Genomic DNA, 47,959 nt, shown 5'->3' with positions numbered 1-47,959 from the left:
AGCAGCAGCACGCCGCCGGCCAGCAGGCAGGCCACGGCCAGATAGCCGCCCACGGGCAGGCCATCCAGCGGCGGAATCCGGCACGCCGCCACGCTCGCCACCAGCAGCGCGAGCCCCACCTGCGGACGCCCGCGGCCCGACAGCAGCGCCGCCTCGTCGCCGGCCTTGAGCGCCCGGGCCGGCGCCACCGTGGCCGCCTCCCGCGCCGGCAGCCAGGCCCCGGCCACGCCGGCCAGCACGCCCAGGCCCACGTAAGCCGCGGTCAGCCCCGGCTGAAAGATCAGCGCCGGCTTGAGCCCCGCGAAATAGCCCGCCCCCAGATCGCCCCCCAGCAGCGCCAGCGCACCCCAGGCCAGCCCGTAGCCCACACCCACGCCCACCACGCCGCCGGCCAGCCCCACCGCTGCCCCTTCGGCCAGCAGCCAGCCAAAGAGCGGCCGCCGGGCCAGGCCGATGGCGCGCAGAAAGGCAAACTCCGTGCGTCGCCGCACCACCGACAGGGCCTGCGCCGAAAACACCAGAAAGCCCCCCGTCACCAGCGCAATCGCCGCCAGCATGGTGAGATTCACCCGGTAGGCGCGGGAGAGCTTGGCCGCTTCGTCCTCCACCGCCTCCGGGGCCGTCGCCACCACCCCGGCCGGCAGCAGCGGTTGCAGCCGGGCGATGGCGGCGTCCGGCGTCACGCCTTCGGCCAGCTTCAGGTCGATCCGCGACAGGCGCCCGACGCGGCCAAAGCGCGCCTGCACCGCCGCGATGTCCATCACCGCCAGCCGGCGGCCCGCCTCCACGCCGGGCAGATCGCCGGCAATCTTGAGATCCACCTCCGCCGCGCCGGCCAGCACCCGCAGGCTTTTGCCGGGCGGTGCGCCCAAGGCGTCCGCCGCCGCGTGGCTGAGGAACAGCGCGTCGTCTTCCAGCACCGCAAAGCGCGCCGATTCGTCCCGCGGACGCGGCAGCAGCCGGGGGGCGACCTGGGCCAGGGCAAACACATCCACGCCCAGCAGGTGCAGGGTTTCATCGCGGCCGACCAGCTTGAGATCCAGCTCCACCAGCGGGCTCGCCTCGGCCACCTCCGGCAACGCGGCGAGGGTGGCGTAGAAGGCTTCGTCGAAGCCGCCCTTCGGCCCCGCCACCTGCAGATCGGACTGGCCCGACAGGCTGCGCATGCCGCGGCCAAACTCTGACAGCGCCGCCTCGTGCACCACCTGCACCGCCATCCCCAGCGCCACCCCCAGCACGATGGCGACGAAAGAGAACAGCGTGGCCACCCGCCGCCGCCCCAGCGAGCCAAGGAAGACCGGCGCCAGCACCCGCGCCTTCATCCGCGCAGCCCCGTGGCGTCGAGGCGCAGCACCCGGTCGGCGGTGGCGGCCGCCTCCAGCGAGTGGGTGACCAGGATGCCGATGGCCCCCGCCTCGCGGATGCGCGCGGCGAGCAGATCCAGCACCCGCGCGCCGTTGGCCGGGTCCAGGTTGCCGGTGGGCTCGTCGGCCAGCACCAGCCGCGGCCGATGCACCAGCGCCCGGGCGATGGCGACCCGCTGCATCTCGCCGCCGGAAAGCTCCCGCGGCCAGCTGCCGGCCCGCTCGCCCAGCCCCACGGCGTCGAGGAGCTGCTGCGCGGGGGCGTCGGCCGCGGCGCCATCGGCGCCCTGCAACCACAGCGGCAGCGCCACGTTCTGGCGCACGGTGAGATGGGGCAGCACGTGAAAGGCCTGGAAGACGAAGCCCAGCTTGTCCCGGCGCAGACGGGTCAGCGCGTCTTCATCGAGCCCGGCGTAGGCGCAGCCGTCGAGGGACAGCGTGCCGCCGTCGGGCCGGTCGAGGCCGGCGATGAGGTTGAGCAGCGTGGATTTGCCGACGCCGGACTCACCGACGATGGCCACGTATTCGCCGGGCGATAGGCTGAGGTCGATCCCGGCCAACACCGGGCGGCCGTTGAAGGAGCGAGACAACGAGCGGATATCGAGCATTTGAGTCGGTGAGGCGCAGAGGTCGGGAATGACGGGGCCGTGGCTGGGCCGTGGGCGGTGTTTTCGCCGGAGGCGCCGTCGCGCAAGTCGGCCAGCCGTGAAGGTTCCACAGCGTGTTCCGGGCCCCGGGGGACGATTCTGAAGAACTGGAAATCGCCAAACCCTCAGTCACCTCCAGAGCCTGCCCCGGACGAACACCCATAAGAATGCCCGATCGACCTACCTTCGTCGCCTGGAAATGGTTCGGGAGATCACCGAACGCGGCCTTTCTGCTGCGCAGGCGGGCGCCGCGCATGGCGTGAGCGCCGTGACGGCCCGCAAGTGGCTCGGGCGCTATCTGGCCGCGGGCGCTGCAGGGCTGTGCGACAAGTCCTCGCGCATCGGATCGCCGTCAAGGGCGGCCTTCCGCGCCACGCTTTCCGGACCGCCTGCGGCGCCCTGGGCATCCGACAGAAATTCACCCGCGCCTACCGAGCCCCGACCAACGGCAAGACCAAGCAATTCATCCAGTCCGCCTTGCGGGAGTGGGCCTACGGTCATGCTTACGCCAACTCAGACCAGCGCCGTGCGCGCCTTGCCGCGCTGGAATCGCTTCTACAACCGGCATCGGCCCCACCGCGGCATCGGCCGCCTGGGGACGGAAACAAGGTCTTGACGCTTCACAGCTGGCTGCCCACCATGCAGAATGAAAACGAACCGACCCGCAACAGGTATCGATCGGTTCTGGCATGACCGCGAACCATGCCTGTCCGCAAACAGCCACACCGCGCTTTTCCATCTCCCCTTTTCAGCCACCTTCATGGAAATCCGAAAACTGAACAGCCTGCGCGGCATCGCGGCGCTCATCGTCCTCGTCAGTCACTACAGCAACGAGTCCGGGCTGCTCGGCAAGGCACTCGGCAGCGGCGGAGGCCAGTTCGGCGTGATGCTGTTCTTCCTGCTCAGCGCCTTCCTGATTTCCTACCTTTACCTCCACCAGCAACCACGGAGGCCGCAGCTCACGGCCTACTTCCGCGCCCGGGCGGGCCGCGTCCTGCCGCTTTTCCTGTTCACGGTGCTCGCCTGCTGGGGCGCGCGGCAGGTGCTTCCGCCGCCCTTCCGGGACATGGCCTTCGACGTGTCGAGCGGCCCCCTGCTCGCCTCCCACCTGCTGCTGTTCTTCGGTTCGAACGTGCTCTGGACCATACCGCCGGAGATCCACTTCTACGTCTTTTTCGGCCTCATCTGGCCCGTCTGGCGCATGGCTCCCCGCGCCGTCGGCATGGCAATGCTCGCCGGCGCAGCAATGGCCCTCGCCCTTGGAAAAGGCCAGGAATTCAGCACCACCCTGTTCGGACTACCGCTCACGATCAACGACGTGAAGGCATTCCCGTATTTCGTGACCGGATTGCTGCTGGGTCAGCTCTACCGTCATTGGCGGCCACCCGCGGCCCGCCAACACGCCCTCTACGTCCTGTCGCTGGCCGTGCTGCCATTGCTCTACCCGATGATCTTCGAATCCATCACCGGCCTGAAGCACGCCATGTGGGGCGATCCGCTGATCCTGCTCGCGGTCGGCGGCGTGTTCTTCCTGACGGTTTTCATGGTCCCAGCGGGAAACTACCTGCTGGAGAACCCCATCGGGGATTTTCTGGGCAAGGTTTCGTACTCGGCCTATCTACTCCACTACCCCTTGCTACTCGTGCTGAAGGAGTTCGGACTCGCGCGCGGAATCTCGGGGTTGGCGCTCTTCCTGCTGCTGACCGCATTGCTTTCCGAAACCTCGTTCCGGCTGCTCGAAGCGCCAATGCGCCGGCTCATCCGCGGGCCCGGGCGAGCCTGAGCCCAGGCGTCACTCCGGTTGGCAGCGGGCGGAGCGGTATATACTCCGCCCGCCCATGCCCGTCGACCACTACGAGAACTTCCCGGTTGCCTCCTTCCTGCTGCCCGCGCACCTGCGCGAGCCGGTGGAGGCCATCTACGCCTTCGCGCGCTCGGCCGACGACATCGCCGACGAGGGTAACGCGCCGCCGGTAGTGCGCCTCGCCCACCTCAACGACTACCGCCGGGCGCTGTTTGCCATCGAGCAGGGCAAGCCCATCGACGATCCGAAGCTCGCGCCGATCTTCAACCGTCTGGCCGACGCCATCCACCGCTTCAAACTGCCGATCGGTCTGTTCCTCGACCTGCTCGACGCCTTCAGCCAGGACGTGGTGAAGACGCGCTACGCCAACTTCGACGAGCTGGCCGACTACTGCCGGCGCTCCGCCAACCCGGTGGGCCGGCTGCTGCTGCACCTGTACAAGGCCGCCACGCCCGACAAGCTGGCCATGTCCGACCGGATCTGCACCAGCCTGCAGCTCATCAACTTCTGGCAGGACGTGGCCATCGACTGGCAGAAGCAGCGCATCTACCTGCCCCAGGCCGACATGGAGCGCTTCGGCGTCACCGAAGCCTGCATCGCCGGGGGCGAGGTCACCCACCAGTTCTCGGCGCTGATGGATTTCGAGATCCAGCGCGCCCGCAGCATGATGCACCACGGCGCGCCCCTGGCCCGTCGCCTGCCCGGCCGCATCGGCTGGGAGCTGCGCCTCATCGTGCAGGGCGGCCTCGGCGTGCTCGACAAGATCGAGGCCAACGCCTACGACGTCTTCAACCACCGCCCGATCCTCGGCAAAGCCGACTGGCTGCGCCTCGCCTGGCGCGCACTCACCCGCTAGCCCCATGACCGACCCCCACGCCTACTGCCAGGAGAAAGCCGCCGCCAGCGGCTCCAGCTTCTACTACAGCTTCATGTTCCTGCCTCCCGAGCGGCGTCAGGCCATCGTCGCCCTGTACGCCTTCTGCCGCGAGGTGGACGACGTGGTGGACGAATGCCACGACCCGCAGATCGCCCACACCACGCTCGACTGGTGGCGCCATCAGGTGGGGCTGATCTACGAGGGCACGCCCCAGCACCCGGTGGGGCTGGCCCTGAAGGACGTGATCCGGCACTTCAACCTGCCCCGCGAGCTGCTCCTCGAGGTCATCGACGGCATGCAGATGGATCTGCAGCAGACCCGCTACCTCGACTGGAAGGCGCTCAACCTCTACTGCTACCGGGTGGCCAGCGTGGTGGGCCTGCTGTCGGCCGAGATCTTCGGCTACACCAACCGCCAGACCCTCAAGTACGCCCACGACCTGGGCCTCGCCTTCCAGCTCACCAACATCATCCGCGACGTGGGCGAGGACGCCCGCCGGGGCCGCATCTACCTGCCGGTCAACGAGCTGCAGCAGTTTGGCGTGCCGGCCAAGCAGATCCTCGAAGGCCAGTATTCCGACGGTTTCCGCGAGCTGATGGCCTTCCAGGCCGGGCGCGCCCGCCAGCTCTACGAGCAGGCCTTCGCCCAGCTCCCGGCCGAAGACCGCAAGGCCCAGCGCCCGGGCCTCATCATGGCCGCCATCTACCGCACCCTCCTCGACGAGATCGAGGCCGACGGCTTCCAGGTGCTCGACCGCCGCACCTCCCTCACCCCGCTGCGCAAGATCTGGCTCGCCGGCAAGACGTGGTTCGGCGCATGAGCGCCCCGACCCGATGAGCACCGCGCCCCAGGTCGCCGTGATCGGTGGCGGCTACGCCGGCTTTGCGGCAGCCGTCACCCTCGCCCGCGGCGGCGCCCGGGTCACCCTGTTCGAAGCCTCGCGCACCCTCGGCGGCCGCGCGCGAGTGGTCGAGAAGGACGGCTACCGGGTCGATAACGGCCAGCACATCCTCCTCGGCGCCTACGCCGAAACCCTGCGCATGCTGCGCCTGGTGGGCGTCAAACCCAGCGTGCTCGACACCCGCCGGCTGGCGCTGGTCTATCCCGGCCTGTGCGCGCTGCGCGCCGCGCCGCTGCCGGCGCCGCTCCATCTGGCCCTGGGCCTGCTCATGGCCCGTGGCCTGGAGCTGGCCGACAAGCTGGCCATGGCCCGGCTGATGCGCCAGCTCAAGGGCCGCAAGTTCGTCGTCGAGCCGGATCGCCCGGTCTCCGCGCTGCTGGCCGAAACCCGCCAGACCGACACCCTCAACCGCCTGATCTGGGAGCCCCTGTGCGTGGCGGCGCTCAACACGCCGGTCGCCCAGGCTTCGGCCCAGGTCTTCGCCAACGTGCTGCGGGACAGCCTCGCCGCCGGCGCGTCGGCCTCGGATCTGCTGTTGCCCAAGGTCGATCTGTCCGAACTCTTCCCGGTGCCCGCGTCGCGCTGGCTGGCGATGCGCGGCCACACGGTGCGCACTGCCGAGCCGATCAAGACCATCCAGCCCGAAGGCGAATATTTCCGTCTCGACGGCGACCCGTGGAGCACCCGCTTCGATCACGTCGTCGTCGCCACCGCGCCCTACCACGTGGCGGCGCTGGTCGAGCCGCTGCCGGCGCTGGCGCCGGTGGTCGCGCAGATCGACGCCCTGCGCCACGAACCCATTGTCACCGCATGGCTGGCCTTCGACGGGCCGGTGAGCTTTCCCGAGCCGATGATCGGCATGAGCGGCGGCTACGGCCAGTGGGCCTTCGACCGCGCCGCGCTGGGCGGGCCGGAGGGGCTGGTAAGCGTCGTCATCAGCGCCAGCGGCGCCCATCGGGAGATCGGCAAGGAGGCGCTGGAGATCGCCCTGCTGCAGGAGCTTCAAGGCATCCTCGGCCCGCTGCCGGCGCTCAAGTGGGCGCAGGTCATCACCGAAAAGCGCGCCACCTTCGCGTGCACGCCGGGCATCCAGCGCCCGCGCTGCGCCACCCCCCACCCCGGCCTGTGGCTGGCCGGCGACTACGTGGCGTCGGATTACCCGGCAACCATCGAAGCCGCGGTGCAGAGCGGCGCGATCGCCGGCCGCAGCATCCTCAAGCGCTGCGGGCTCAAGGAGCAGAACCTGCTGGGCCTGCCCTGACGGCGGCGGGTCTAAGCGGCGAGGTCGAGGCGCCCCGCCGCCAAGCGCAGGATGCGGCCGCAGCGGGCCGCGAGCGCGTTGTCGTGGGTCACCAGCACCAGGGTGGTGCCGGATTCGGCGTTGAGGGAGAACATCAGCTCGATGACCGCCTCGCCGGTGGCCACGTCGAGGTTGCCGGTGGGCTCGTCGGCCAGCACCAGCGCCGGCCGCGGCGCAAAGGCCCGGGCCACCGCCACCCGCTGCTGCTCGCCCCCCGAAAGCTGGCGCGGATAATGCCGGAGCCGCCCCGACAGCCCGACCCGACCGAGCCAGGCCTCGGCCTCCTGGCGCGCGTCGCGGCGGCCGGCGAGCTCCAGCGGCAGCATCACGTTTTCAAGCGCGGTGAGCGCCGGCAGAAGCTGAAAGGACTGGAACACGAAGCCCACGCAGGCCCCGCGCAAAGCCGCCCGACCGTCCTCGTCGAGGGAAAACAGATCCTGACCGCGGATGCGCACGCTGCCGCCACTGGGCGAATCCAGCCCGGCCAGCAGCCCCAGCAGCGTGGATTTGCCCGAGCCGGAGGCGCCCACGATGGCCACGGCCTCGCCGGCCGCGATGTGGAAGGAGACGTCGTCGAGAATCGTGAGCGGCGCCCCGCTCTCGGACGGGACGACGCGGGACAGGTGGCTGACCGCCACCACCGGCTCGAGCAGGCTGGCGGCAGAGGACGTTTCTGTGCGGGTTCGATTGAGCATGCTGAGATGGAGTGCGCGGGCGCCGGGAGGTTCAGCCGGAAGACGATTATCCCTCCGCCGGTGCGACGCCGTGAACGCAAGAAGGCAGCCTTCCGGCTGCCTTCGCGCTGGGCCGACCGCGGTGGCGATCAATCCACGTGGTAGTTCGGCGCTTCCTTGGTGATCTGCACGTCGTGAACGTGGGATTCGCGGATGCCGGCCGAGGTGATCTCGACGAACTCGGCGCGGGTGCGCATCTCGTCGATGGTGGCGCAGCCCACGTAGCCCATGGACGCCCGCAGGCCGCCCATCAGCTGGTGAATCACCGCGGTGACCGCGCCCTTGTAGGGCACGCGGCCTTCGATGCCTTCCGGCACCAGCTTGTCGACGTTGCCTTCGTTGTCCTGGAAGTAGCGGTCGGCGGCGCCCTGCTGCATCGCACCCAGCGAACCCATGCCCCGATAGGACTTGTAAGAGCGGCCCTGGAACAGCACGGTCTCGCCCGGCGCCTCTTCGGTGCCGGCAAACAGCCCGCCCAGCATCACCACGTTGGCACCGGCGGCGATGGCCTTGGAGATGTCGCCGGAGTAGCGGATGCCCCCGTCGGCGATCAGCGGCACGCCGGAACCCGCCAGCGCGGTGGCGACGTTATCCACCGCGGTGATCTGCGGCACGCCGACGCCGGCGACGATACGGGTGGTGCAGATGGAGCCAGGGCCGATGCCGACCTTCACGCCGTCGGCGCCGGCATCGACCAGCGCCAGCGCAGCGGCGGCGGTGGCGATGTTGCCGCCGATGACCTCGACCTGCGGGAAGTTCTTCTTGACCCAGTTGACGCGATCCAGCACACCCTGGGAGTGGCCGTGGGCGGTATCGACGACGATCACATCCACGCCTGCCTCGGCCAGCAGCGCGGCACGCTCTTCGGTGCCGGCACCGACGCCGATGGCGGCGCCCACCCGCAGGCGGCCAAGGCTGTCCTTGGCGGCAAGGGGGTGCTCGGTGGACTTCATCATGTCCTTGACGGTGATGAGACCGGCCAGCTCGCCAGCGTCATTCAGGACCAGCACGCGCTCGAGGCGGTGCTTGTGCATCAGGGCGCGGGCGTCGTCGAGGCTGGTGCCTTCCATCACGGTGACCAGGCGGGCCTGGGGCGTCATGATGGCGGACACGGGCTGGTCGAGATTGGTCTCGAAGCGGGTGTCGCGGTTGGTGACGATGCCGATGACCTTGCCGTTCTCGACCACCGGCAGGCCGGAGATCTTGTGGCTGCGGGTCAGGGTGAGCACCTCGCGGACCGTCATGGTCGGCGGAATGGTGATCGGATCCTTGAGGATGCCCGATTCGAAGCGCTTTACCTTGGCCACTTCGGCGGCCTGCTGCTGGGCGGTAAGGTTCTTGTGAACGATACCGATCCCGCCTTCCTGGGCGAGGGCAATGGCAAGACGCGCTTCGGTGACGGTGTCCATGGCAGCGGACACCAGCGGGATGTTCAGGGTAATGTTGCGCGTGAGTTTCGTCTGGAGGCTGACGTCGCGCGGGAGAACGCTGGAATGGGCCGGGATGAGAAGGACGTCATCGAACGTCAGCGCCTTCTGAATCACTCGCATGGCTTTAATCCCTTGAATCAAATCCGTATTATACGTAGCTCGCCGCTTCGCGGCAAAAGCTTTGTCTGACTGGAGTTTCCGATGTTCCGCAAATTGTTCCTTGTTCTGCTGCTGTGCGCCGGCCCGGCCGCCTTCGGACAGGATATTTACAGCTGGAAAGACGCCAGCGGGCAGGTGCACTATTCCGACATGCCGCCGCCGGATGCCAAGGTTCGGGCGGTGCGGCAGGGGCCCATCGCGCCGGCCAAACCCGCCGCCCGGCCAGCCGAGGGCGAAGGCGCCGCCGCACCGGCAGCCAGCCCGCAAACCTACGCCGAGAAGGAACTCGCCTTCCGCAAGCGCCGTGCCGAAGCGGCCGAGGCCGAGGAAAAGGCCCGCAAGACCCAGGCCAACGAGGAAGCCCGTCAGCGCGAATGCACCGAGAACCGCGCCCAGCTCACCGCGCTCGAGAACGGCCAGCGGATGCACCGCCTCAACGAGAACGGCGAGCGGGTGTTCCTCGACGACGACGAGCGCGCGGCCGCCATCGAACGCACCCGCCGCGCGGTGGAGAAGCTCTGCCGCTGAGCGGCGGGAGCCCTCAGGCGGCCTCTTCGGCGGGGCCGCCGCCCTTCTTCATGACCTTCCCCTCTTCGGCCCGCTTGCGGCGCACCTCCTTCGGGTCGGCGATGAGCGGGCGGTAGATCTCGATCCGGTCCCGGTCGCGCAGCACGGTGTCGGCCTTCACCAGCTTGGCAAAGACGCCTAGCTTGTTGGTCTTGGCGATGTCGATCTCCGGGTGCTTCTGGAGCAGCCCGGACGCGTCGATGGCCTGCTGCACCGTGGCCCCGGCCGGCAGCTTGAGCCGGACCAGCTCCTGCCGGTCGCGCAGCGCATAGCAGACGATGACGTTGATGGAATCCGGGCGGGGGTCAGCGGACATGGTCAGTTCCGTCCATAGATTTGTGCCGCACGCTTCACGAAGGAATCGACGAAGGTGTTGGCGATGTGGTTGAACACCGGCCCCACGGCCTTCTCGATGAGGCGGCTGGAGAATTCGTAGCGCAGGTTGAACTCGACCTTGCAGGCGGCGTCGCCCAGGGGGGTGAAATCCCACGAGCCGTCGAGATGGGTGAAGGGCCCGTCGGTCAGGCGGATCAGCATGTGCGAGGGGTAACGCTTCTCGTTTTCGGTGCTGAAGTGCGACTTGATGCCGTGGTAGTTGATGTGCAGGGTGGCCCGGGTGGTTTTCTCGTCCCGGCCGTGCACTTCGCTGCCGCCGCACCAGGGCAGGAACTTGGGGTAATCCTCGCAGCGGTCCACCAGATCGAACATCTGGGCCGGCGTGAACTCGATCAGGACAATTTTCTTGACGGCAGCCATCGGGGAGCGAGCGGGGATGCGACCTGTTAAAATACGCGATTTTACGCGCCCCACCCGGCCCGCGCCAAGGCGGCGCCATCCACGAGCCCATCGCCATGAGCATCATCGACAACCGCAAGGCTTTCCACGACTACTTCATCGAGGACAAATACGAAGCCGGCCTCGTGCTGGAAGGCTGGGAGGTGAAGGGCATCCGCGCCGGTCGCGCGAACATCAAGGAGAGCTACGTGGTGATCCGCGGGGCGGAGATCTTCATCGTGGGGATGCACATCACGCCGCTCGAATCGGCCTCCACCCACATCCACCCCGACCCCACCCGCACCCGCAAGCTGCTGCTGCACGCCGAAGAGATCGCCAAGCTGATCGGCAAGGTGGAGCGGGCCGGCTACGCGCTGGTGCCCCTCGACCTGCACTACAGCAAGGGCCGCGTGAAGGTGAGCGTGGGCCTCGCCAAGGGCAAGAAGCAGTTCGACAAGCGCGAATCCGAGAAGGAGCGCGACTGGGAACGGGAGAAGGCGCGGCTGATCCGCGCCAAGGCCTGAGCCGGCGCGGGCCCGCTGGCGGGGCTACCCCAGCTCCGTCCGCGCCCACTCCACATCCAGCCGGGCCTGGGCGTCGAGGGGCTGGCAGGCGACGGCCTCGGCGTACAGCGCGTGGGCCCGCCCCAGGTTGGCTGCGCCACCCGCCTGCAGCAGCGCGCGGGCGTACTCCACCAGGGTGGTGGGCGAGCGGGGATTGAGGGCCCGGGCCGCCTCGAAGTGCTCGATGGCGGTCTCCTTCTTCACGCCGTAGGTGAGCGCCGCCACCATCGCGCCCACCTTGTCGATGACTTCGGTGGCGTAGATACCCAGGCCGGCGTGGGCGTCGGCGTGACCGGGCTCAAGCTGCAGGGCCCGCTGCAGGGATTCCCGCGACTTGCCGCCCAGCCCCCGGGCGAGGCTGCGCACCAGCGGGACATGCTGGCAGTAGCGGCCGATGGCGAGGCCATTCACGAACCACGCGTTGGCCCAGCCGGGCGCCAGCTCGACCAGCGCCGAACAGGCATCGACGGTGTCCCGCAGAATGGCCGCGCGGCGCATCTCGTCTTCTTCCAGGTGGGTGGCGTAGACCACGGCAGCGCGGGCCGCAACGACGGTTCCCACCGCGCCCGCGGCCTGACCGCGATCCACCGCCTCGGCAAAATCTCCCGCGTGGTAGGCCCGCCAGGCATCGGCCACATCCCGCGCGGCGGCGGCCAGATCCGGCACCCGCGCGCCCAGCGCCGGGTTGGCATGGACCAGCCGGCCCAGGGTGGCGATGTCGGGGTAAGGCTCGGCGTCACCGGCATGCAGGCGCGCCCAGTTGCTTGCCAGCGCATCGCCGCCGTAGCGATAGACGCGGTCACCGAAGGGGAAACGCTTCCAGCCGCCACGGCTCCCCGCCGCGCCACAGCCCTCCGGCACGAAGGCGCTCCGGTCGCGTACGCGACGCAAGGTCGTACTCCAGGCAAACGTCAGGTGCATCCGCTGTCCTCTCCCGCCGGGCGCTGTCGATTTTTGCTACAGAGGGTATCACCCTCGGCGACGACAAGCATTCCGCAATGCGGCAAAACTCAGGTGCCGGCCGCCCGATCCATGAAGGCGGCGAGCTGGAAATCCAGCTCGGTGAGCCCGCCCGCGTCGTGGGTGGTGAGCACGACGTCGACCCGGTTGTACACGTTGCGCCACTCGGGGTGGTGGTCGAGTCGTTCGGCCATCAGGGCGACATGCGTCATCCAGCCAAAGGCTGCGTTGAAGTCGGCAAAACGATAGCTGCGGGCGATGGCCTCGCGGCCCGCCACACGCTGCCAGCCATCGAGGCTGGCGAGCAGTTCGGCCTGGCGGGCGGGGTCGAGCCTTGTCGGGCGCACGGGGGCGGACACCGGCCTAGCGCAGCGAGAAGTCGGCCCGGCTGACCCTGGCCTTGGGCTGCTTGCCGTCGTCGCCTTCCCGCCCGGCCAGCACGAAGACCCGCTCGGCCGGCACCTGACCCGGCCCGACCAGCCAGTTCTTGACCGCCTGGGCGCGCTGCTGGGCGAGCAGGCGCACGTCCTCGTCGGCCACGGTGGTGTTGGCGACGATCAGCTTCTCCATCTCGGCGACCGGCAGCGCCTTGGTGAGGCCCACCATGTTGCGGGGTTTGGGGAACTTCTCGTCCTTGTAAACCCGTTCCAGCAACGCCGGGTATTCGCCCGGCTCGACCCGCACGCGGCCGTCCTCGCCGGCCGACTCGCCCCGCTTCGCCATGTCCTTGACCTTCAACGCCTCCACCTTGGCCACCAACATGGCCTGACGCAGGCCGTCCCGATCGGCAACCGGGTCGACCCGGCCGGCAATGTCGAGCTTGAGGCCCGGCTTGTCCTTCATCACCTTGGCGATGGACTGCAGCTTGGCGTCGGCGCCGTCGGGCAGGCGCCCGAAGCCGGGCTCGAAATCCAGCCACGCCAGCTCTTCGGCGCTGCCACCGAACATCGACCCCAGCAGCGCGAAGGGCGAGGTGACGGCCTTGGCGATCAGGTTGACGATGACCTTGACGACGATGGCCCCGACGCTGAACTGGGGGTCGTCCAGCGAGCCGCCGATGGGCAGGTCCAGGTCGATCTCGCCGCGGCTGTTCTTGAGCAGCGACACCGCCAGCAGCACCGGCAGCTTGAGGGCGCTGGGGCTGTCCACCTTGTCGCCGAAGGTCAGCTGATCCAGGAAGACCTGATTGGTGGCGGTGAGCTTGCGGTCGACGATCTTGTAGTTGAGATTGGCCGACAGCTTGCCCTTCTCAATGCCGTAGCCCACGTACTTGCCGGCGTAGGTGGAGACGCTGGAGAGCTCGAAATCTTTCACCGAGGCCCGGATGTCCAGCGCCTTGTCCTGCCGGAAGGGGTTGAAGCGGCCGACCACCTCCACCGGCGCGGAGTCGTCCACCTTGCCGCGCAGGTCAAGCTCGGCGATGGCCTCCGGGTTGGAGGACAGATTGACCAGCTTCCCGCCCATGCCGGTGAGGTTGGCGTCGTAGTTGGGCTTGATGAAGCGGTCGCTGTAGGCGATGTTGCCGCCCTGCAGGGTGATGCGCTTGATCGTCAGCGGCACCGGCGGCTCCGGCGGCGGCGGCGCAAGCTTGGCCACCGCCACGCCGGGCGCCGGGCGGACCACCGCGGCACCGCCGGACGCCTTCCCGGCGTCGGCCGCCGCTTTCTCCTCGGCGGCCCGCTGGGCGGTAATCTCGCGGATGTTGAGCCCGCCCTGGGCGTTGAGGATCAGCCGGGTGTAGAAGTCGGTCAGGGCGATGTCGTCGATGCTCACCGCCAGCGGCGACAGGCGCACGTCCATCCCGCCAAAGTAAAGCGAGCGCCACTTGAGGAAGTCGGCGGCGTTAAGCTTGTCCACCGACGCAAAATCGCCCACCGTCAGGTTGCCCTTGAAGCCGCCCTTCACCGCGCCGCCCGGCGGCAGCTCGAAGGCAAGCTTCCCGCGGGAGGTGAGATGGCCGCGGGTGATGGCGATCTTCACCTTCTCGGTGACGTAGGGCTGGAGCATCGCCAGATCCACCGCCTTCAGATCCAGATCCAGGTTGCCCGCCAGCGGCGCGAGGCCCAGCGTGCCACCGACACCCACCTTGCCGCGCTTGTTGATGGCCGCCTGCAGGTTGAGCTTCGCCTTGCTGCCCCGCGCGGTGGAGAGCCCGTCGATCTTCAGGGACATGGGTTCGGCGTTGAGCACGACGGACGGCGCGAGGGTGCGATCCTCGACGCGCACGCCCCAGTCGTCCAGCGCCACCCGCCGCACCTCCACCTGCCAGTCGGGGCCACCCTTCGCGGCCGGAGCGGCCCTGGCGGGCTTCGACGGCGCGGCCGGGGTGCCGGCCAGCTTGGCGGCGTTGAGGTCGCCCTGCTTGTCGCGCACCAGCGCCACCCGCGCGGACTTGCTATTCAACTCGCCCACCGTCACCTTGCGGGCGGCAAGATCCACGTCGGCGTCGCGCAACTCAAGCAGGCCCAGCTTCACCAGCGGGGCCTTGTCGCCCTTCAGGCGCACACCCACGTCCTTCACGGCCAGGGTGTCGGCCTTGAGCTTCACCTTCGGGTCGCCGCCCGCCGCCTGCGCCACGTCGTAGGCGATCTTCCCGTCGAAACGGCCGGACACCACCTCGCCGCCCGGCAGGGCCGCCGCGAGATAGGGTTTGGGGTTGGCCAGATCGAAGCCGGCAAGCGTCAGGCTGCCCGCCGCCTTGAGGGGCGACAGGACGACGCTGCCCTGGTGCTCCAGGCTCTCGCCTGCCGGCGTCGCAAAGCCGAAATCCAGCGCCGCCGGCTCGCCGCCCGCCAGCTGGAACTTGCGCAGGGAGACGTGGATGTCCTGCAGCGTTTTGGTGAAGGTGCCGGCGGGCAGCTCGTCGGTGAAACTCAGCCGGCCGCCATCCAGCTTGAACTCGGCGAGGCTCAGGGCAAACGGCTTGGCCGGCTTGCTGTCGGCCGGCGCAGGCGCGGGCTCGGCCGGCTTGGCCCGGGCGGGCTTCGGGACGAGTGACAGCAGGCTGACCCGCCCGTCCCGGTCGCGCCCCACGACGAACTCCGGCTTGTCGATGGCCACCGTGCCCAGGGCCAGCTCGCCCGCCAGGGGCGCCAGCCTGTCGATGCCGATCTTCACCGACGGCAGCTTGATCGCCGGCCGGCCGTCGGCGTGCTGGACTTCCACCGCATCCAGCCCGACGCCGCCCTTCACCGTCACGCTCGGCGCCGCGCCGGCGGGCTGGGCGAAGGACAGCTGCAGATCGGACGACAGCCGGGCGGACGGCAACCGGAAAGGCTTGTCGATGGGCACGTAGGCCAGATAGCGGGGCAGCTCGAAGCCGTCGAACTTCAGGTCCACCACCGACTCGCGGGTGGGCGAGAACGGCCGCGCCTTGCCGCGCACGGCGAAGGGCGTGCCGTTCACCGTCATCGCCAGCAGCGGCTCGACGAAGGTTTCCACCTGGGACGGCAGGTTGGAGACGAAGGGCACGCCCAGCTCAAGATCGGCCACCGAATGCTTCTGCCCCACCGGCCGGTCGTCGATGTCGATGCGACCCTTCTCGATGCGGATGTTGTGCACCGAGAACAGGCTCTTCGAACCGTCGTCCGGCTTGTTGAGAATCTCGTCGATCACGTCGGACCAGTTGAGGCGGTTGGCGGCGTCGATCCGCACCACGCTCACCACCGGCTCGACCAGCGTCACCGCCTGCACCACGATGCCGCCACGCAGCAGCGATTCGGCCTCGACGTTGGCGTAGAGCGAGGCGAAGCTTGCCGCCGTCGCCTTGCCGTCCGGCTCCAGCATCCTGAAGCCGCGCACCTCGGCCGACAGGGCATACGGGTTGATCGAGATGCCCTCGATCGTCACCTTGCGGTGCAGCTGCTCGGAGAGCTTTTCTTCGGCAATCGACTTGACCAGCGGCGGCGCCACGAAAAAGCCGGCCACGCCGACCACCGCCATGACGCCCACGCCCCACAGCGCCCACTTCAGCGGCCGCCGCGCGGCCTTGGGTTGCTGCTCCATATCGGCTTCCTTTTTGTTCTGCTGATCGCCGCGCCCCGATCCGGTGCGCGCCTGCTTATCGCTCAAGCCTAGCAGGCCGGAGCGAGCCTGAGAATGGCATCGTGCGTCGGGTTTGCGATAAGGCAAGGGGCGGACTATCCTGCGGGCCCGTCACCGCCCCACCGCCCCGATGAACCGCCCTCACCTGCCCGCCCGTTTCGATGTCGTCGTGATCGGCGCCGGCGCCGCCGGCATGATGTGCGCCGCCGAAGCCGGCCAGCGCGGACGCCGCGTGCTCATCATCGACCACGCCACCAAGCTGGCTGAGAAGATCCGCATCTCCGGCGGCGGCCGCTGCAACTTCACCAACCTGGACGTGAGCGTCGCCAACTACCTGTCGCGCAACCCCCAGTTCTGCCGCTCGGCCCTGGCACGCTTCACCCCGGGGCATTTCCTCGAGCGCATCCAGCGCCACGGCATCGCTTGGCACGAGCGCGACCACGGCCAGCTGTTCTGCGACGACTCCGCCCAGGACATCATCGACATGCTGCGTGCCGGCTGCGACGACGGCAAGGTGGAATGGGCCATGCCCTGCACCATCCAGCACATCGCCGCCGGCACCGAGCCCGCCGGGCGTTTCGTCCTCGACACCAGCCACGGGCGCATCGCCTGCGACAGCCTGGTCATCGCCACCGGCGGGCTGTCGATCCCCAAGATCGGCGCCTCGCCCTTCGGCTACAAGATCGCCGAACAGTTCGGGCTGCCCATCGTGCCGCCCAGGCCGGCGCTGGTGCCCCTCACCCTGGGGCCGGACGAGCTGGCGATCTACAAGGAGCTGGCCGGCATGGCCTTCGACGCGGTGGCCGAATGCGGCGACGGGCGCTTCCGCGAGAACCTGCTGTTCACCCACCGCGGCCTCTCCGGCCCGGTGATCCTGCAGGTGTCGTCCTACTGGCAGAGCCGCGACTACCCCGCCGCGCCGGGCGCCACCCAGGGCGGCGGCCGCATCAGCGTCAACCTGTTCCCTGCCGAAGACGTGCGCGCCTGGCTGGCCGAGCGCGCCCGGGGCAAGACGCTGCTGGGCAACCTGCTGTCGGATCGCCTGCCCAAGCGCTTCGCCCACGCCTGGTGCGACCAGCGCGGCTGGAACAAGCCGATCAATCAGTTCAGCCCCAAGGAACTCGACGCCATCGCCGCCGCGCTCGAGGGCTGGACGATCACCCCCGGCGGCACCCTGGGCTACGCCAAGGCCGAAGTCACCGTGGGCGGCGTGGATACGCGGGCGCTGTCGTCCAAGACGATGGAGGCGCGCGACGTACCCGGGCTGTACTTCGTGGGCGAGGTGATGGACGTCACCGGCCACCTGGGCGGCTACAACTTCCAGTGGGCCTGGGCCAGCGGCTACGCGGCCGGTCAGGCGGTGTGAGGCGGGCCGGGCGCCAAGACCCACGCGCCTGTCCCCGAGCCCCACGCGAGCGTCCCGAAGCCCCAGCGCTGGCACTTCTGGAATGGACACCTCACTCTGAAAGCCCCTCGCGAGAGACTTTTCGACACCCCCCCCGTGTCGGCCAGATAGGGGCGCTCACTCAAAAAGCCCCACGCCTGGGTCTATTTTTCCGGCGCGAGAGACAAAAAGCCCAAAGCGTCGGTCCCGACGACAGGCACTGTGTGTCCAAAAGACCAATACCTGGGGCTTCCGGCTCCTCGACCGGGGCTTTCGGCATGGCGCGGCTATCCCGGAGACCCTCGCGAGTATCCCGGAGACAGGCGCGAGGGTCTTCCGGATAGGCGGGCGCCTCCCGGCGAGCCGCACTGCCGGCAAGCCGTCCGGGCCACCCAAAAACAAGGCCCGCACAGGGCGGGCCTTGTTCATCCGGCGCGGAGATCGCTTACTTGTTGGCAGCAGCGATGCCGTCGAGGATTTCCTGCTTGGCATCTTCAACGCTGCCCCAGCCGGTCACCTTGACCCACTTGCCCGGCTCGAGATCCTTGTAGTGCTCGAAGAAGTGCTGGGTCTGCTTCAGCAGCAGCTCCGGCAGGTCGTCGAGGGTCTTCACGTTGTCGTACAGCGGGGTCAGCTTGGAGACCGGCACGGCCACGACCTTGGCGTCCACGCCGCCTTCGTCTTCCATCTTCAGCACGCCCACCGGACGGGCGCGGATCACGACGCCCGGCTGCAGCGGGTAGGGCGCCACGACCAGCACGTCCACCGGGTCGCCGTCGCCGGCAACGGTGTGGGGGATGTAGCCGTAGTTGATCGGGTAACGCAGGGTGGTGCCCATGAAACGGTCGACGAAGACGGCGCCGCTGTCCTTGTCCACTTCAAACTTGATCGGATCGCCCTGAGCGGAGATCTCGATGATCACGTTGACGTCGTTCGGAACGTCCTTGCCGGACTTGACTTGATCGAAACCCATCTTTTTCAGCCTCCCTTGATATGTGAAAACAGCCCGCGATTATAAGTGACTCCGATGAAATCAGGTCGCGTCGAAACCGGCATCTTCGATGGCCGACTTGAGCGCCGCCGGCGTCACCCTGGCCGGATCGAAATCCACCTTCGCCTCGCCCGCCTCCAGCGACACCGCCACCCCGGCCACGCCCGCCAGCGCCGACAGCGCGCCGGTCACGTTCTTCACGCAGCCCTGGCAGCTCATGCCGCCCACCTTGATCGTCACGTTTTCCATCTGGTTTCCTTTCAGTTGCGCCCGGCGCGCCAGCGCCTGAGCAGAAGCGAGTTGCTGACCACCGACACCGAGCTCATCGCCATCGCCGCGCCGGCGATCACCGGGTTGAGCAGCCCCAGCGCCGCCGCCGGAATGCCCAGCACGTTGTAGACGAAGGCAAAGAACAGATTCTGGCGGATCTTGCCCAGCGTGGCGCGGGAGAGCGAGATCGCGTCGGCCACGCTGTCAAGGTCGTTGCGCACCAGCGTGAGATCCGCCGCCTCGATGGCCACGTCCGAGCCCGCGCCGATGGCGAACGACACATCCGCCGCCGCCAGCGCCGGGGCGTCGTTGATCCCGTCGCCCACCATACCCACCCGCCCGTCGCGCCGCAGCGCCTCGACGGCCGCCGCCTTGTCGCCCGGCAGCACCTGGGCGCGGAACTCCGCGATGCCGGCTTCCGCCGCGATGCGCGCCGCCGCGGCCGGATGATCGCCGGTCAGCATCACCACCCGCACGCCCATCGCCGCAAGCCGCGCCACCGCCGCCTTCGAGGTGGCCCGCAGCGGGTCGGCCACGCCCAGCGCGCCCGGGGCCACCCCATCCACCGCCACGCCTACCGGCGTGAGCGCCGCGGCCAGGAGCGGGTCGAGCACCTCGGCCGGCAGCGCCGCGCCCCGCTCGGCGAGGAAATCCGGCGAACCGACCGCCACCTCGCGGCCATCCACGCGGCCGGTGACGCCCTTGCCGCCCACCGCCTGCACGGCCCCGGCCGGCGTCCACGCCAGCCCGTCGGCCCGCGCCGCGGCCACCACCGCCTGGGCCAGCGGGTGATGGCTGGTCTCCTCCAGGCTTGCCGCCAGCGCCAGCATGTCGGCACGGCGCGCGCCCGGCGCCACCCGCACGTCCAGCACCGCCGGCCGGCCTTCGGTGAGGGTGCCGGTCTTGTCCACCACCAGCGTCTTGATTTTCTCGGCCAGTTCCAGGGCCTCAGCGTTGCGCACCAGAATGCCCGCCCGGGCGCCCTGCCCGGTGCCCACCATCACCGCCGTCGGCGTGGCGAGGCCCAGCGCGCAGGGGCAGGCGATCACCAGCACCGCCACGCCATTGACCAGCGCCGGCGCCAGCTCGCCGCCGATCCACCACCACGCAAAAAAGGTCGCGAAGGCGATCGCCACCACGGTGGGCACGAACACCGCCGCGATGCGATCGGCCAGCCGCTGCACCGCCGGCTTGCCGCCCTGGGCTTGTTCAACCAGCCGCACGATGCCGGCCAGCAGCGTCTCGGCGCCCACGCCCACCGCCCGGCAGCGCAGCACACCGGCGCCATTCACGGTGGCGGCAAACACCTTGTCGCCCGGCGCCTTGGCCACCGGCACGCTCTCGCCGGTGAGCATCGCCTCGTCGGCCGACGATTCGCCCGACAGCACCTCGCCATCCACCGGCACCGCATCCCCCGGCCGCAGCACGAAGACCATCCCGGCCACCACCTGCGCCACCGGCAGTTCGACGATCTGCCCGTCCCGCTCGATCCGCGCGGTGGGCGGCTGCAGGCGCAAGAGCGCCTCGACCGCCGCCGAGGTGCGCGCCCGGGCCCGGGCCTCCAGCAGCTTGCCCAGCAGCACCAGGGTGATGATGCTGGCCGACGCCTCGAAGTACACGTGCAGGTCGTGACGCCCGAGCAGCACCACCGCCAGGCTGAAGAAGTAGGCCACGCTGGTGCCCAGCGCCACCAGCACGTCCATGTTGGCGCCGCCGCCCAGCAGCGACGACCACGCGCCCTTGTAGAAGCGCCGCCCGATCCAGAACTGCACCGGCGTCGCCAGCAGCAGCTGCGCCCAGCGCGGCAGCCACTCGTCGTGGTGCAGGCTGCCGCTGGCCCCGGCCCCGAGCATGCCGATCATCTGCGCGAGGAAAGGCAGCGACAGCAGCGCCGAGATCCAGAACAGCCGCAGCTCGGCGCGGAACTCGGCGGCCTTGCGGGCACGCTCGGCTTCGCGGTCGCGGCCGGCGATGGGGGTGGCGGTGAAGCCGGCCCTGGCAATCGCGCCGACGATGGCGGCCGGGTCGGCCAGCCCCGGCGTGAAACGCACCCGGGCGGTCTCGGCGGCAAAGTTGACGTTGCCCTCCACGCCTGGCAATCGATTGACCACCTTTTCGATGCGCGCCGCGCAGGCCGCGCAGCTCATGCCGCCGATGCCCAGCTCGAGCACCTGCGGCGCCACGTCGAAGCCGGCCTTGCGGATGGCGCCCAGGATGTCGGCGGCGGGCGCGCCGTCGGGCGCAGCGGTGATGCGGACCTTCTCGGTGGCGAAGTTCACCTTGGCGTCGACGCCCGGCAGGCGGTTGAGCACCTTCTCGAGGCGCACCGCGCAGGCGGCGCAGCTCATGCCCGAAACGGGCAGATCGAAGCGGCCCTCAGCCGGCTCGCTCATCGCCGCCCGCAATGCGATACAAATCGATCACACCGCACCCCAAAAATGAATCAGAAGTGACACACCACGCCGTTCCACAGCTTGCTGCCCAGCGACGGCGTGGTCACCAGCCCATAGACGCCGAAGGCCAGCACCACCAGGCCAGACCCCGTGCGCACCAGTTGGTTCTTCACCACGTCGCGCAGACGCTTGAGGAGCAGCCCGGCGAGCAGCAGATTGGGCAGCGTGCCCAGGCCGAAGGCCAGCATCAGCGCCGCGCCGCGCTCCGCCGAGCCGGTGACCAGCGCCGTGGCCAGCACGCTGTACACCAGCCCGCAGGGCAGGAAGCCCCACAGCACGCCAAGGGGAAACGCCTGGGCCACCGAGCGCGCCGGCAGGAAGCGCCGGGTGAGCGGCTGGATGCGCGTCCACAGCCGCTGGCCCAGCTTCTCGACCCCAGCCAGCGCGCGGGTGAAGCCGGTGAGGTAGAGCCCCAGCGCCACCAGCATCAGGTTGGCCGCCACGTACAGGGCCAGCTGCACCGGCAGGATGTCGTTGAACAGCATGCCCACCGTGCCGATGGCGCCCATCGCCGCGCCGGCCAGGGTGTAGCTGCCGATCCGACCGAGGTTGTAGGCCAGGTGCAGCGGCCACTCGCGACGCGTCTGGCCGGGCATCTGTATGGTCTGCACGGTGAGCGCGCCGACGATCCCGCCGCACATGGCCACGCAATGGGTGCCGCCCAGGAGGCCAATCAGGAAGACTGCGAAGTAACCGGTTTCCGGCATGATTTGGAGCCTGCAAATGAAAAGCGCCCCGCGAAGTCACGGGGCGCATAGTTTAGTCCTGCCACGCCAGCCCGGCCAGACGGCGGCGGCTCAGATCACCTTGGAGTAGCGGGTCCGCTCCCGGTCGGAGCGCAGGTAACGGTCGAACACCATCGCGATGGCCCGCACCAGCATGCGCCCGGCCGGCAGCACGCTGATCCACTGGTCGTCGATCTTCAGCAGACCGCCCTTTTCCATCTCCCGCAGATCGGCCAGCTCGGCGGCGAAATACTTCTTGAAGTCGATGAGGTGGGCGATCTCGATGGACTCGATGGACAGCTCGAAGTGGCACATGAGTGCCTGGATGATCGCCCGCCGCAGCAGGTCGTCGGGGGTCAGCTCGATGCCGCGCAGCACCGGCAGGCGGCCGGTGTCGAGGATGTCGTAGTACTCGTCCAGCGTCTTGACGTTCTGGGCGTAGGTGGGGCCCACCTTGCCGATGGCGGAGACGCCGAAGGCCAGCAGGTCGCACTCGGCGTAGGTCGAGTAGCCCTGGAAGTTGCGGTGCAGGCGGCCCTGACGCTGGGCGGTGGTAAGCTCGTCGGTCGGCTTGGCGAAGTGGTCCATGCCGATGTAGACGTAGCCGGCCTCGGTGAGGCGGCGGATGGCGAGCTGGAGGATCTGCAGCTTGGTCTCGCCCGACGGCAGCTGGGCATCGACGATGCGGCGCTGGGGCTTGAACAGGCTGGGCAGGTGCGCGTAGTTGTAGATGGAGAGGCGATCCGGCGACAGGGCGAGGATCTGCTCAAGGGTGCGGTTGAAGCTGATGACGTTCTGCTTGGGCAGGCCGTAGATCAGGTCGACGCTCACCGACTTGAAGCCGTGGGCCCGGGCCGCGTCGATCACGAGCTTGGTCTCTTCCTCGCTCTGGACGCGGTTGACGGCCTTCTGCACATCCGGGTTGAAATCCTGGATGCCGACGCTCATGCGGTTGAAACCCAGCTCGGCCAGCAGCTTGACGGTGGCCTCATCGACCTTGCGCGGGTCCACCTCGATGGAGTATTCGCCGTCCGGCACCAGCGTGAAGTGCCTGGTGACCATGCCCATCAGCCGGCGCAGCTCGTCGTGGGACAGGAAGGTGGGCGTTCCGCCGCCCAGGTGCAGCTGCAACACCTCGCGCGGGCCCTGCAGGCAGGCAACCTGCAGATCGATCTCCTTCTCCAGGTAGTCCAGATACTTTGCCGAGCGCCCGTGATCCTTGGTGATGATCTTGTTGCAGGCGCAGTAGTAGCAGATCGTATTGCAGAAGGGGATGTGGAAGTATAATGAGAGCGGTTTGCCAATCCCGCCGATTGACCTCTTGCCGAGCCAGTCGCACAGCGCGTCGGAGTTGAAGGCCTCGACGAAGCGGTCTGCGGTCGGATACGAAGTGTAGCGCGGGCCATTCACATCAAACTTGCGAATGAGCTCGGGATCGAAGATGAGATCTTTGTGAATCGCGTTCATGGGTGTGGTTCTGGTAGTTCCGCGAAACAATCGCAGAATCATCCCGAAATCGTATTGATGTGGATCAAAGGGCTCCGAAGGTTGGTAAATCCTCTCCAGTTCAGGTGGTTAGCGTACAGATGAATTCTGCGATTCCAGCAACGATAATCGAGATCAAGACAGCCTGCTCCCAGTGCAACCTGCGGGAGCTGTGCCTGCCGTTCGGGCTCGACCCGCGGGAAATCAACCAGCTCGACGAGCTTGTCGGCAGCCGCCGCAAGATCAAGCGTCAGCAGCATCTTTACCGCTCCGGGGAGTCCTTCGAGGCGATCTACGCGATCCGCGCGGGGTCGTTCAAGACGGACGTGATCCTGGAGGACGGCCGCGATCAGGTCACCGGTTTCCAGATGACCGGCGAGGTGCTGGGGCTGGACGGCATCAGCACCGAACACCACTCCTGCAACGCCATCGCGCTGGAAGACAGCGAGGTGTGCGTGATCCCCTTCGGCCGCCTCGAGGAGTTGTCGCGTCAGGTGGAGAGCCTGCAGCACCAGTTCCACAAGATCATGAGCCGCGAGATCGTGCGCGACCACGGCGTGATGATGCTGCTCGGCTCGATGCGCGCAGAGGAACGCCTCGCTGCCTTCCTGCTCAACCTGTCCCAGCGCTTCACCGCGCGGGGTTTCTCGCCGTCCGAGTTCCACCTGCGCATGACCCGCGACGAGATCGGCTCCTACCTGGGCCTCAAGCTCGAGACCGTCTCCCGCGCCTTCTCCCGCTTCCAGGAAGAGGGCCTGGTGGCCGTGCAGCAGAAGCACATCCGCATCCTCGACACCCCGGGGCTCAAGCGGCTGCTGAACCATCACGCCATCTGATTCAGGCGAGCGCGAGCCAGCCCGCCGGGTTCTTGGTGAGCGCCACCGACACAATGTACGAAAACACCGCCGCCGCTGCGGCGAGCGCCGTCACGCGCACGCCAAGAGGACGCGTCGGCCGCAGGGCGAGCGCTCCGAAGCCGATGTAGGCCAGCAGCCCCAGCACCTTGGCGGTGAGCCAGCCGTGCACGAAGGGGTACTGCCCGGCCATCCAGGCCAGGGCGATGGCGCTGGCGAGCAGGCACGAGTCGATCACGTGGGGCAGGCGTTTGGTCAGCCGGGCCGCAAGCAGCGGCGAGCCGCTGACCGACCACCAGCCACGCAGGAGAAAACCCGCGCCGCTCAAGACGACGCAGGTGATGTGGAAATGCTTGATGAGCAGGTACATGTCGCCTCGGGTCGGGTTACGCCTTGACGACATTTTCGGGCATCCGCCGCGCCCCGTCCTTGCGGGGCCTCAACTTCAGCCGCGCAGCACGCCCACTTCCAGGGCCGCAAACCAGTTGATGAAGCGCTGCACGTCGGCACCCTGGTAGATCGAGCCGTGCTGGGGCACCAGCATGTCGATCTCCAGCCGCGAGACGCGCTCGCACCAGTCGCGCTTGGCCCGGTCGGAGCCCATCCAGCGCTTGTGGAAGGCTTCGGCGTGGCGGATGTGGCGGGAGAAATCCTCCACGTACAGCCCGCCCTGATCGGGCGGCAGCAGCGCCGCGCCGATGTCGCCGGAGAACAGGATCTTGGCCTTCGGGTCGTAGAGGTTGAAGTTGCCCGACGAGTGCAAATAATGGGCCGGCACGGCCTGCAGTTCGAGGCCGCCCAGCTTGATGGTCATGCCCGGATCGGGAATCGGCACGAAGGTGGTGCCCTCGCCACCGAAGTGGGGCAGGAAGGACTGCCACAGCCAGCTGGTGTAGCACTTCAGATCGGGCTTGAACTCCAGCCACAAGGCCAGCGACGAGATGATGTCCGGGTCCTGGTGGGAGGCGAACAGGCCGGCCAGCTTGGTGGGGTCGCACTCGGCCGACAGGGCCGAGAACACCGCCGGGAAGATCTCGATGCCGCCCGGGTCGCACAGCAGCGCCTCCTCGCCATCGACGATCACGTATTCGTTGGTGTCGATGATGTAGCCCGGCTTGGTGGCGTCGCGCGCGATCGCCAGCCAGCGGTGGTCGTCTTCCTGGAAGATACAGTGAGCCTGCTTCATGGGTTCCTAGTCCTTTACGAGCCGTTCCTTGCCGAGCACTTCGAGGGATCGCTTGATCTGGGCGATCACCTCCGCGAAATCCGTCGAGACCTGCATCAGCGCCGGGCTGAACCCGCCGCCGTAGGCCGCCTCGATCTTGGCCGAGCGGGCCAGCACGCCGCCCAGTTCGACCAGTTGTTGAGTCTCCTCCACCGACGCACGCAGGCGCAGGTCGAGGGCGCGCAGCTTGGCCTGCTGGATCGAGAGCCGCCCCTGGCCGCGCTTGCGGGCCTCGCGCACGCCGGGCACCTCTCCGGAGAGGCGGATCGCCTCGGCGAGGATGCGCGAGTTGCGCTGCTGCTGCACCACGCCGGTGACGCTGCCCACCGAGCCGGAGGTCATGTCGCGCAGCGAGGCCATGTGGCGGGTGAGATCCTGGGCGAAGCGGCGCAGCTCGTTGGAGAGCACGCCGAAGCCCAGCGCCGCGTTGCCGGCGCGCTTCGCCAGGAAGATGGCGTTGAGGGCCATCAGGTTGATCCGGAAGGCCGTGGCCACGATGGCCTTGATTTCTTCGTTGACCCGCACGATGCCGGCAAGCTCGCCGGCGCTGCGGGAGGTCAGATGGAGGTTTCGTTCGGGCGCATTCATTCGGGGCTCTCGGTGACGGACCGCAGGGGTGGGACGCATCGATCGGCGCGGCGGCCGCCCATCGAATCCGTCGGAGTCGCCCGGCCGGCTGCCGCGGGGAGTTTAACGGCGTGCTGCCGTCAAGCTTGAGGCCGCCCCTCAGCCGCGTCAGGAAGCGGCCGGCCGGCGCGGCGGGAGCAGGAAATCCCGCGGCCGGGTACGCAGCCGGTGCCACAGGCGGCGGCGCAGCTCGCGCAGGTCGGACTTGGGCAGGTCGTAGGCGCGCACGGCGGTCATCAGCGAGAGGGCGAAGCTCACCCCCAGGTTGAGCACGAACATCACCCCGACGCCCGCCACCGCCAGCGACAGCAGCCCGGTGCCCACCCACTGCATCTCGAGGGACGAGGTAGCGAGGCTGAGGATGCCGGAGTTGAGGGTCACGTGGCGCACGTCCAGCGGCAGGCCGAAGAACTTGCCCAGCACCGGCGTCATCCCCAGCATCAGCCCGAGGGAGATGTTGGTGGCCCAGCCGGACATGTTGCGCGACACGATGCCGGCGATCCGCATCATGCGCAGGCGCCCGAAGCGGTTGCCCAGCCGGTGCTCGGCGATGGCCTGGGGCAGCCGGTGATACACCGCCCAGTTATCCACCCAGCCGCCCACCAGCGCCGCGAGGTACAGGATTACCCCGGTGAGCGCCGCGTAGAACACGGTGCCGCTATCCACCGGGCTGAGGGAATGGAACACGTAGCGGGCCTCGGCGGTGGTCAGGAAGGCGTGGCCGGTGGCCAGCCGCCAGGTGGCGTCGAAAGCGTAGGCGCCGCAGGCCACCACCACCACGTTGGCGATGGTCGCCGCCAGCTGCGAATGGCAGATGCACGCCGCGTAGTCGACGATCACGTCGAGGCGCTCGTTGCCCTTGCGGTCGCGGATGATGGCGGCGAAGGCGGCGGCGGTCATCGCCGGCTGCTTGGTGGCGAGGATCAGCCCGAAGGCCTGCAGGATCAGGAAGCTCACCGCGTAGTTGAGGCCGGAGCCCAGCCCTTCCAGGAACAGCGCCAGCCCGGCGCCGGCGATGGTCATCTTCATCGCCGCGGTGCCCACCGTGAGCAGCCCGCCCCCGGCCGCGGCGGCCCAGATGTGGCGGTAGTCCGCGCCGGTTTCGGCGATGTAGTGCTCGCCGGTCTTGCCGGCCCGGTCGACGATGCGCCGCTGCAGGCGCTGCAGGTTGGCCCGCACCAGATGGCGCAGGCTGGTGCTCTCGTGGGCCGCGTAGGCCAGTTGCTGGAGCAGCAGCAGGACCGGCCCCGGCGAGCCGGGTTCGGCGGCCATCACCCCCACGATGCTCTCCATCCGCGTGAGGCAGCGGTCGAGCACGTCCAGCCCGTACACGATATCCACGCTGATGCCCTCGGATTCGAGGCGGGTGGAGATCAGGTGCATCTCGTCGCGGCTGGCGGCCAGATCGAGCAGCCAGGCCTCGACGAGCTGCATCGACACCCGCCCCTGCTCCCAGGCGCAGAGCAGGTTCTCGCCGCTGTCGGCGAGGCGCCGGAAGGGCGAGCGGGCCACCGGCCGCGCCTCGCCCCGGGCCCGCAGCTTGAGGGACAAGCCCTGCCCCTGCACCCGCGCCAGCAGCAGCCGGAAGCCGTCGGCCATGGCCCGCTGCAGGGCGACCCGCATCTGCGGCTCGTCGGCCGGAAACAGCAGGTCCAGCGCCCGCTGGAAGGTGGACGGCTGGAGCCCGCGGATGAGGGTCAGATCCCGGTTGCGGGGGAAGCTGCGGCTCATCAGGTGGGCCAGGTCGTGATCGTCCCGGGGCGAGGGGATGAGCTTGGCGGTGAGGCGGTCGCCGAACTCCGACAGGAAGCCCCGGTCGCCGGGAATCCCCACCTCACCGAACAGGTTGGCCCCGTCGGTCTCGTCGAGGATCGCGCGGATCGCCCGACGCATCGCCGCCGCCAGCGCCGGATGGGCGGAGAGCACGTCCATCAGCACCGCGAAACGCTGGGTGGCCGAACCGTGCACGTCGGCCGAATCGATGTAGACGTCGCTCCACAGGGCGCCGCCGGCGAGCCAGGCGTTCAGCGCCCGCCAGGCGTCGAGCCGGTCCGGCAGATCGGCCGCCGACACCAGCGCAGCCAGCCGCGCGGCCAGCCTGGGCAGGTCGCGCTGCCCCCGGCGCTGCTCGGGCAAGACGGAATGGATGGCGCCCAGGAGGGCGTCTCGGCCGAAGGCGGCAGCCTCCGGCGGGGCGGAAGTGATCGTGTTTGGCATAGGCGGAGTATGACCGGAGCGGGCGCGTTTTGGTTCGTCAGCCTGCAAGGCGCAAACCCGCGCCCAGAAACCGGCACCGCCGGTTTACCATCCCGCCCATGCTGCCCATCCTGTACCGGGACGACCATCTGGTCGCCATCCACAAACCCGCCGGGCTGCTCGTTCACCGCAGCGAGCTGGACCGCCACGAAACCCGCTTCGCCGTGCAGCTGCTGCGCGACCAGCTCGGCCGCCACGTGCACCCCGCCCACCGGCTGGACCGGGGCACCTCGGGCGTGCTGGTGTTCGCCCTCGACCGGGACACTGCCCGCCAGCTCGGCGGCCAGTTCGAGGCGCAGGCGGTGGCCAAGACCTATCTCGCGGTGGTGCGCGGCCACCCGCCGGAGGCCGGGCGCATCGACCACGCCCTCACCCGCCGCCGGGACGACGCCGAGTGGGTGGGCGACGAAACCTCCGACGCGGCCCAGCCCGCCATCACCGATTTCCGCCGCCTCGCCACCTGCGAGCTGCCCTTCGCGGTGGACCGCTACCCCACCAGCCGCTACGCCCTGGTCGAGCTTACGCCCCACACCGGCCGCAAGCACCAGCTCCGGCGCCACCTCAAGCACCTCGCCCACCCCATCGTGGGCGACGCCACCTTCGGCAAGGGCCACCACAACCGCTTCTTCCAGCAGCAGTTCGGCTGTCACCGGATGCTCCTCGCCTGCGCGCGGATGCAGCTCGTCCATCCGGTCAGCGGCGCGCCCCTCGATCTGCGCGCCCCGCCGGATGGCGAATTCGCCGCGCTGCTGGCGGCCCTGGGCTGGACATCCGCCCTACCGGCCGGGCTCCAGCCCTCCGACCCTGCCGCCGGGCAGCCTTGACGCGGATCGCCCGGCGCGCCCTTTTCAGCCGGCGAACCCTGCGAAAATCCCCGCCGTGCGCCGGCCCGCGGGGGAGAATAACCGCCCGGCCGCCCCTTCGGCCCCGGCGAACCCCTGCACCGCCCCGCCAGCCGCCCGCCACGCCAACAACTTGCGACATCGCGGCGCTTTCCCCTGTAACGGAGGCCGGCTAAGATTGACGGTCTTTTGCCCGGCCCCCCCATGAAGCTGCCCGACCGTCCCGATCTGTCCCGCCTGTCCTGGCCGCGCGCCGCGCGCCTCGGCCCCCTGCTGGCCTGGGGCGTCGCGCTGGCCATCGCGGCCTGGGTGGCGGCCGACCTGTTCTGGCGCTTCACCGCACCGCGGCCACCGGCCCTGCCGGTCGCCACCCAGGCCAACCCCCTGCAGGCCGCCCAGGCCATCGCCAGCCGGCACCTGCTCGGCCAGGGCCCAGCGGCTGCGGCCCCCGGCAACCCGCTGGCCCCGCCGGGCCGCTACAGCCTCCAGGCCGTGGTCACCGGCGCCGCGGGCCGCCCCGGCTGGGCGGTGATCGCCATCGACGGCGGCGCCCAGCAAGGCTTTGTCGAAGGCCAGGAGATCCGCCCGGGCGTCACCCTCGCCCGGGTTGCCGGCGACGGCGTGGATCTCGACCTGGGCGGCGCCCGCCAGCGGGTGCCCCTCGCCGATCGCGGCCCGGGCGGCGCCTCGGGCAACCCGGCCCCGCCCATCGCCCCGCCGGCGCCCGGCCAGCCCGCGGCCCTGCCCACCCTGCGCATGCAGGGCGAGGTCAACGCGGTCGACGCCAGCCAGCAACCGCCCCAGGCCGGCTTTCCCGCCGACTTCCAGGCCCAGCCCTTTCCGAACGCCAACAACCAATGAAACCTGCCCGCCGTCCTCTCGTCCGCCCGATCGCCTTCAGCTGCGCCCTGGCTCTTGCCGCCGGCATCGCGCTGCCGCCCCTGCCCGCGTTCGCCGCCGAGACCGAAACCCGCGGCAGCGGCGAGCCCGTCTCGCTCAATTTCGTGAACGCCGACATCGGCGCGGTGATCCAGGCCATCTCCAAGATCTCCGGGCGCAACTTCATCGTCGACCCGCGGGTCAAGGGCACCCTCAACATCGTCACCGCCCGCCCGGTGGCGCGCAACCTCACCTACTCCATCCTCCTGTCGGCGCTGCGCCTGCAGGGCTACACCGCCATCGAAGGCCAGGGCGTCACCAAGATCGTCCCCGAGGCCGACGCCAAGCTCCACGCGGTGCCGGTGGGCAAAGGCCAGGGCGCCGGCGGCGGCGACCGCCTGACCACCCAGGTCTTCAACCTCAAGCACGAATCCGCCGCCCAGCTGGTGCCCATCGTCCGGCCGCTGATCTCGCCCAACAACACCGTCACCGCCTACCCGGGCAACAACTCGCTGGTGGTCACCGACTACGCCGAGAACATCGGCCGCATCGCCCAGATCGTCGAATCCATCGACGTGCCGCAAACCGGCCTGCGGGTGATGCCGCTCCAGCACGCCTCCGCCCTCGATCTGGCCCAGACCGTCAACCGCCTGATGAACGACGCCGCCTCCGGCGCTGCCGCCACCACGCCCGGCGTCTCCGGCGACGCCAGCCAGCGCGTGTCGGTGATCGGCGACCCGCGCACCAACAGCCTGCTGGTGCGCTCCGACAACCCCTCCAAGCTCAACGCCGTGCGCCAGCTGGTGGCCAACCTCGACCAACCCGGCGCCAGCGGCAACATCCGCGTGGTCTACCTCAAGAACGCCGACGCGGTGAAGGTCGCCCAGACCCTGCGCGCGGTGGTCAGCGGCGAGGCCGGCAGCAGCACCGGCGGCGCCTCCGGCACCGGCCAGAGCAGCTTCGGCGGCACCGCCGGCACCACCGGCCTGGGCAACACCGGCACCGCCACCGGCGGCCAGAACAGCACCACCGGCTTCGGCGCCACCCCGTCGTTCAGCAACAGCAGCGCCAACACCGGCGCCACCGGCAACGGCTTCATCCAGGCCGACCCGATGAGCAACGCCCTCATCATCACCGCGCCGGACGCCATCTACAACAACCTGCGCAAGGTCATCGACCAGCTCGACCGCCGCCGCGCGCAGGTTTATGTCGAGGCGCTCATCACCGAAGTCAGCACCGAGAAAGCCGCCGAGATCGGCATCCAGTGGCAGGCCGGCAAGGTGGGCAACACCACCGCCTTCGGCGGCACCAGCTTCAACACCAGCGGCAACAACATCCTCAACCTGGCCAGCAGCCTTGCCAGCAGCAGTGCCACCACGCTGCCGGGCAACGGCCTCAACCTGCTGCTGGGGGGCGGCACGGTGAGCGTGGGCGGGCGCGAGATCGCCAACCTCAACCTGCTGGCCCGCTTCCTCGAATCCGATACCAAGGCCAACATCCTGTCCACGCCCAACCTGGTCACCCTCGACAACGAAGAGGCCAAGATCGTCGTGGGCCGCAACGTGCCCTTCGTCACCGGCACCTACACCACCACCTCCACCGGCGCCAGCAACCCCTTCACCACCGTCGAGCGCAAGGACGTCGGCCTCACCCTCAAGGTCAAGCCGCAGATCTCCGAAGGCGGCACCGTGCGCCTGCAGATCTACCAGGAAGCCTCGGCGGTCATCGAATCCACCGCCACCGCCACCACCGGCCCCTCCACCACCAAGCGCTCCATCGAATCCACCGTGCTGGTGGACGACGGCGCGGTGATCGCCCTGGGCGGCCTGGTGGAAGACGCCTACTCCGGCGGCGTCGAAAAAGTGCCCCTGCTGGGCGACATCCCCTACCTCGGCCAGTTCTTCCGCTACGACTCCCGCAAGCGCGGCAAGACCAACCTCATCGTCTTCCTGCGCCCGGTCATCCTGCGCGACGCCGCCTCCATCCAGGGCCTCTCGGCCGAACGCTACAACTACGTGATCGGCCAGCAGCGCGATCTGGACGACCCGCGCAACCTCATGCGGCGCGAGCCCAACCCGCCCCTGCTGCCCCCGCCCGGCAGCCCGCCGCCGGCCGTGCCCTACACCCTGCCGCGCATCGACCCGGCCGCCGCGCCGGCCGACGTCGCCACGCCAGCCCCGGCCAAGCCATGACCGGCCCGGCCCTGCCCTACGCCTTCGCCAAGGCCCACGGCATCCTCGTTGCCGCCCAGGGCGCCGAGCGCGCCCAGTTGGTGCTGCGCGAAGGCGCCGACCTCACCGCCCTGGCCGAAGTCCGGCGCACCCTGGGCCTGCCCCTGGTCATCGAACAGGTCACCCGCGCCGCCTTCGAGGCGCGCCTGTCCGAAGCCTATTCCGGCACCGACGGCAACGCCGCCGACGTGGTGGCCGACGTGGGCCAGGAGGTCGACCTCACCCAGCTCATGACCGAGCTGCCGGCCGTCGAAGACCTCCTCGAAACCCAGGACGACGCCCCGATCATCCGCATGATCAACGCGCTCCTCACCCAGGCCGTGCGCCAGTCCGCCAGCGACATCCACATCGAGCCCTACGAGCGCCACTCCGTCGTGCGCTTCCGCCGCGACGGCGTGCTGGTCGACGTGGCCCAGCCCCACCGCGCGCTCCACGCCGCCATGGCCTCGCGCATCAAGATCATGGCCAGCCTCGACATCGCCGAAAAGCGCCTGCCCCAGGATGGCCGCATCGCCCTGCGCCTGGCCGGCCGGCAGGTGGACGTACGCGTCTCCACCCTGCCCACCACCCACGGCGAACGCATCGTGCTGCGCCTGCTCGACAAGGGCAGCGGCCAGCGCGGCCTCGACAGCCTGGGCATGGCCGCCGACACCGTCGCACCGTTCGCCAAGCTCCTCGACCAGCCCCACGGCATCCTCCTCGTCACCGGCCCCACCGGCTCCGGCAAGAGCACCACCCTCTACGCCGCGCTGCAGGGCATGGACGCCAAGCGCCGCAACATCGTCACCGTCGAAGATCCGGTCGAATACGATCTCCCCGGCGTCGGCCAGATCCAGGTCAACAGCAAGATCGACCTCAGCTTCGCCCGGGCGCTCCGTGCCATCCTCCGGCAAGACCCCGACGTCATCATGATCGGCGAGATCCGCGACCTCGAAACCGCCCAGATCGCCGTCCAGGCCAGCCTCACCGGCCACCTCGTGCTCGCCACCCTGCACACCAACGACGCTGCCTCGGCCGTCACCCGCCTTGTGGACATGGGCGTCGAGCCCTTCCTGCTCGCCTCCACCCTGCGCGGCGTGCTGGCCCAGCGCCTGGTGCGCCGCCTGTGCCCGGCCTGCCGCAGCGCCACGCCCGCCACCGCCGCCGACCGCAGCCTCCTCGGCCCCGGCAGCCCCGCCCAGCTGTGGCACGCCCCCGGCTGCCCCGAATGCGGCCACACCGGCTACGCCGGGCGCACCGGCATCTACGAGCTGATGGTCACCGACGACGCCCTCCAGCGCCTCATCCACACCGCCGCCGACGAAGCCGACCTGCGCGCCCACGCCCGCCAGCAGGGCAGCCGCGGCCTGCGCGACGACGGCCTGCGCCTCCTGGCCGACGGCGTCACCTCGGCCGAAGAGCTCCTGCGGGTCACCCGGGATTAAGCGATGACCGCCTTCCGCTATCGCGCCGTGGACAACGCCGGCCGGGAATCCGCCGGCGTGCTCGAAGCCGACACCGGCAAGGCCGCCCGCGGCCTGCTGCGCGAGCGCGGGCTGTTCCCGCTGGAAGTCGCCTCGGTGGCCCACACCGGCGGCGACGGCAAGGCCGCCCGCCGCAAGCTGAAGGAGGCCGACCTCACCCTGCTCACCCGCCAGTGGGCCACCCTGCTCGCCTCCGGCCTCACCGTCGAGCAGGCGCTGGCGGCCCTCATCGAGCAGGCCGAAACCGAAGCCACCCGCCAGTTGCTGGCCGGCGTGCGCTCCGAAATCCTCGCCGGCTACAGCCTGCGCGCCGCCCTCGATCGCTATCCCCAGGCCTTCACCGCGCTCTACCGCGCCTCGGTGGCCGCCGGCGAGAAATCCGGCGAACTCGCCCGCGTGATGAACCAGCTCGCCGACTACCTCGACCGCAGCCACGCCCTGCGCACCAAAACCCTCCAGGCCCTGCTCTACCCGGCCATCGTCGCCAGCGTGGCGCTGCTCGTCATCGTCGGCCTGATGACCTACGTGGTGCCCCAGGTGGTCTCCGTCTTCCAGCAGAGCAAGCAGGCCCTGCCGCTGCTCACCCGCAGCCTCATCGCCCTGAGCAGCCTGCTGCGCGACTGGGGCTGGCTGATGATCCTCGCCATTGCCGGCGGGCTCTTTGCCGGCCGCGCGGCGCTGCGCGACACCGCCGTCAAGCGCCGCTGGGACGCCTGGCTGCTGGGCCTGCCCCTGCTCGGCCGCCACCTGCGCACCCTGGACGCCACCCGCTTCGCCAGCACCCTCTCCATCCTCGCCGGCAGCGGCGTGCCCCTGCTGGCCGCCCTCGACGCCGGCCGCCAGGTCATCGCCCGGCTGCCGCTCGCCGACGCCGTCGCCACCGCCGCCGAGCGCGTCCGCGAGGGCCAGCCCCTCTCCCGCGCCCTGGGCGCCAGCCGCCAGTTTCCGCCGCTGCTCATCCACATGATCGCCAACGGCGAAGCCACCGGCCGCGTCGATGAACTCCTCGACCGCGCCGCCCGGCTCCAGCAGGCCGAACTCGAAAACCGCACTGCCACCCTCACCGCCCTGCTCGAACCCATCCTGCTGCTGGCGATGGGCGGCTTCGTATTACTCATCGTGATGGCTGTGATGCAACCCATCATCGAAATCAATACCCTAATGAAATAAGGAAACGCGATGAAGCACACCCCCCGCCGCGCCCGCGGCTTCACCCTGATCGAAGTGATGGTCGTCATCGTCATCCTCGGCGTGCTCGCCGCGCTGGTGGTGCCCAAGGTCATGAGCCGCCCCGACGAAGCCCGCGTGGTCGCCGCCCGGCAGGACATCTCCGCCATCATGCAGGCCCTCAAGCTCTACAAGCTCGACAACCGCCGCTACCCCAGCGCCGAGCAAGGCCTGCAGGCCCTGGTCACCAAGCCCGCCGCCGCGCCGGTGCCCGACAACTGGAAGTCCTACCTCGACAAGCTGCCCGTCGACCCGTGGGGCAAGCCCTACCAGTACGTCGTCCCCGGCCTCAAGGGCGAGGTGGACGTGATGAGCTTCGGCGCCGACGGCCTCTCCGGTGGCCAGGGCTTCGACGCCGACATCGGCTCCTGGAACCTCTGACCCCCACCCGATGACGGCAGGTCACCGGCGCAGCCTCGCCCGCCCGACCCGCGGCTCCGCGCGCGCCGGGCGGCCCGACGCGCCCCGGCCCGGCCGCCACGCCGGCTTCACCCTCATCGAGGTGATGGTGGTGCTGGTCATCATGGGGCTCGTGGCCACCGGCGTCAGCGTCGGCCTCGACAGCCTGCGCGGGCGCGACACCGACCAGGCCCTCAAGCGCCTGCGTCTGGTGCTCGAAGCCACCGCCGACCGGGCCGCCGTGCGCGGCCGGCCCATCGCCATCGAGTTCCTCCCCGACGGCTACCGCTTCTCCGCCCTCGACCCCGACGACAACTGGCGTCCGCTGATCGACCCGCCGGTGTTCGCCGACCGCCCCCTGCCCGCCGGCGTGGCCTGGCTCGGCCTGCGCATCGACGGCCAGCCCGACGCCGCCAGCCCGCGCCTGCAGTTCGGCACCCAGGCCCCCGAATACGAGCTGCGCGTCGCCACCCCCGGCGGCGAAGCCCGCCTCACCGGCAAGGCCAACGGCAGCGTGCAGCTCGCCATGCCCGGCAGCGCCCGCTCATGACCCCGCGCCGGCCCCGCGGCTTCACGCTGCTCGAAACCCTGGTCGCGCTGGCCATCCTCGCCATCGCCCTCAGCGCCGCCTTCCGGGCAATGGGCGTCACCACCCAGTCGTCGGGCGAGCTGCGCGAGCGCCTGATCGGCGACTGGGTGGCCGAAAACCGCCTGGCCGAACTGCGCGCCACCGGCGCCTGGCCCAACCCCGGCACCAACGAAGGCACCGCCGACCAGGCCGGGCGCAGCTACCGCTGGCGCGAAGAGGTCAAGAACACCGCCAACCCCCTGTTCCGTCGGGTGGACGTGGCCGTCTTCGGCCCGGACTCCGGCGACCACGCCATCGCCCGCCTGTCCGGCTACGTGGCGAGGCCGCTCCAATGACTTGCCGGCCGGCCCAGCGCGGCCTCACCCTCATCGAGCTGATGGTCGCCCTCGCCGTGTTCGCGGTGCTGGGCGTGCTGTCCTACCGCGCCCTGTCCGAAGTCGCCAACAGCCACACCCGCCTCGAAGCCGGCTTCGAACGCTGGCGCGCCATCGGCCGCAGCCTCCAGCGCATCGACGCCGACCTCCTGCAGGTCGTCTCCACCGTCGGCCGCAACGCCGGGCAGGCCGGCAGCGACGGCATCCCCCCGGCCCCGCTCAACCGCGCCGCCAACGCCCCCATGCTGCTCACCCGGGCCGCCGACGGCGGCGGACCCGAGCTTCAGTTCCTGCGCCTCGACGACAGCCGCGGCGTGCGTCGGGTGGGCTACCGGCTCGTCGACGGCCGCCTCGAATGGCTGCGCTGGAGCGGCCGCGACGCCCTCGGCGAGCCCAGCGTCGAGCCCCTGCTCGATCGGGTGCGCGGCCTGCGCTGGCGCTTCCTGCAGCGCAACAACCGCCTCGACGCCTGGCCCCCCGGCGACACCCGCGCCCCCCTGCCAGACGCGGTGATCCTCGAACTCGACCTGGATGGCGTGGGTGTGCTCACCCGCGTCATCGCCCTGCGCTGATGCCGCCCCGCCCCCCCGTCCGCCGCCCGCCAGCCGGCCGCCAGCGCGGTGCCGCGGTCATCCTCGCCCTGCTCACGGTAGCCCTGGTCGCCGGGCTCGCCGCCGCCTCGATGGGCGATCTGGGCGTGGCGATGGATCAGGTCGCCGGCCGTCACGACCAGGCCCAGGCCCGCCAGCTCGCCCGCGGCGCGGTCGACTGGGCCCGCAACGTGCTCTCCGAAGACGCCCGCACCAGCCAGGTCGACCACCTGGGCGAAGCCTGGGCCGTCAAGGTGCCGCCCACCCCGGTCGAAGAGGGCGAGGTGGGCGGCGAACTGCAGGAACTCTCCGGCCGCCTCAACCTCAACAACCTGGCCGGCGACAGTGCCGACATCGTCGAAGTCGAGCGCTTCCAGCGCCTGCTGTCCATCTCCGGCGTCGCCGACGGCGACACCCTCAGCCTCACCGCCGCCCTCCTCGACTGGCTCGACCGGGACGACAGCCCGCGCCTGCCCGGCGGCGCCGAATCCGCCTGGTACGGCGCCCAGACCCCGCCCCGACGCGCCGCCAACGGCCCGCTGGTGGCGGTCGCCGAACTGCTCCAGGTGCGCGGCTTCAGCCCCCAGCTGGTCGCCCGCCTCACCCCCTATGTGGCCGCCCTGCCCGCCGGCACCGCCGTCAACGTCAACACCGCGCCGGCCGAAGTGCTCGCCGCGGTGGTGCCCGAACTCACCCTCGACGCCGCCCGCCTGCTGGTCGTCCAGCGCAATCGGGCGTGGTTCAAGGACGTGAACGACTTCAAGGCCCGGCTGCCCTCCCCCGACCTGCAGCCCGACCTCACCCGCCTCTCCGTCACCAGCCGGCACTTCCTCGCCACCGGCCGCGCCCGCTACGGCGTGGCCATGGTGCGCATGGAAGTGCTGCTCGAACGCAGCCAGAACTGGTCCACCATCGTCTGGCAAAAACTGCTGTGATACGCCCATGAGTACCCGCCTCCTCCTCGCCATCGACGAACACTGGCCCACCCGGCCCGACTGCCCGTGGGTGCTCCTCGGCCCCGACGGCAAGCCGCTCTCCGAAGGCCACTCCGAACCCCGCCACTGGCCCGCCGCCGCCGAGTGCGAACTCGTCCTCACCGGCCCCCAGTGCCTGTGGCTCGAAGTGCCCCTGCCCCGCGGCGCCCGGCGCGACCTGCCGCGCCTCTTGGCCTACGCCCTCGAAGACCGCCTGCTGAAAGACCCCGACACCCAGCACCTCACCCTCAGCCACCGCCGCCCCGCCGACGACGGCGAGCGCGATCTGGCCGGCGTGCTGGTGGTGGCCCGGGAGCGCCTGCGCCAGCTCACCGCCCAGCTCGCCGCCATCGGCCGGCCGGCCCGCCGGGTGTGGGCCGAAGTCCAGACCGCCCCCGGCGGCGAAGGCTGGCAGCTCAGCCTGTCCCCCGCCGGCGCCATCCTGCGCAGCGGCATCCACCAGGGCGTCGCCGTGGATGCCGACCTCCTCGCCCCGCTGCTCGCCCAGCAGGCCGCCGCCGCCCGCGCCGCCAACGCTGCGCCGGCCCAGATCCAGCTGCACCTCGCTCCGGCCACACAGGCGCCGGATCTCGCCCTGCTGCAGGCCGAGACCGGCCTCGCCGTCGCCACCGGCGCGCCCTACCGCTGGTGGCAGGGCGTCGACCGCAAGTGCGCCAACCTCCTCCACGGCGAGTTCGCCTTCCGCGAAGCCGGCGCCGGGTGGCTCGGCCGGCTGCGCCCCGCCCTCGTCGTCGGCGCCGGCGCCCTGGCCCTGTGGCTCGCCATCAACGTCGGCGAGGCCCTGTGGCTGCGTCAGCAGGTCGGTCAGGCCGGCGAACGCATCGAGCGGATCTACCGCAGCACCTTCCCCAACAGCCCGGTGGTCGCCCCGGCCGCCCAGATGCGCCAGCAGCTCAACCTCGAGCGGGCCCGCCACGGCCTGCTCCGCGACGACGACGCCCTGGCCCTGCTGGCCCTGGCCGCCGAAGCCCTCGGCACCGACGCTGCCGGCGCGGTCGCCGCGGTGCACTACGAAGACGGCCGCCTCGACCTCACCCTCACCGGCCCCGCCGCTGCCCGCGCCGACGCCATCGTCGGCCTGCTCGCCAGCCGCGGCCTCCTCGCCGACCTGCGCACCGACGGCGGCACGCCCCACCTGCTGCTGCGCCGGGAGAACCTCCAATGACCGCCCCCACGCCCCCCACCGCACCCGCCAGCGGCCCGCTCACCCGCCTCGCCAACGCCTGGCAGGCCCGCAACCCGCGGGAGCGCACCCTGCTGATCGTCGCGGCAACCGTCGTCGGCGTCGCGCTGATCGTCACCGCCCTCGACTGGAGCCGCAGCGAGCGCGCCCGCCTGGGCCGCAGCCTGCCCCGCGCCGAAGCCCAGCTCGAACAGGCCCAGGAATCCGCCACCGAGATCGCCCGCCTGCGCGCCCAGCCCGTGCCCCAGCGCCCCACCGGCCCGGCACTGCTCGAAACCGTGCAGGCCTCGGCCAAGAGCCGGGCGCTCGGGGTGATCGTCCAGTCGATGGGCGACGGGCTCCAGGTCAAGGGTCAGGCCGGCTTCGACGAGCTGGTCGCCTGGCTCGCCACGCTCCAGCAGGATCAAGGGCTGCGGGTGGCCCGCATGGAAATCCAGCAGCAAGGCCCCACCGCCAGCGTCGACCTGGTGCTGGTGGCCGGTGGCGGCTGATGCCACGCCACCCCACCGCCGGCTGACCCCATGCTCCGCAAACTGCTGATTTTCGCGCTCCTCGCCCTGGCGCTCCTCGTCGCCAAGGCGCCGGCGCGGCTAGTCGACGGCCTCGTCGCCCACGCCACCGACGGCGGGCTGCGCCTGCAGCAGGCCGAAGGCAGCCTGTGGCACGGTCGCGGCGTACTGGCCAGCCGCGACGCCGGCGGGCGCAGCCTCACCCCCTGGCTGCCCCTGGCCTGGGATCTCGACACCGCCGCCCTCGGCCGGCTCGCCCTGGGCTGGACGTTTTCCAGCAGCGGCAGCCCCCTGGGCGCGGTCGAAGCCTCCCCCGGCGGCGTAAGCGTGCGCCGGCTGGCGCTCCACGCCCCCGCCGACACCGCCCTGGCATCCATCCCCCACCCCGCCGCCCGGGCCGGCTGGCAGGGCGACCTGACCGTCGAAGCCCCCGACTGGCACTGCCCACCCGACGGCCGCTGCACCGGCAACGCCCGCCTGCTGTGGCGCGGCGCCCGCAGCGCCCTCTTCCCAGGCCGCCAGTTTGGCGACTACGAGCTGCGCGTCGTCGCCCGCGCCGGCGACCTGAACTTCCAACTCGCCACCCTCGCCGGCGCCATCCAGGCCAGCGGCCAGGGCCAAGCCCCCTACGGCAAGCCGCCGCGCTTCGACGGCCGCATCGGGGGCGACCCGGAACTCCTCTCCCGGCTGCCCGCCATCGCCGCCGGCGCGGCCCGGCCCACCGGCCAGCCCGGGCAGTTCGACCTCCACTGGCCGCCCCGGTGAAATTCGTCACAACGGGCTGTCATCCCCATCCGCCAGAATGGATAATTCATCCCGACCGATTACAACACCCATCCACACCATGAACCCGATCCAAGCCGCCCGCGCCGCCGGCCAGCAAGTCTGGCTCGACAACCTCTCCCGCTCCCTCATCCAGTCCGGCGAGCTTGCCCGCCACATCGAAGCCGGTGTGGCCGGCGTCACCACCAACCCGGCGATCTTCCACAAGGCCATCGCCGAGGGCCCGGACTACCGCCCCGCGCTCGACGCCATGAACGGCGAGACGCTCGGCGCCGAGCAGCGCTACGAGCGGCTGGTGATCGAGGACGTGCAGCGCGCCTGCGACGCGATCCGCCCTGTCTTTGACGCCAGCAAGGGCGACGCCGGCTACGTGAGCCTGGAAGTCTCCCCGGCCCTGGCCGACGACGAAGCCGGCACCGTGGCCGCCGCCCGCCGCCTGCGCGACGCCGTGGCCCGCGACAACCTGCTGGTCAAGATCCCCGCCACCGCCGCTGGCGTGCGCGCCATCGAAACCCTCACCGGCGAAGGCCTGAGCATCAACGTCACGCTGATGTTCTCCCTCAACCACGTGGACGCCGTGGCCGGCGCCTACCAGCGCGGCCTCGAACGCCTGGCCGCCAGCGGCGGCGACGTGCGCCGGGTGCGCTCGGTGGCCAGCGTGTTCCTGTCCCGCTGGGACAGCCTGATCGACAAACAGCTCGAAGCGCTCGGCACGCCCGACGCCCTCGCCCTGCGCGGCAAGGCCGGCGTGGCCCTCGCCCGCCAGGCCTACCAGCGCTACCTGGCACGCTTTCACGGCGCCGGCTTCGCGGCCCTGGCCGCCCAGGGCGCCCGGCCGCAAAGCATGCTGTGGGCCAGCACCGGCACCAAGAACCCGGCCTACTCCGACCTGATGTACGTCGAGCCGCTGATCGGCCCCGAAACGGTGAACACCCTGCCCGACGCCACCCTCGCCGCCTTCATGGATCACGGCACGGTCACCCCGGCCAGCATCGCCGCCGACGTGGACGCCTCCGCCACCCACATCGCCGCCCTGGCCGCCCTGGGGCTGGACATGAACGCCCTCGGCGAAGGCCTGCAGACCGACGGCCTTGCCCAGTTTGCGGTGGCCTTCGGCAAGCTGCTGGAGCTTACCGCCTGACATCGGCCACGCCTCGACAAGCCAAAAAAATGCCGGGCCCCAGCGCCCGGCATTTTCTTGGAGCGGCCCCGGCGATCAGGCGGCGCAGCCTGCCGGCGTCTGGGCCGCGCTACCCGCGCCATGCGCCGGCGCCCGCATCCGGTTGGCCGCGCTGACGATGGCCTGCACCGACGCCGTCACCGTGTTGCGGTGCATGCCCGCCCCGAAGCGGCTGCCGGCCACGCCCTCCATCGCCACCTCGACGATGCACATGGCCGCCGCGTCGGCGCCCTCGCCCATCGAGCGCTCCTCGAAGCTCTGCACCCGGATCGGCACGCCAAGGGCCGCCACCGCCGCCTCGACGGGCCCGTTGCCCTCGCCGACGAACGCCACCGCCCGGCCATTCACCTCGGCCTCGATGCGGATGCCCTGACGGCTGCCGGCCTCGAAGAGGTGGTGCGCCACGTAGCGGATCGGCGTGTCGGCCTCGAGGTACTCGCGCCCGAAGAGCATCCACAACTGGTGGGCATCCACCTCCTGCCCGGTCTCGTCGGTGAGGCGCTGCACCGCGGCGCTGAACTCCACCTGCATCCGCCGCGGCATCGCGAGGCCGTAGTGGGCCTGGAGCAAGTGCGCCACCCCACCCTTGCCGGACTGGCTGTTGACCCGGATCACCGAGTCGTAGGTGCGCCCCACGTCGAGCGGGTCCACCGGCATGTAGGGCACAGCCCACATCGCGTCCGGCCGCTGCACCTCGAAGCCCTTCTTGATGGCGTCCTGGTGCGAGCCCGAGAACGCCGTAAACACGAGATCGCCCACGTAGGGGTGGCGCGGATGGATCGGCAACTGGGTGCACTCCTCGGCCACCCGGGCGATGTCGTTGATGTCCGAGAAATCGAGCCCCGGGTGGATACCCTGGGTGTACATGTTGAGGGCGAGGGTCACGAGATCCACGTTGCCGGTGCGCTCGCCGTTGCCGAAGAGACAGCCCTCCACCCGGTCGGCGCCGGCAAGCTGGGCCAACTCGGCGGCCGCCACCGCGGTGCCGCGGTCGTTGTGGGGATGCACGCTGAGGACGATCCGGTCGCGGCGGGCGAGGTTGCGGTGCATCCACTCGATCTGGTCGGCGTAGACGTTGGGCATCGCCACCTCGACCGTGGACGGGAGGTTGATGATGACCTTCTCCCCTGGCTTCGGGTCCCAGGCGTCCACCACCGCATCGCACACCTCCTTCGCGAAATCGAGTTCGGTGGCGGTGAAGGTTTCGGGGCTGTACTCGAGGACGAACTCGGTCTCCGGCTGCGCTGCGGCGAGTTGCTTGACGAGGGTCACGCTCTCGACGGCAAGCGCCTTGACCTCGTCCTTGCTCATCCCGAACACCGTCTCGCGGAACACCGGCGAGGTGGCGTTGTAGATGTGCACGATGGCCCGGCGGGCGCCCTTGAGGGATTCCATGGTGCGGCGGATGAGGTGCTCGCGGGCCTGGCTCAAGACCTCGATGGTCACGTCGTCGGGGATCTCGCCCTGCTCGATGAGTTGCCGGACGAAGTCGAAATCGGTCTGGGATGCGGAGGGGAAAGCGACTTCGATTTCCTTGAAGCCGATCGCCACGAGCTTGCGATACATCTGCAACTTGCGGGCGGCGTTCATGGGCTCGAAGAGGGCCTGGTTGCCGTCACGGAGATCGGTGCTCATCCAGATCGGCGGATGGGCGAGCGTGCGGCTGGGCCACTGGCGGTCGGCGAGGGCGACCGGGGGAAAGGCGGCGTACTTGGTTTGCGGGTTCTTCAACATGATGATCTTGTCCTTTGTTTTCGTCGGATGCGGTTCGGGTGTTCGGATGCGGACGAGGGGCTGCCAGACTGCCGCGGGCTCGTGGCCTGGCAACCGGGGCGCAGTCGTAGGGACAGCAGGCAAAGGTTCAGCGTGGACATGGCAAGGCTCCGTTCAAGACGCGTGCGAAGACGCAACTCGCCTGAGGCAGGCGACGGGGTACGACAACAGGAAGGGGAAGAAAAGATGTGCCCGTTAGGGCAGCAGCAGACCCAGCCCGGAGAGGGCCAGAAGAGAGGAGAGGTTGGTCTGCTGCGAGGCGTTCATGGGCTGTAACTTAACAGCCCGGCAGCGCGGCGTCAAACGCTTTGCCGTGATCGGGCCGATAGCCCGACGCTATTCCAGTTTCAGGCAACCGTGCAGCTGACGATCTGGTAACCCGGCCCGCTGACCAGCACGGTGCCGGGCTGCAGCTTGACCGTCCGCCCCGCGAGCTTGGCAAACACCGGCCGCGGCGTGCGCATCGCACCCGGCTCGCAGACGATGCGCACGGCACGACCGCGCACCACCGGATCGCACAGGATGCCGTTCCAGCTCCGGGCCCCGTCGTCGAGCACCGCCGGATAAGGCTCGCTGGAGAGCGTCTGCATCCCCACCGCTGCGCCGCCTGCGATATCCGACCTGACGCGGCGCACCAGCGCCAGCACCCAGCGCCCGGTTTCGCCCACATGCGCGCCCACCAGCGCCCCCACCCGGCAGACCTCCGCATCGAAGGAGCAGGACACCACCCCGAAGCCGTTGCGGCTGGCGTCCCGCAGCGACCACGCCGCCGCCGGTCGCATCTGGGCCTCGCCCGAGAGCTGGGAGCGGATGAAGCCAAGGCCGGTTGCCAGGGCCAGCGACCCGCGCACGGGGTGCCGGCGGTACTGGCGCATCGGCGGCACCGGGCCCCACTGGCGGCACAGGTGACGGATCGCGCCGCTCACCGAGGGCACGCCGATGCCCGCGAACAGCGGGCCCAGGCCACCGTCGGCCACGGTCTGGCGCAGCTCCCCGAGCATCGCCACGGCGTCGGCCGGGCGGAAATAGCGGATCGTCGAGGCGGCCTCCTCCGGCACCGCCAGACAGCGCTGGGGCGCGGCGAGGCTCTCGAGATCGAGGAAGAACTGGCCGCCGCCCCGGGGCTCGGCGGTAAGCGCCAGCGAATGCTGCAGGTAGCGGACCAGCTTGTCGGTGGCCTCGATGCGGTCGGGGGAGAGCTGGTCCAGGCTGGCGCACTGCATCGCCACCAGCCGGATGAACTCGCGGCTCACCGTCGAGCGGGTCTCGCGCCCCTCGCGCACGCTGATCGGCGTGTTGAGCGCACCGTACTGGCCGGCCGAACGGTAGGCGCCGATGGCCCGCTGCCACACCTCCGGCGCGAGCGCCTGGTAATCGAAGGCGACCCACTTCATCTCGCCGGCGGCGGCCCGCACCGCCCGCAGCAGGATCTCGACTCGCAGCGGGTCGGAGGCGTCGATGCTGAAATCGGCAGCGAGCCCGTTCAGGACCAGATCGTAGGCGCGCCCCAGGCTGGCGTAGAAATCCCGCCCCAGGGCCTTGTAGCGCACGCTGCGCGCCCCAAACACGTTGGACAGGTAAAGCCCCGACGCCTGCCGCAGCTGGGGCTGGGCCGCCTCGTCGAGCACGGCCACCAGGCGGGCAAGCTGGGTGAGGGGGACTTCGCCTTCGAAGTGGAAGGAATCCAGCCAGCGGATGAGTTCGACGATGGCCGTCGGCGCGGCGCTGGTGGCGACGTCGTTCAGGATCCGGCCCAGCGTTTCCTGCTGCATGAGCGGATGGGAAGGTTGAACCACGTAGCCGGTTGTCATTTGCGTCTCTCTGATCCTCGTCGGAGCACTGATCTGAAACGATATTTCACGATCAAGCATGTTAGCACAAAGGTGTTTTTTTCAGGCCAGCCGCCGACGCCCCGCCCGACAACCGGCGATTCCGCCGCAGACCGGCAGACGGTACACTTGCGCCCTTTCGATCCAGCTCATTGCCTCCATGCGCCAGTACCTCGAACTCATGCGCCACGTAGCGGAACTCGGCCACCGCAAGGACGACCGCACCGGCACCGGCACCCTCTCGGTCTTCGGCTGGCAGATGCGCTTCGATCTCGCCGAAGGCTTTCCGCTGCTCACCACCAAGAAGCTCCACACCCGTTCGATCATCCATGAGCTGCTGTGGTTCCTGCGCGGCGACACCAACATCAAGTACCTGAAGGACAACAAGGTCTCGATCTGGGACGAGTGGGCCGACGAGAACGGCGAGCTGGGCCCGGTGTACGGCAAGCAGTGGCGCCGCTGGGAAACCGCCGACGGCCGCAGCATCGACCAGATCGCCCAGCTCATCGAGGCGCTCAAGAAGAACCCGGACTCCCGCCGCCACATCGTGTCGGCCTGGAACCCCGGCGAGATCGAGGGCATGGCCCTGCCGCCCTGCCACGCGCTGTTCCAGTTCTACGTGGCCGACGGCAAGTTGAGCTGCCAGCTCTACCAGCGCAGCGCCGACATTTTCCTGGGTGTGCCCTTCAACATCGCCAGCTACGCGCTCCTCACGATGATGGTGGCGCAGGTGTGCGGCTACGAACTGGGCGATTTCGTGTGGACCGGCGGCGACTGTCACCTCTACGTGAATCACCTGGAGCAGACCCAGCTCCAGCTCTCCCGCGAGCCCCGTGCCCTGCCATTGATGCGCATCAACCCCGAGGTGAAGGACATCTTCGCCTTCACCATCGACGACTTCACCCTCGAAGGCTACGACCCGCACCCCCACATCTCCGCACCGGTGGCCGTATGAGCACTTCCGCCCGGCCGCCCGAAGGAAGTGCTCATTCCTCCCTTGGGGAGGATGCCGCGCAGCGGCAGGAGGGTCATATGCGCAAGCCCGTTCTCGCCCTCATCGCTGCCCACGCCCGCGGCCGCGTGATCGGCATCGACAACCGCCTGCCCTGGCACCTGCCGGAAGACATGAAGTTCTTCCGCGAGACCACCCGCGGCAAGCCGGTCATCATGGGCCGCAAGACCTGGGAATCCCTGCCCGACGCCTTCCGCCCCCTGCCCGGCCGGACCAACATCGTGGTAAGCCGTAACGCCGGCTACGACGCGCAAGGCGCCACCATGGTGGGCAGCCTGCCCGACGCGCTGATTGCCGCCGGTGACGCGGACATCGCCTTCGTGATCGGTGGCGCCGAGCTTTACTGCCAGGCCTTGCCCATCGCCGACCGGCTCTACCTCACCGAGATCGATGCGGATTTCGCTGGCGACGCGTGCTTTCCGGACTTCGCCCGGGACGACTGGCGCGAAGCCCAGCGCAGCTCGCAGGTCGCCGCGTCGGGCCTCAAGTTCGCCTGGGTGACCTACGAGCGGAACCGGTAACCGCCCCACCCGACGCCGACAGCAAAACGCCGCGGAACCCGCGGCGTTTTTGTTTTGAGGACGACGACGATCAATCCCGCACGCAATCCACGTAGTAGTGGATGCGGCCGTCCTTCACTTCCTTCACGAGGCCATGCACGTCGGTCTCGAAGCCCGGGAAGCGTTCGTTGAACTCGCGGGCGAACTGCAGGTAGCGCACCACCGTCTTGTTGAAGCGCTCGCCCGGGATGAGCAGGGGGATGCCCGGCGGGTACGGGGTGAGCAGCACGCTGGTGACGCGGCCTTCGAGTTCGTCGATGGCGACGCGCTCGATCTTGCGGTGAGCCATCTTGGCGAAGGCGTCGGCCGGTTTCATGGCCGGAATCATGTCCGAGAGGTACATCTCGGTGGTGAGGCGGGCCACGTCGTTGGCGCGGTACACCGCGTGGATGTCGCGACACAGGTCGCGCAGGCCGACGCGCTCGTAGCGCGGGTTCTTCTGGACGAACTCGGGCAGCACCTTCCAGAGGGGCTGGTTCTTGTCGTAGTCATCCTTGAACTGCTGCAGCTCGGTCACCATGCTGTTCCAGCGGCCCTTGGTGATGCCGATGGTGAACATGATGAAGAAGGAGTACAGGCCGCACTTCTCGACGATCACGCCGTGCTCGGCGAGATACTTGGTGACGATGGCCGCCGGGATGCCGCGCTCGGCGAACTCGCCGTCCACGTCCAGGCCCGGGGTGATGATCGTGGCCTTGATCGGGTCAAGCATGTTGAAGCCGTCGGCCAGCTGCCCGAAACCGTGCCAGCGCTCGCCCGGGTTGAGCATCCAGGCTTCGCGCTCTTCGATGCCTTCTTCCGAGAGGTCGTCCGGCCCCCACACCTTGAACCACCAGTCGGCGCCCCACTCTTCGTCCACCTTGCGCATGGCGCGGCGGAAGTCGAGGGCTTCGGCGATGGATTCCTCGACCAGCGCGGTGCCGCCGGGCTCTTCCATCATCGCCGCGGCCACGTCGCAGGACGCGATGATCGCGTACTGGGGGCTGGTGGAGGTGTGCATGAGGTAGGCCTCGTTGAACACGTCCCGGTCGAGGTGGCTGTTCTCGGCGTCCTGCACGAGGATCTGCGAGGCCTGCGACAGGCCCGCCAGCAGCTTGTGGGTGGATTGGGTCGAGAACACCATCGACTCCTTGCAACGCGGGCGGTC

The 47,959-nt window shown here is 69.8% G+C and carries 45 protein-coding genes and 1 pseudogene (1 of these 46 only partly in view); 25 read left to right on the top strand and 21 right to left on the bottom strand.

Features of this window, described 5'->3' with window-relative positions; genetic code table 11:
* Together ACE3N6_RS02460 and ACE3N6_RS02455 are read right to left on the bottom strand one after the other, a co-directional pair.
* The coding region (locus ACE3N6_RS02460) for an ABC transporter permease (RefSeq protein ID WP_374243584.1) at positions 1–1,322 on the bottom strand (1,322 nt) is incomplete at its 3' end.
* Complete coding sequence (locus tag ACE3N6_RS02455) at positions 1,319–1,972, bottom strand: ABC transporter ATP-binding protein (protein WP_374243582.1); 654 nt, start codon at positions 1,970–1,972, stop codon at positions 1,319–1,321. The genes ACE3N6_RS02460 and ACE3N6_RS02455, both read right to left, overlap by 4 nt.
* Positions 1,973–2,153: 181 nt before the next feature.
* Between ACE3N6_RS02455 and ACE3N6_RS02450 the strand changes: the two are divergent.
* From ACE3N6_RS02450 to hpnE, 5 genes and pseudogenes are all read left to right on the top strand, one after another.
* A pseudogene (locus ACE3N6_RS02450) lies at positions 2,154–2,627 on the top strand (integrase core domain-containing protein).
* 30 nt (positions 2,628–2,657) lie between these two features.
* Positions 2,658–3,794 carry an acyltransferase family protein gene (locus ACE3N6_RS02445; RefSeq protein ID WP_374243581.1) on the top strand — a complete coding sequence of 379 codons (1,137 nt, stop codon included), beginning with the start codon at positions 2,658–2,660 and terminating at the stop codon, positions 3,792–3,794.
* A 55-nt stretch (positions 3,795–3,849) separates the two neighbouring features.
* Positions 3,850–4,671, top strand: a complete 822-nt coding sequence (gene hpnC / locus ACE3N6_RS02440) for a squalene synthase HpnC (protein WP_374243580.1) — start codon at positions 3,850–3,852, stop codon at positions 4,669–4,671.
* Between the two features lie 4 nt (positions 4,672–4,675).
* Positions 4,676–5,512 carry a presqualene diphosphate synthase HpnD gene (gene hpnD / locus ACE3N6_RS02435; RefSeq protein WP_374243579.1) on the top strand — a complete coding sequence of 279 codons (837 nt, stop codon included), beginning with the start codon at positions 4,676–4,678 and terminating at the stop codon, positions 5,510–5,512.
* A gap of 13 nt (positions 5,513–5,525) precedes the next feature.
* Complete coding sequence (gene hpnE, locus ACE3N6_RS02430) at positions 5,526–6,854, top strand: hydroxysqualene dehydroxylase HpnE (protein ID WP_374243578.1); 1,329 nt, start codon at positions 5,526–5,528, stop codon at positions 6,852–6,854.
* Between the two features lie 11 nt (positions 6,855–6,865).
* Here hpnE and ACE3N6_RS02425 read toward each other — a convergent pair whose 3' ends face one another.
* Entirely contained in the window at positions 6,866–7,588 is a 723-nt protein-coding gene (locus ACE3N6_RS02425; RefSeq protein ID WP_374243577.1) for an ABC transporter ATP-binding protein, read from the bottom strand.
* A 128-nt stretch (positions 7,589–7,716) separates the two neighbouring features.
* On the bottom strand, positions 7,717–9,177 hold the full coding sequence (guaB, locus tag ACE3N6_RS02420) for an IMP dehydrogenase (RefSeq protein WP_374243576.1): 1,461 nt from the start codon (positions 9,175–9,177) through the stop codon (positions 7,717–7,719).
* A gap of 81 nt (positions 9,178–9,258) precedes the next feature.
* Between guaB and ACE3N6_RS02415 the strand changes: the two genes are divergently transcribed.
* The gene (locus tag ACE3N6_RS02415) at positions 9,259–9,744 is read left to right on the top strand and encodes a DUF4124 domain-containing protein (RefSeq protein WP_374243575.1); all 486 of its coding nucleotides are present in this window, start codon (positions 9,259–9,261) and stop codon (positions 9,742–9,744) included.
* Positions 9,745–9,757: 13 nt separating this feature from the next.
* On the opposite strand, the gene ACE3N6_RS02410 is transcribed toward ACE3N6_RS02415, so the two are convergent.
* Both ACE3N6_RS02410 and ACE3N6_RS02405 read right to left on the bottom strand, forming a co-directional pair.
* Positions 9,758–10,099: an RnfH family protein gene (locus ACE3N6_RS02410; RefSeq protein ID WP_374243574.1), complete on the bottom strand. Its 342-nt coding sequence runs from the start codon at positions 10,097–10,099 to the stop codon at positions 9,758–9,760.
* A gap of 2 nt (positions 10,100–10,101) precedes the next feature.
* Positions 10,102–10,539 carry a type II toxin-antitoxin system RatA family toxin gene (locus ACE3N6_RS02405; protein ID WP_374243573.1) on the bottom strand — a complete coding sequence of 146 codons (438 nt, stop codon included), beginning with the start codon at positions 10,537–10,539 and terminating at the stop codon, positions 10,102–10,104.
* Positions 10,540–10,634: 95 nt separating this feature from the next.
* On the opposite strand from ACE3N6_RS02405, the gene smpB reads away from it, so the two are divergent.
* Entirely contained in the window at positions 10,635–11,081 is a 447-nt protein-coding gene (gene smpB, locus ACE3N6_RS02400; RefSeq protein WP_374243572.1) for an SsrA-binding protein SmpB, read from the top strand.
* A 24-nt stretch (positions 11,082–11,105) separates the two neighbouring features.
* Here the strand turns inward: smpB and ACE3N6_RS02395 are convergent, their stop codons facing one another.
* The 3 genes from ACE3N6_RS02395 to ACE3N6_RS02385 form a co-directional block, all read right to left on the bottom strand.
* The gene (locus tag ACE3N6_RS02395) at positions 11,106–12,041 is read right to left on the bottom strand and encodes a hypothetical protein (protein WP_374243571.1); all 936 of its coding nucleotides are present in this window, start codon (positions 12,039–12,041) and stop codon (positions 11,106–11,108) included.
* A gap of 89 nt (positions 12,042–12,130) precedes the next feature.
* On the bottom strand, positions 12,131–12,427 hold the full coding sequence (locus ACE3N6_RS02390; protein WP_374243570.1) for a 4a-hydroxytetrahydrobiopterin dehydratase: 297 nt from the start codon (positions 12,425–12,427) through the stop codon (positions 12,131–12,133).
* A 16-nt stretch (positions 12,428–12,443) separates the two neighbouring features.
* Positions 12,444–16,085 carry a DUF748 domain-containing protein gene (locus ACE3N6_RS02385; RefSeq protein ID WP_374243569.1) on the bottom strand — a complete coding sequence of 1,214 codons (3,642 nt, stop codon included), beginning with the start codon at positions 16,083–16,085 and terminating at the stop codon, positions 12,444–12,446.
* A 169-nt stretch (positions 16,086–16,254) separates the two neighbouring features.
* Here ACE3N6_RS02385 and ACE3N6_RS02380 point away from each other — a divergent pair, with 169 nt between their 5' ends.
* Positions 16,255–17,490: an NAD(P)/FAD-dependent oxidoreductase gene (locus ACE3N6_RS02380; protein WP_374243568.1), complete on the top strand. Its 1,236-nt coding sequence runs from the start codon at positions 16,255–16,257 to the stop codon at positions 17,488–17,490.
* Positions 17,491–17,953: 463 nt separating this feature from the next.
* Here the strand turns inward: ACE3N6_RS02380 and ppa are convergent, their stop codons facing one another.
* The 5 genes from ppa to hemN form a co-directional block, all read right to left on the bottom strand.
* Positions 17,954–18,481: an inorganic diphosphatase gene (gene ppa, locus ACE3N6_RS02375; protein WP_153161301.1), complete on the bottom strand. Its 528-nt coding sequence runs from the start codon at positions 18,479–18,481 to the stop codon at positions 17,954–17,956.
* 60 nt (positions 18,482–18,541) lie between these two features.
* The gene (locus tag ACE3N6_RS02370; RefSeq protein WP_374243567.1) at positions 18,542–18,748 is read right to left on the bottom strand and encodes a heavy-metal-associated domain-containing protein; all 207 of its coding nucleotides are present in this window, start codon (positions 18,746–18,748) and stop codon (positions 18,542–18,544) included.
* A gap of 11 nt (positions 18,749–18,759) precedes the next feature.
* Positions 18,760–21,162, bottom strand: a complete 2,403-nt coding sequence (locus tag ACE3N6_RS02365) for a heavy metal translocating P-type ATPase (RefSeq protein WP_374243566.1) — start codon at positions 21,160–21,162, stop codon at positions 18,760–18,762.
* A gap of 50 nt (positions 21,163–21,212) precedes the next feature.
* A complete protein-coding gene (locus ACE3N6_RS02360; RefSeq protein ID WP_374243565.1) occupies positions 21,213–21,929 on the bottom strand; it encodes a sulfite exporter TauE/SafE family protein in 717 nt (238 codons plus the stop codon).
* 90 nt (positions 21,930–22,019) lie between these two features.
* Positions 22,020–23,414: an oxygen-independent coproporphyrinogen III oxidase gene (gene hemN / locus ACE3N6_RS02355; protein ID WP_374243564.1), complete on the bottom strand. Its 1,395-nt coding sequence runs from the start codon at positions 23,412–23,414 to the stop codon at positions 22,020–22,022.
* 119 nt (positions 23,415–23,533) lie between these two features.
* Between hemN and fnr the strand changes: the two genes are divergently transcribed.
* Positions 23,534–24,268, top strand: a complete 735-nt coding sequence (gene fnr, locus ACE3N6_RS02350) for a fumarate/nitrate reduction transcriptional regulator Fnr (protein WP_374243563.1) — start codon at positions 23,534–23,536, stop codon at positions 24,266–24,268.
* A 1-nt stretch (position 24,269) separates the two neighbouring features.
* On the opposite strand, the gene ACE3N6_RS02345 is transcribed toward fnr, so the two are convergent.
* From ACE3N6_RS02345 to ACE3N6_RS02330, 4 genes are all read right to left on the bottom strand, one after another.
* The gene (locus ACE3N6_RS02345; RefSeq protein ID WP_374243562.1) at positions 24,270–24,656 is read right to left on the bottom strand and encodes a SirB2 family protein; all 387 of its coding nucleotides are present in this window, start codon (positions 24,654–24,656) and stop codon (positions 24,270–24,272) included.
* Positions 24,657–24,731: 75 nt separating this feature from the next.
* On the bottom strand, positions 24,732–25,472 hold the full coding sequence (locus tag ACE3N6_RS02340) for an MBL fold metallo-hydrolase (RefSeq protein WP_374243561.1): 741 nt from the start codon (positions 25,470–25,472) through the stop codon (positions 24,732–24,734).
* A 6-nt stretch (positions 25,473–25,478) separates the two neighbouring features.
* Positions 25,479–26,099 carry a chemotaxis protein gene (locus ACE3N6_RS02335; RefSeq protein WP_374243560.1) on the bottom strand — a complete coding sequence of 207 codons (621 nt, stop codon included), beginning with the start codon at positions 26,097–26,099 and terminating at the stop codon, positions 25,479–25,481.
* A gap of 147 nt (positions 26,100–26,246) precedes the next feature.
* Entirely contained in the window at positions 26,247–28,355 is a 2,109-nt protein-coding gene (locus tag ACE3N6_RS02330; RefSeq protein WP_374243559.1) for a hypothetical protein, read from the bottom strand.
* Between the two features lie 98 nt (positions 28,356–28,453).
* Here ACE3N6_RS02330 and ACE3N6_RS02325 point away from each other — a divergent pair, with 98 nt between their 5' ends.
* The 14 genes from ACE3N6_RS02325 to tal all read left to right on the top strand — a co-directional run bounded on the left by ACE3N6_RS02325 (position 28,454) and on the right by tal (position 41,599).
* Complete coding sequence (locus tag ACE3N6_RS02325) at positions 28,454–29,218, top strand: tRNA pseudouridine(65) synthase TruC (protein ID WP_374243558.1); 765 nt, start codon at positions 28,454–28,456, stop codon at positions 29,216–29,218.
* Between the two features lie 222 nt (positions 29,219–29,440).
* Positions 29,441–30,097, top strand: coding sequence for a type II secretion system protein N (locus ACE3N6_RS02320; RefSeq protein WP_374243557.1), 657 nt, complete (start codon positions 29,441–29,443; stop codon positions 30,095–30,097).
* Positions 30,094–32,307: a type II secretion system secretin GspD gene (gspD, locus tag ACE3N6_RS02315; RefSeq protein ID WP_374243556.1), complete on the top strand. Its 2,214-nt coding sequence runs from the start codon at positions 30,094–30,096 to the stop codon at positions 32,305–32,307. Before ACE3N6_RS02320 ends, gspD begins: the two co-directional genes overlap by 4 nt.
* Positions 32,304–33,770, top strand: a complete 1,467-nt coding sequence (gspE, locus tag ACE3N6_RS02310) for a type II secretion system ATPase GspE (protein ID WP_374243555.1) — start codon at positions 32,304–32,306, stop codon at positions 33,768–33,770. The genes gspD and gspE overlap by 4 nt, the downstream gene beginning before the upstream one ends.
* 3 nt (positions 33,771–33,773) lie before the next feature.
* Positions 33,774–34,979: a type II secretion system inner membrane protein GspF gene (gspF, locus tag ACE3N6_RS02305; RefSeq protein WP_374243554.1), complete on the top strand. Its 1,206-nt coding sequence runs from the start codon at positions 33,774–33,776 to the stop codon at positions 34,977–34,979.
* Between the two features lie 9 nt (positions 34,980–34,988).
* A complete protein-coding gene (gspG, locus tag ACE3N6_RS02300; RefSeq protein ID WP_374243553.1) occupies positions 34,989–35,417 on the top strand; it encodes a type II secretion system major pseudopilin GspG in 429 nt (142 codons plus the stop codon).
* A gap of 10 nt (positions 35,418–35,427) precedes the next feature.
* Positions 35,428–35,985 (top strand): prepilin-type N-terminal cleavage/methylation domain-containing protein, encoded by a 558-nt coding sequence (locus ACE3N6_RS02295; protein WP_374243552.1) that lies wholly within the window; start codon positions 35,428–35,430, stop codon positions 35,983–35,985.
* A complete protein-coding gene (gene gspI, locus ACE3N6_RS02290) occupies positions 35,982–36,359 on the top strand; it encodes a type II secretion system minor pseudopilin GspI (RefSeq protein WP_374243551.1) in 378 nt (125 codons plus the stop codon). The genes ACE3N6_RS02295 and gspI overlap by 4 nt, the downstream gene beginning before the upstream one ends.
* Positions 36,356–36,970, top strand: coding sequence for a type II secretion system minor pseudopilin GspJ (gene gspJ, locus ACE3N6_RS02285; RefSeq protein ID WP_374243550.1), 615 nt, complete (start codon positions 36,356–36,358; stop codon positions 36,968–36,970). The genes gspI and gspJ overlap by 4 nt, the downstream gene beginning before the upstream one ends.
* On the top strand, positions 36,970–37,923 hold the full coding sequence (gene gspK / locus ACE3N6_RS02280) for a type II secretion system minor pseudopilin GspK (protein ID WP_374243549.1): 954 nt from the start codon (positions 36,970–36,972) through the stop codon (positions 37,921–37,923). Before gspJ ends, gspK begins: the two co-directional genes overlap by 1 nt.
* 7 nt (positions 37,924–37,930) lie before the next feature.
* The gene (gspL, locus tag ACE3N6_RS02275) at positions 37,931–39,148 is read left to right on the top strand and encodes a type II secretion system protein GspL (protein ID WP_374243548.1); all 1,218 of its coding nucleotides are present in this window, start codon (positions 37,931–37,933) and stop codon (positions 39,146–39,148) included.
* Positions 39,145–39,657 carry a type II secretion system protein GspM gene (gene gspM, locus ACE3N6_RS02270; RefSeq protein WP_374243547.1) on the top strand — a complete coding sequence of 171 codons (513 nt, stop codon included), beginning with the start codon at positions 39,145–39,147 and terminating at the stop codon, positions 39,655–39,657. The genes gspL and gspM overlap by 4 nt, the downstream gene beginning before the upstream one ends.
* Before the next feature lie 30 nt (positions 39,658–39,687).
* Positions 39,688–40,440 (top strand): type II secretion system protein N, encoded by a 753-nt coding sequence (gspN, locus tag ACE3N6_RS02265; protein WP_374243546.1) that lies wholly within the window; start codon positions 39,688–39,690, stop codon positions 40,438–40,440.
* A 79-nt stretch (positions 40,441–40,519) separates the two neighbouring features.
* Entirely contained in the window at positions 40,520–41,599 is a 1,080-nt protein-coding gene (gene tal, locus ACE3N6_RS02260) for a transaldolase (protein WP_374243545.1), read from the top strand.
* Positions 41,600–41,674: 75 nt separating this feature from the next.
* Here the strand turns inward: tal and leuA are convergent, their stop codons facing one another.
* Both leuA and ACE3N6_RS02250 read right to left on the bottom strand, forming a co-directional pair.
* Positions 41,675–43,372: a 2-isopropylmalate synthase gene (gene leuA / locus ACE3N6_RS02255; protein ID WP_374243544.1), complete on the bottom strand. Its 1,698-nt coding sequence runs from the start codon at positions 43,370–43,372 to the stop codon at positions 41,675–41,677.
* A 386-nt stretch (positions 43,373–43,758) separates the two neighbouring features.
* On the bottom strand, positions 43,759–45,222 hold the full coding sequence (locus tag ACE3N6_RS02250; protein ID WP_374243543.1) for a hypothetical protein: 1,464 nt from the start codon (positions 45,220–45,222) through the stop codon (positions 43,759–43,761).
* A 178-nt stretch (positions 45,223–45,400) separates the two neighbouring features.
* Between ACE3N6_RS02250 and ACE3N6_RS02245 the strand changes: the two genes are divergently transcribed.
* Positions 45,401–46,195 carry a thymidylate synthase gene (locus ACE3N6_RS02245; protein WP_374243542.1) on the top strand — a complete coding sequence of 265 codons (795 nt, stop codon included), beginning with the start codon at positions 45,401–45,403 and terminating at the stop codon, positions 46,193–46,195.
* Between the two features lie 77 nt (positions 46,196–46,272).
* Entirely contained in the window at positions 46,273–46,773 is a 501-nt protein-coding gene (locus ACE3N6_RS02240; protein ID WP_374243541.1) for a dihydrofolate reductase, read from the top strand.
* 70 nt (positions 46,774–46,843) lie between these two features.
* On the opposite strand, the gene ACE3N6_RS02235 is transcribed toward ACE3N6_RS02240, so the two are convergent.
* Positions 46,844–47,959 carry the final stretch of an Orn/Lys/Arg decarboxylase N-terminal domain-containing protein gene (locus ACE3N6_RS02235; protein WP_374243540.1) on the bottom strand. The gene runs 1,128 nt beyond the window's last position, so 1,116 of the gene's 2,244 nt are visible here — the last part of the coding sequence; the start codon falls outside the window, past its right edge — the gene reads right to left on this strand; its stop codon occupies positions 46,844–46,846.

It is taken from the genome of Zoogloea sp. (assembly GCF_041904905.1).
Classification (GTDB): domain Bacteria; phylum Pseudomonadota; class Gammaproteobacteria; order Burkholderiales; family Rhodocyclaceae; genus Zoogloea.
The sequence above is the reverse complement of the archived record's forward strand: the minus strand, read 5'-3'. Positions and strand labels throughout refer to the sequence as shown.

Coding starts and splice junctions, on each gene's coding strand:
- ACE3N6_RS02370 (WP_374243567.1), bottom strand. CDS start 18,748: ATGGAAAACGTGACGATCAAGGTGGGCGGCATGAGCTGCCAGGGCTGC.
- ACE3N6_RS02395 (WP_374243571.1), bottom strand. CDS start 12,041: ATGCACCTGACGTTTGCCTGGAGTACGACCTTGCGTCGCGTACGCGAC.
- tal (WP_374243545.1), top strand. CDS start 40,520: ATGAACCCGATCCAAGCCGCCCGCGCCGCCGGCCAGCAAGTCTGGCTC.
- smpB (WP_374243572.1), top strand. CDS start 10,635: ATGAGCATCATCGACAACCGCAAGGCTTTCCACGACTACTTCATCGAG.
- gspM (WP_374243547.1), top strand. CDS start 39,145: ATGACCGCCCCCACGCCCCCCACCGCACCCGCCAGCGGCCCGCTCACC.
- ACE3N6_RS02365 (WP_374243566.1), bottom strand. CDS start 21,162: ATGAGCGAGCCGGCTGAGGGCCGCTTCGATCTGCCCGTTTCGGGCATG.
- ACE3N6_RS02425 (WP_374243577.1), bottom strand. CDS start 7,588: ATGCTCAATCGAACCCGCACAGAAACGTCCTCTGCCGCCAGCCTGCTC.
- ACE3N6_RS02415 (WP_374243575.1), top strand. CDS start 9,259: ATGTTCCGCAAATTGTTCCTTGTTCTGCTGCTGTGCGCCGGCCCGGCC.
- gspK (WP_374243549.1), top strand. CDS start 36,970: ATGCCGCCCCGCCCCCCCGTCCGCCGCCCGCCAGCCGGCCGCCAGCGC.
- fnr (WP_374243563.1), top strand. CDS start 23,534: ATGAATTCTGCGATTCCAGCAACGATAATCGAGATCAAGACAGCCTGC.
- ACE3N6_RS02455 (WP_374243582.1), bottom strand. CDS start 1,972: ATGCTCGATATCCGCTCGTTGTCTCGCTCCTTCAACGGCCGCCCGGTG.
- gspI (WP_374243551.1), top strand. CDS start 35,982: ATGACCCCGCGCCGGCCCCGCGGCTTCACGCTGCTCGAAACCCTGGTC.
- ACE3N6_RS02335 (WP_374243560.1), bottom strand. CDS start 26,099: ATGAATGCGCCCGAACGAAACCTCCATCTGACCTCCCGCAGCGCCGGC.
- ACE3N6_RS02360 (WP_374243565.1), bottom strand. CDS start 21,929: ATGCCGGAAACCGGTTACTTCGCAGTCTTCCTGATTGGCCTCCTGGGC.
- ACE3N6_RS02240 (WP_374243541.1), top strand. CDS start 46,273: ATGCGCAAGCCCGTTCTCGCCCTCATCGCTGCCCACGCCCGCGGCCGC.
- ACE3N6_RS02320 (WP_374243557.1), top strand. CDS start 29,441: ATGAAGCTGCCCGACCGTCCCGATCTGTCCCGCCTGTCCTGGCCGCGC.
- hpnC (WP_374243580.1), top strand. CDS start 3,850: ATGCCCGTCGACCACTACGAGAACTTCCCGGTTGCCTCCTTCCTGCTG.
- ppa (WP_153161301.1), bottom strand. CDS start 18,481: ATGGGTTTCGATCAAGTCAAGTCCGGCAAGGACGTTCCGAACGACGTC.
- gspL (WP_374243548.1), top strand. CDS start 37,931: ATGAGTACCCGCCTCCTCCTCGCCATCGACGAACACTGGCCCACCCGG.
- ACE3N6_RS02325 (WP_374243558.1), top strand. CDS start 28,454: ATGCTGCCCATCCTGTACCGGGACGACCATCTGGTCGCCATCCACAAA.
- ACE3N6_RS02380 (WP_374243568.1), top strand. CDS start 16,255: ATGAACCGCCCTCACCTGCCCGCCCGTTTCGATGTCGTCGTGATCGGC.
- ACE3N6_RS02330 (WP_374243559.1), bottom strand. CDS start 28,355: ATGCCAAACACGATCACTTCCGCCCCGCCGGAGGCTGCCGCCTTCGGC.
- ACE3N6_RS02405 (WP_374243573.1), bottom strand. CDS start 10,539: ATGGCTGCCGTCAAGAAAATTGTCCTGATCGAGTTCACGCCGGCCCAG.
- gspG (WP_374243553.1), top strand. CDS start 34,989: ATGAAGCACACCCCCCGCCGCGCCCGCGGCTTCACCCTGATCGAAGTG.
- ACE3N6_RS02245 (WP_374243542.1), top strand. CDS start 45,401: ATGCGCCAGTACCTCGAACTCATGCGCCACGTAGCGGAACTCGGCCAC.
- ACE3N6_RS02250 (WP_374243543.1), bottom strand. CDS start 45,222: ATGACAACCGGCTACGTGGTTCAACCTTCCCATCCGCTCATGCAGCAG.
- ACE3N6_RS02410 (WP_374243574.1), bottom strand. CDS start 10,099: ATGTCCGCTGACCCCCGCCCGGATTCCATCAACGTCATCGTCTGCTAT.
- leuA (WP_374243544.1), bottom strand. CDS start 43,372: ATGTTGAAGAACCCGCAAACCAAGTACGCCGCCTTTCCCCCGGTCGCC.
- hemN (WP_374243564.1), bottom strand. CDS start 23,414: ATGAACGCGATTCACAAAGATCTCATCTTCGATCCCGAGCTCATTCGC.
- gspF (WP_374243554.1), top strand. CDS start 33,774: ATGACCGCCTTCCGCTATCGCGCCGTGGACAACGCCGGCCGGGAATCC.
- hpnE (WP_374243578.1), top strand. CDS start 5,526: ATGAGCACCGCGCCCCAGGTCGCCGTGATCGGTGGCGGCTACGCCGGC.
- ACE3N6_RS02445 (WP_374243581.1), top strand. CDS start 2,658: ATGAAAACGAACCGACCCGCAACAGGTATCGATCGGTTCTGGCATGAC.
- gspN (WP_374243546.1), top strand. CDS start 39,688: ATGCTCCGCAAACTGCTGATTTTCGCGCTCCTCGCCCTGGCGCTCCTC.
- gspD (WP_374243556.1), top strand. CDS start 30,094: ATGAAACCTGCCCGCCGTCCTCTCGTCCGCCCGATCGCCTTCAGCTGC.
- gspE (WP_374243555.1), top strand. CDS start 32,304: ATGACCGGCCCGGCCCTGCCCTACGCCTTCGCCAAGGCCCACGGCATC.
- ACE3N6_RS02385 (WP_374243569.1), bottom strand. CDS start 16,085: ATGGAGCAGCAACCCAAGGCCGCGCGGCGGCCGCTGAAGTGGGCGCTG.
- ACE3N6_RS02295 (WP_374243552.1), top strand. CDS start 35,428: ATGACGGCAGGTCACCGGCGCAGCCTCGCCCGCCCGACCCGCGGCTCC.
- guaB (WP_374243576.1), bottom strand. CDS start 9,177: ATGCGAGTGATTCAGAAGGCGCTGACGTTCGATGACGTCCTTCTCATC.
- ACE3N6_RS02340 (WP_374243561.1), bottom strand. CDS start 25,472: ATGAAGCAGGCTCACTGTATCTTCCAGGAAGACGACCACCGCTGGCTG.
- gspJ (WP_374243550.1), top strand. CDS start 36,356: ATGACTTGCCGGCCGGCCCAGCGCGGCCTCACCCTCATCGAGCTGATG.
- hpnD (WP_374243579.1), top strand. CDS start 4,676: ATGACCGACCCCCACGCCTACTGCCAGGAGAAAGCCGCCGCCAGCGGC.
- ACE3N6_RS02345 (WP_374243562.1), bottom strand. CDS start 24,656: ATGTACCTGCTCATCAAGCATTTCCACATCACCTGCGTCGTCTTGAGC.